This is a genomic window from Mesorhizobium marinum (genome assembly GCF_040813675.1).
GTDB classification, from domain to species: domain Bacteria; phylum Pseudomonadota; class Alphaproteobacteria; order Rhizobiales; family Rhizobiaceae; genus Mesorhizobium_K; species Mesorhizobium_K marinum.
The window spans coordinates 276,329-333,454 of the sequence record NZ_JBFOCI010000005.1 but is presented as its reverse complement, the minus strand read 5'-3'; the positions used below and the strand labels follow the sequence as shown (position 1 = coordinate 333,454).

At 67.9% G+C, this 57,126-nt stretch carries 45 protein-coding genes and 1 tRNA gene (2 of these 46 only partly in view); 21 read left to right on the top strand and 25 right to left on the bottom strand.

The genetic code is table 11. The features are described from left to right. A protein-coding gene (gene ugpC / locus ABUE31_RS17440; protein ID WP_367724958.1) for a sn-glycerol-3-phosphate ABC transporter ATP-binding protein UgpC crosses the window boundary here: on the top strand, positions 1 to 323 show its final stretch. It extends 715 nt beyond the left edge of the window; only the last 323 of its 1,038 coding nucleotides appear in the window; the start codon falls outside the window, past its left edge; the stop codon is at positions 321 to 323. Positions 324 to 329: 6 nt separating this feature from the next. On the opposite strand, the gene ABUE31_RS17435 is transcribed toward ugpC, so the two are convergent. From ABUE31_RS17435 to ABUE31_RS17425, 3 genes are all read right to left on the bottom strand, one after another. After that, complete coding sequence (locus ABUE31_RS17435) at positions 330 to 1,703, bottom strand: lipopolysaccharide biosynthesis protein (RefSeq protein WP_367724957.1); 1,374 nt, start codon at positions 1,701 to 1,703, stop codon at positions 330 to 332. A gap of 112 nt (positions 1,704 to 1,815) precedes the next feature. Further along, entirely contained in the window at positions 1,816 to 3,018 is a 1,203-nt protein-coding gene (locus ABUE31_RS17430; protein WP_367724956.1) for a GNAT family N-acetyltransferase, read from the bottom strand. A 173-nt stretch (positions 3,019 to 3,191) separates the two neighbouring features. Then, positions 3,192 to 4,772, bottom strand: coding sequence for a GumC family protein (locus ABUE31_RS17425; RefSeq protein WP_367724955.1), 1,581 nt, complete (start codon positions 4,770 to 4,772; stop codon positions 3,192 to 3,194). A gap of 254 nt (positions 4,773 to 5,026) precedes the next feature. Here ABUE31_RS17425 and ABUE31_RS17420 point away from each other — a divergent pair, with 254 nt between their 5' ends. Genes ABUE31_RS17420 through ABUE31_RS17410 form a run of 3 tightly spaced genes read left to right on the top strand, consistent with a single transcriptional unit; the run spans position 5,027 to position 9,395 of the window. Beyond that, the gene (locus tag ABUE31_RS17420; RefSeq protein ID WP_367724954.1) at positions 5,027 to 6,577 is read left to right on the top strand and encodes a hypothetical protein; all 1,551 of its coding nucleotides are present in this window, start codon (positions 5,027 to 5,029) and stop codon (positions 6,575 to 6,577) included. Positions 6,578 to 6,624: 47 nt separating this feature from the next. After that, positions 6,625 to 7,830, top strand: a complete 1,206-nt coding sequence (locus ABUE31_RS17415; RefSeq protein WP_367724953.1) for a glycosyltransferase family 4 protein — start codon at positions 6,625 to 6,627, stop codon at positions 7,828 to 7,830. After that, complete coding sequence (locus tag ABUE31_RS17410; protein WP_367724952.1) at positions 7,827 to 9,395, top strand: glucosamine inositolphosphorylceramide transferase family protein; 1,569 nt, start codon at positions 7,827 to 7,829, stop codon at positions 9,393 to 9,395. Before ABUE31_RS17415 ends, ABUE31_RS17410 begins: the two co-directional genes overlap by 4 nt. A 9-nt stretch (positions 9,396 to 9,404) precedes the next feature. On the opposite strand, the gene ABUE31_RS17405 is transcribed toward ABUE31_RS17410, so the two are convergent. The 3 genes from ABUE31_RS17405 to proC form a co-directional block, all read right to left on the bottom strand. Continuing rightward, positions 9,405 to 10,526: a glycoside hydrolase family 5 protein gene (locus ABUE31_RS17405; RefSeq protein ID WP_367724951.1), complete on the bottom strand. Its 1,122-nt coding sequence runs from the start codon at positions 10,524 to 10,526 to the stop codon at positions 9,405 to 9,407. After that, positions 10,523 to 11,281 (bottom strand): WecB/TagA/CpsF family glycosyltransferase, encoded by a 759-nt coding sequence (locus ABUE31_RS17400; protein ID WP_367724950.1) that lies wholly within the window; start codon positions 11,279 to 11,281, stop codon positions 10,523 to 10,525. The genes ABUE31_RS17405 and ABUE31_RS17400 overlap by 4 nt, the downstream gene beginning before the upstream one ends. 142 nt (positions 11,282 to 11,423) lie before the next feature. Next, on the bottom strand, positions 11,424 to 12,236 hold the full coding sequence (proC, locus tag ABUE31_RS17395) for a pyrroline-5-carboxylate reductase (protein WP_367724949.1): 813 nt from the start codon (positions 12,234 to 12,236) through the stop codon (positions 11,424 to 11,426). A 184-nt stretch (positions 12,237 to 12,420) separates the two neighbouring features. On the opposite strand from proC, the gene folD reads away from it, so the two are divergent. Continuing rightward, a complete protein-coding gene (gene folD, locus ABUE31_RS17390) occupies positions 12,421 to 13,320 on the top strand; it encodes a bifunctional methylenetetrahydrofolate dehydrogenase/methenyltetrahydrofolate cyclohydrolase FolD (RefSeq protein WP_367724948.1) in 900 nt (299 codons plus the stop codon). A gap of 21 nt (positions 13,321 to 13,341) precedes the next feature. Then, positions 13,342 to 14,340, top strand: a complete 999-nt coding sequence (locus tag ABUE31_RS17385) for a GlxA family transcriptional regulator (protein WP_367724947.1) — start codon at positions 13,342 to 13,344, stop codon at positions 14,338 to 14,340. A 6-nt stretch (positions 14,341 to 14,346) separates the two neighbouring features. Here the strand turns inward: ABUE31_RS17385 and ABUE31_RS17380 are convergent, their stop codons facing one another. Both ABUE31_RS17380 and ABUE31_RS17375 read right to left on the bottom strand, forming a co-directional pair. Further along, positions 14,347 to 15,255, bottom strand: a complete 909-nt coding sequence (locus ABUE31_RS17380; protein ID WP_367724946.1) for a DMT family transporter — start codon at positions 15,253 to 15,255, stop codon at positions 14,347 to 14,349. A 128-nt stretch (positions 15,256 to 15,383) separates the two neighbouring features. Then, positions 15,384 to 16,763 carry a pyridoxal phosphate-dependent decarboxylase family protein gene (locus tag ABUE31_RS17375; protein ID WP_367724945.1) on the bottom strand — a complete coding sequence of 460 codons (1,380 nt, stop codon included), beginning with the start codon at positions 16,761 to 16,763 and terminating at the stop codon, positions 15,384 to 15,386. A 140-nt stretch (positions 16,764 to 16,903) separates the two neighbouring features. On the opposite strand from ABUE31_RS17375, the gene ABUE31_RS17370 reads away from it, so the two are divergent. The 4 genes from ABUE31_RS17370 to ABUE31_RS22830 all read left to right on the top strand — a co-directional run bounded on the left by ABUE31_RS17370 (position 16,904) and on the right by ABUE31_RS22830 (position 22,445). After that, positions 16,904 to 18,601, top strand: coding sequence for a vWA domain-containing protein (locus tag ABUE31_RS17370; protein ID WP_367724944.1), 1,698 nt, complete (start codon positions 16,904 to 16,906; stop codon positions 18,599 to 18,601). A gap of 73 nt (positions 18,602 to 18,674) precedes the next feature. After that, positions 18,675 to 20,420: a vWA domain-containing protein gene (locus ABUE31_RS17365; RefSeq protein ID WP_367724943.1), complete on the top strand. Its 1,746-nt coding sequence runs from the start codon at positions 18,675 to 18,677 to the stop codon at positions 20,418 to 20,420. 278 nt (positions 20,421 to 20,698) lie between these two features. After that, complete coding sequence (locus ABUE31_RS17360; protein ID WP_367724942.1) at positions 20,699 to 22,225, top strand: ABC-F family ATP-binding cassette domain-containing protein; 1,527 nt, start codon at positions 20,699 to 20,701, stop codon at positions 22,223 to 22,225. A 43-nt stretch (positions 22,226 to 22,268) separates the two neighbouring features. Then, positions 22,269 to 22,445, top strand: coding sequence for a hypothetical protein (locus ABUE31_RS22830; RefSeq protein ID WP_437344140.1), 177 nt, complete (start codon positions 22,269 to 22,271; stop codon positions 22,443 to 22,445). 61 nt (positions 22,446 to 22,506) lie between these two features. Here ABUE31_RS22830 and edd read toward each other — a convergent pair whose 3' ends face one another. The 3 genes from edd to zwf form a co-directional block, all read right to left on the bottom strand. Further along, the gene (gene edd, locus ABUE31_RS17350; RefSeq protein ID WP_367724941.1) at positions 22,507 to 24,330 is read right to left on the bottom strand and encodes a phosphogluconate dehydratase; all 1,824 of its coding nucleotides are present in this window, start codon (positions 24,328 to 24,330) and stop codon (positions 22,507 to 22,509) included. Between the two features lie 82 nt (positions 24,331 to 24,412). Then, entirely contained in the window at positions 24,413 to 25,102 is a 690-nt protein-coding gene (pgl, locus tag ABUE31_RS17345) for a 6-phosphogluconolactonase (RefSeq protein ID WP_367725039.1), read from the bottom strand. 11 nt (positions 25,103 to 25,113) lie between these two features. Next, on the bottom strand, positions 25,114 to 26,586 hold the full coding sequence (zwf, locus tag ABUE31_RS17340; RefSeq protein ID WP_367724940.1) for a glucose-6-phosphate dehydrogenase: 1,473 nt from the start codon (positions 26,584 to 26,586) through the stop codon (positions 25,114 to 25,116). A gap of 223 nt (positions 26,587 to 26,809) precedes the next feature. On the opposite strand from zwf, the gene ABUE31_RS17335 reads away from it, so the two are divergent. Next, positions 26,810 to 27,556: an SDR family oxidoreductase gene (locus tag ABUE31_RS17335; RefSeq protein WP_367724939.1), complete on the top strand. Its 747-nt coding sequence runs from the start codon at positions 26,810 to 26,812 to the stop codon at positions 27,554 to 27,556. A 49-nt stretch (positions 27,557 to 27,605) separates the two neighbouring features. On the opposite strand, the gene ABUE31_RS17330 is transcribed toward ABUE31_RS17335, so the two are convergent. The 6 genes from ABUE31_RS17330 to aceA all read right to left on the bottom strand — a co-directional run bounded on the left by ABUE31_RS17330 (position 27,606) and on the right by aceA (position 33,772). Continuing rightward, the gene (locus tag ABUE31_RS17330) at positions 27,606 to 28,613 is read right to left on the bottom strand and encodes a serine hydrolase domain-containing protein (RefSeq protein WP_367724938.1); all 1,008 of its coding nucleotides are present in this window, start codon (positions 28,611 to 28,613) and stop codon (positions 27,606 to 27,608) included. A 72-nt stretch (positions 28,614 to 28,685) separates the two neighbouring features. Further along, positions 28,686 to 29,972 carry an NAD(P)/FAD-dependent oxidoreductase gene (locus ABUE31_RS17325; RefSeq protein WP_367724937.1) on the bottom strand — a complete coding sequence of 429 codons (1,287 nt, stop codon included), beginning with the start codon at positions 29,970 to 29,972 and terminating at the stop codon, positions 28,686 to 28,688. Between the two features lie 29 nt (positions 29,973 to 30,001). After that, positions 30,002 to 31,435 carry a glutamine synthetase family protein gene (locus ABUE31_RS17320; protein WP_367724936.1) on the bottom strand — a complete coding sequence of 478 codons (1,434 nt, stop codon included), beginning with the start codon at positions 31,433 to 31,435 and terminating at the stop codon, positions 30,002 to 30,004. A gap of 134 nt (positions 31,436 to 31,569) precedes the next feature. After that, entirely contained in the window at positions 31,570 to 32,028 is a 459-nt protein-coding gene (locus tag ABUE31_RS17315; RefSeq protein WP_367724935.1) for an ANTAR domain-containing protein, read from the bottom strand. A 170-nt stretch (positions 32,029 to 32,198) separates the two neighbouring features. Next, positions 32,199 to 32,438: an SMc00767 family acetate metabolism repressor gene (locus ABUE31_RS17310; RefSeq protein ID WP_367724934.1), complete on the bottom strand. Its 240-nt coding sequence runs from the start codon at positions 32,436 to 32,438 to the stop codon at positions 32,199 to 32,201. A 17-nt stretch (positions 32,439 to 32,455) separates the two neighbouring features. Beyond that, positions 32,456 to 33,772, bottom strand: coding sequence for an isocitrate lyase (aceA, locus tag ABUE31_RS17305; RefSeq protein WP_367724933.1), 1,317 nt, complete (start codon positions 33,770 to 33,772; stop codon positions 32,456 to 32,458). Positions 33,773 to 33,966: 194 nt separating this feature from the next. Here aceA and ABUE31_RS17300 point away from each other — a divergent pair, with 194 nt between their 5' ends. From ABUE31_RS17300 to ABUE31_RS17275, 6 genes are all read left to right on the top strand, one after another. Continuing rightward, on the top strand, positions 33,967 to 35,382 hold the full coding sequence (locus tag ABUE31_RS17300; protein WP_367724932.1) for a helix-turn-helix domain-containing protein: 1,416 nt from the start codon (positions 33,967 to 33,969) through the stop codon (positions 35,380 to 35,382). Positions 35,383 to 35,536: 154 nt separating this feature from the next. Further along, positions 35,537 to 36,490 carry a DMT family transporter gene (locus tag ABUE31_RS17295; RefSeq protein WP_367724931.1) on the top strand — a complete coding sequence of 318 codons (954 nt, stop codon included), beginning with the start codon at positions 35,537 to 35,539 and terminating at the stop codon, positions 36,488 to 36,490. A 131-nt stretch (positions 36,491 to 36,621) separates the two neighbouring features. Then, a complete protein-coding gene (locus ABUE31_RS17290) occupies positions 36,622 to 37,719 on the top strand; it encodes a polyamine ABC transporter substrate-binding protein (protein WP_367724930.1) in 1,098 nt (365 codons plus the stop codon). A 71-nt stretch (positions 37,720 to 37,790) separates the two neighbouring features. Beyond that, a complete protein-coding gene (locus ABUE31_RS17285) occupies positions 37,791 to 38,930 on the top strand; it encodes an ABC transporter ATP-binding protein (protein WP_367724929.1) in 1,140 nt (379 codons plus the stop codon). Positions 38,931 to 38,937: 7 nt separating this feature from the next. Beyond that, entirely contained in the window at positions 38,938 to 39,906 is a 969-nt protein-coding gene (locus ABUE31_RS17280) for an ABC transporter permease subunit (RefSeq protein ID WP_367724928.1), read from the top strand. Next, a complete protein-coding gene (locus tag ABUE31_RS17275; RefSeq protein WP_367724927.1) occupies positions 39,903 to 40,721 on the top strand; it encodes an ABC transporter permease in 819 nt (272 codons plus the stop codon). The genes ABUE31_RS17280 and ABUE31_RS17275 overlap by 4 nt, the downstream gene beginning before the upstream one ends. 13 nt (positions 40,722 to 40,734) lie before the next feature. On the opposite strand, the gene ABUE31_RS17270 is transcribed toward ABUE31_RS17275, so the two are convergent. Beyond that, positions 40,735 to 42,549 carry an AsmA family protein gene (locus tag ABUE31_RS17270; protein WP_367724926.1) on the bottom strand — a complete coding sequence of 605 codons (1,815 nt, stop codon included), beginning with the start codon at positions 42,547 to 42,549 and terminating at the stop codon, positions 40,735 to 40,737. Between the two features lie 261 nt (positions 42,550 to 42,810). Between ABUE31_RS17270 and ABUE31_RS17265 the strand changes: the two genes are divergently transcribed. Then, a complete protein-coding gene (locus ABUE31_RS17265) occupies positions 42,811 to 44,769 on the top strand; it encodes an acetoacetate--CoA ligase (protein ID WP_367724925.1) in 1,959 nt (652 codons plus the stop codon). Positions 44,770 to 45,071: 302 nt separating this feature from the next. On the opposite strand, the gene ABUE31_RS17260 is transcribed toward ABUE31_RS17265, so the two are convergent. The 3 genes from ABUE31_RS17260 to ABUE31_RS17250 form a co-directional block, all read right to left on the bottom strand. Continuing rightward, positions 45,072 to 46,763: an ABC transporter permease gene (locus ABUE31_RS17260; RefSeq protein ID WP_367724924.1), complete on the bottom strand. Its 1,692-nt coding sequence runs from the start codon at positions 46,761 to 46,763 to the stop codon at positions 45,072 to 45,074. Between the two features lie 139 nt (positions 46,764 to 46,902). Then, the gene (locus ABUE31_RS17255) at positions 46,903 to 47,937 is read right to left on the bottom strand and encodes a Fe(3+) ABC transporter substrate-binding protein (protein WP_367724923.1); all 1,035 of its coding nucleotides are present in this window, start codon (positions 47,935 to 47,937) and stop codon (positions 46,903 to 46,905) included. Between the two features lie 349 nt (positions 47,938 to 48,286). After that, the gene (locus ABUE31_RS17250) at positions 48,287 to 51,994 is read right to left on the bottom strand and encodes a PAS domain-containing sensor histidine kinase (protein ID WP_367724922.1); all 3,708 of its coding nucleotides are present in this window, start codon (positions 51,992 to 51,994) and stop codon (positions 48,287 to 48,289) included. Positions 51,995 to 52,240: 246 nt separating this feature from the next. On the opposite strand from ABUE31_RS17250, the gene ABUE31_RS17245 reads away from it, so the two are divergent. After that, on the top strand, positions 52,241 to 52,705 hold the full coding sequence (locus ABUE31_RS17245) for a phasin (RefSeq protein WP_367724921.1): 465 nt from the start codon (positions 52,241 to 52,243) through the stop codon (positions 52,703 to 52,705). A 385-nt stretch (positions 52,706 to 53,090) separates the two neighbouring features. Next, a tRNA-His gene (locus ABUE31_RS17240) sits at positions 53,091 to 53,167 on the top strand. Positions 53,168 to 53,195: 28 nt separating this feature from the next. Here the strand turns inward: ABUE31_RS17240 and ABUE31_RS17235 are convergent. Both ABUE31_RS17235 and ABUE31_RS17230 read right to left on the bottom strand, forming a co-directional pair. After that, the gene (locus ABUE31_RS17235) at positions 53,196 to 54,140 is read right to left on the bottom strand and encodes a carbohydrate kinase family protein (RefSeq protein WP_367724920.1); all 945 of its coding nucleotides are present in this window, start codon (positions 54,138 to 54,140) and stop codon (positions 53,196 to 53,198) included. A gap of 63 nt (positions 54,141 to 54,203) precedes the next feature. Next, on the bottom strand, positions 54,204 to 54,701 hold the full coding sequence (locus ABUE31_RS17230) for a group II truncated hemoglobin (RefSeq protein ID WP_367724919.1): 498 nt from the start codon (positions 54,699 to 54,701) through the stop codon (positions 54,204 to 54,206). A gap of 177 nt (positions 54,702 to 54,878) precedes the next feature. Between ABUE31_RS17230 and ABUE31_RS17225 the strand changes: the two genes are divergently transcribed. Beyond that, entirely contained in the window at positions 54,879 to 55,157 is a 279-nt protein-coding gene (locus ABUE31_RS17225; RefSeq protein ID WP_367724918.1) for a hypothetical protein, read from the top strand. Positions 55,158 to 55,223: 66 nt separating this feature from the next. Here ABUE31_RS17225 and ABUE31_RS17220 read toward each other — a convergent pair whose 3' ends face one another. Then, positions 55,224 to 55,913, bottom strand: a complete 690-nt coding sequence (locus ABUE31_RS17220) for an outer membrane protein (RefSeq protein ID WP_367724917.1) — start codon at positions 55,911 to 55,913, stop codon at positions 55,224 to 55,226. A 131-nt stretch (positions 55,914 to 56,044) separates the two neighbouring features. Further along, positions 56,045 to 57,126, bottom strand: partial view of a DmpA family aminopeptidase gene (locus ABUE31_RS17215; RefSeq protein WP_367724916.1) — the 3' portion only. 64 nt of this gene lie beyond the right edge of the window; 1,082 of the gene's 1,146 nt are visible here — the last part of the coding sequence; the start codon falls outside the window, past its right edge; the stop codon is at positions 56,045 to 56,047.

Sequence of the window (57,126 nt, the reverse complement as noted above, 5' to 3'; positions counted from 1 at the left end):
CGATGAACCTGCTGCCGACGGGAGAGGGGCGCGCGACGGCGGCCGGTGCGCCGGCAGGCGCCGCGACCATCGGCTTCCGCCCGGAGGACGCCGAAATCCTGGGCGGCGGCGAGGCGCCGGCCGGCGCGCTGCTGCTGCAGACCGAGGTCGAGGCGATCGAGCCCGTCGGCGCCGAGAGTTTTCTCTACTGCGCGGCGGCCGGCTCTCGCATCGTGGTGCGCGTGCCGGGCCGGGCGGCGGCGAAGCCGGGCGACAAGCTTGAAGTCGCGACGCGCGCCGACAAGCTGCATTTCTTCGACGGCGAGGGACGGCGCGTCGCCTGACCCCGCCTATTCGGCCGGCGGGACCTCCGTTTGCCCGCGCCGGCCCGCCAGCCTCAACACCGATCCGTCGAGCCTGGTCAGCCGCTTGCAGGCGTGGCGCAGCATCGCTGTCATGAAGACGAAGGAAATCGTGGTGGCCGTCACCGCGCCCATGATGCCGAAGGCGGGGACAAGCACGAAGAAGCCGGCGGCGCGCAGCAGGACGGTGAGCGCGATTATCCTGAGATAGCGCCCCTCATGGCCGGTCAGCATCAGGATCGATCCCGACGGGCCGGCGGCGGCCATGGCGGCAGTGCCGACCGAGAGCAGCGCAAGCGCGGGATAGTAGGGCACATAGGCCTCGTTGAAGACCATCAGAAACAGCTTGCCGCCGGCGAGCATCACCACCATGCCGGCGACGACCACCGCGAGCGTGATTGCGGCGACCGAGTTGAGCAGCGCGTTCAACTGCTTCATCTCGCCGCGGTAGTAGAGGTCCGGTATGTGCCGGGTCGAGAACATGTGCATCGTGTCGGATGCGGTGGCGAAGACATTGGCGAGCCTGGTCGTCACGAAATAGGCGCCGGCCACCGCCGGGCTCATCAGGTAGCCGATGATCAAGACGTCGAGATACTGGTTGGCCGCCTCCAGCCCGTTCGAGATCCAGAGCTTGAACGACCGCGCGCGCCATTCCCTGGGCAGGAAGCGCGGCCGCACCGACGCGAAGCCGGGATAGAGCGCGCCGATGCGGCGGCGCATGAACAGGACGTGCAGGCAGACGGCGACGCCGGCTCCCGCCGCGAAGAGGAAGAAGACGGTGCTGACCTCGGCGCTGGCGCCCGCCACGAGGATCGCGGCGAGATAGAGGACGGCGGGGACGGAGACCATCAGATTGCCGACGCCGTCGCCGGCGCCGACGCCGACGGCGGTCCGCACGAGATGCGCCGAGGTCGCCACCGCCGCCTGCATCGCCATGTAGAGCGTCACCGCCGAGGCAAGCAGCAGCGCATGGGTCGATGCGGCCCAGAGGAAAAAGCCGGACCCGACGATGGCGCAGCCGGCGGCCACCGTCGCCGCGCTGAAGACCAGGACGCCCTTCAGGGTCGGGACGTCGTTTGCCGCAGAATATTCGTTCCACCAGCGCATCAGCGACACCTGCTGGCCGAAGGTGGCGACGATGCAGAACAGGCCGGCCGCAGCGAACAGGATCGAGAACACGCCGAACGCGTCGGTGTCGAGCACGCGTGCCGCGAGCATGATCAGCGTGAAATTGGCGACGATGATCGAGCTTTTGAGGACGAACACGCCGGCGATGCCCCTGACCGCCGGGTTGCGCGCCACCGCCGTCAGCCGGCCGGCGAGGCCGGAGGCCCGGGGATCTGGATGTTGGTCGGCGGACATTCGAAATGCGGTTCCTGAGGGGCCTTCGGGGTGGCGCGATGACTGGGCCGACGCGGCGGATCCAGCCTGCGCGCGGGTTAACGGATCGTTGCGAACACCGGCCGGATTTGAATCAATTGCCACCGTCGCCGTTGGTCTTTGCGGCCGCCGGTGCGCTGCTGCGTCCCTTGCGGCCGAACCCTTCCAGCGTGCTGCGGACCTGCGGATACCTTACCGCCAGATGGCGCACCCATCGCCGCAGGCGGGCTTCCGCGACGACCGGCAGCCCGAGGGGCGTCAACGCCTGCTGGTATTCGAACAGTTCATTGGTTTCGGCATCGAACCGGCTCTTGTAGCCCAGCGTCCCGACGCTCAGGTCGAACACCGCAAAGTCCTGGTCGCGGCACCATTGCAGCGTCTTGAACAGCCCGACCAGGCCGGGCGAGCCGGACTGGGCCTCCCTGCAGGTGGTTATCGACGGGACGATCAGCGTGAAGACGTCGCCATGGGAAATGCCGTAGATGACGGCGACCGGAACCGCGCCGGTCCGCAGCGTGAACATCCGGGCGAGCGGCACGTCGCCATCCCTGTCGGCCAGCGACCGGTAGAAGGCGACCACCCTGGGGTCCAGCAGCGCGTCGTGGCGGCCAAGCTCGGCGAAGCGCGCGGTGCGGAACGCCACCATCGTCGCCATCGCCTCGTCGACCTCCGCGTTGGTGCGCGCCTCCTCGAAGGTGAGCGGCCCGATCTTCTCGAGCTTCTTCGACTTGCGCCGCACCTCGCGCGCCAGCGACATCTTTTCAGGGACGACTGACGGCCGGCCGGGGCCGCGCAGGCGCAGCGTCGTCGCGGACGTGCCCATCGGCTTCAGGAAGGCAGCGCCGCTCAGGGCGTGCGGGCGATCGTAGAGAAGGCGCGGCATCTTCTTGAAGGCAACCGCATGGACGCCGGGGACCGCCTTCGTCACCGCGCGCCAGAGCTTCGCGGTATCGGCCGCCGAAAGGGCAGTGTTGCCGAAATAGGCAGGCGCGAAATAGTCGACGATGCCGAAGTCCACCGCTTCGAGGGTGGCGACCCCGAACTTTCGCCGCTGCTGGAAGGCGAAGGCGGCGACGGGAGAACCGTCCTGGTCGGCGACCCCGACGAGCACGAGCCGCTGCCTCTCGTCGAGCATCCGCTTGCCGATCTCGCCGAGGAAGCGCTCGTTCAGGAAGGCGTGCCCGCCGCTCCTGCCGGCCCCGAAGGCGAACATCTCGCCGACGCTGCCGAACTGTCGGGCCGTGAAGGTCAGGGGTTCGGTAGCGGTCCGGTCGGCGGTGGGCGTATGGGCATTCATGACGATTTCACCTGTTGGCCCCGCCGGGCGGGACCGTCTTGCCGCGGTTTGCGATTGCCGGGCACTGCATCCTTACCAGCGGGTCCATGGGCCCGAGGTAAAGGGTCGACGCCGAACGCTCGGTTTGGCTAACGAAGGATAAAGGCGCTGCGGCTTCAGCTATCCCGGGACGGTCAGTGGCCGGAGCCGCGCCGGGCGGCGTCCGCGGCCGGCTCCGGGTCGCCCAGCGCTTCTGCCATCATCAGCATCGAGCTGCGCCGAGGCTTGCGCCCGGCTGCCGGGATATCGTCGCTCCCGTCCGTCGAGATCATCAGAAGCGCATTGCTGCGACGCGGTCGCGGCTGCGCGGGGGCGCCCGGCTCGTTCGCCGGCCCGCGCGCAAGCGGACGCCTGTCGCCGGCCGGCGGCGGGCGGTCGGGGCTGCGGGAACGGCGTCCACGCCGCTCGCCGCCGTCGCGCCGCTGCACCACCGCAAGCGCGGTCGTCGCGGCGACGGCACCGAGCAGCCCGAGGACCGGCGCGAGCAGGACGATCGACGGCCGGCTCGACCGCAGCGGCGGCACCGCTTGCGACACGACCTTGACGTTGTCGCTGTTGATCGCCGCGAGTTCCTCGGTCGTCTTGTTGCGGGCCAGGAACTTCTCGTAGATGTCGCGGTCTGCCGCCGCCTCGCGGCGCAGCGCCTCGAGACGCACCTTGGCGGCGTCGGTCAGCACCGCCCCCGAGCTCAGCCGCGCGATGTCGCCCTCGAGCGTCTTCTGCTTGGCCTCGGCGATCTCCAGTCCGCTCTTCAGCTGCTGCGTCAGGTTCTGACGCTCTTCGCGGATCTGCCGGTCGATGCCCTCCATGGCCTGGCGGGTCTGGGCGATGCGCGGGTGACGCGCGCCATAGGTCAGGCTCTGCTGGTCGAGCTGCTGCTTCAGCTGGGCGCGCTGCTGGCGCAGGAAGGCAAGCTGCGCCGGCTCGCTGTAGCGCTCGTCGGCAAGCGCGCCGCCGCCCGTGCCGCCGCCGACCTGGTTCTGGTAGCGCGCCCGCGCTGCCTCGGTCTCGGTCCTGGCCAGCGCGAGCTGCGCGCTGAGTTCCGTCAGCTGGCGCATCTGCAGCGTGTTGTTGTCGTCGACATAGAGTATGCCGTGCTCTGCGGCGAAGTCGGCGACCGCCTTTTCGGAAGCGTTGAGCTTGCGGCGCAGCTCCACAAGCCGTTCGGACAGCGCGCGGCCGGCCGCTTGCGTCGCCTGCCGCACCTGGCCGTTCTGGGCGTCGGCGAATTCGCTGGCGACGCTGTTGGCGATCCGCGCCGCCTCCTCGGGCGTTGCCGCCTTGTAGGAAATCTCGACCAGGTAGGTGGCGCCCTTGCGTTCGACAGCCAGGTTGCTCTTGAACCTCGCCAGCGCCTTCAGCTGCTCGGCTTCGCTCAGCCGGTCCTCGACGCCGCCGAGCAGGTCGAGCTTGTCCATGACCGTGAGCAGGAAGCCGTCCGACCGCATGATCTGGACCATGCTTTCGAGCACCGCCGCGTCGCTGCCAACGGGCTGCAGCACGTCCTCCTGCAGCGTGACCTGCACGCTGCGCGGATCGACCAGGACCGTCGCCGTCGCCCGGTAGGGAAACGGCGTCATCATGACCAGCGTGATGCCGGCGGCTGCCAGCACAAGGGCGATCGCGCCAATCTTGACGATGTTGTCGATGACGAAGCGGACCAGCGCCAGCGGGTCGATCATGCCGCTGCCCGGCGTCGCGCTGCTGCGCGTCACGGTCGTTTCGGGGCCTCGACGATAGGCTTCAGGCATATCCCAATCGGAATTCATGACGCTCCGGAAATCGCATGCGGCAGTTCACGATTGCCGGCGGCCAGACATGACCGAACGGTAAACAGCAATGCTGAATGGTAAGTTAACCAATCGAATAGATTGCGGCTGTAGCATGCGCCGCAAAGTATTGCCGGCAAGGTGCGGGCGCGCCGCCAAAGCGGCGCGGCTGCGGTCCGGTCGAGGTGCGGACGGGTGTTATGACGAGCGTGACCGCCGACGGCGAGGGGACCGGCCGGGTCCTCGAGGCGAGGGCCGCGATGGCCGGCGCCGGCTTTGCCAATTCGGTGCTGACGGTGGTGATCGCAGGCTGCATCGCCGGCCTGCCGATCCTCGCGCATATCGTCCATCCGGCTCTTGGCGTGCTGACGGCGACCGTGCTTGCCGGCCTCTGCGCCTGGCGCATGCCGCAGACCGCCATCGTAGCGATCTTCTTCGCGCTCCTGTTCCAGAACACCTTCGTGTCGCTGGCGGTGAACGCCGTGGTCAGCGACGACGATTTCGACATCATCCGCGGTTACAACTTCGTCACCGTCAGCGTCACCTGGCTGGTCCTGACCATTGGCTTCCTTGCCGACTGGCGCCGCCGCAACACGGCCATCGACCCTTTCGTCAAGCTGCTGGTCCTGCTCTACGCCATCCTCGGGGTCTATTTCCTCGTCGGCTTCGCGCTCTACGGCATGACGGCGATCATCTACCTGCGCAACATCGTGACGCCGCTCCTGCTGTTCCAGATCTGCATGATCGCCTTCGTGCGCCAGCCGATCCGGATCGGTCATGCGATGACCATCCTGTCGGTGCTGCTCGTCACCTGCGGCGTGGTCGAGTTCTTGTGGCGGGAGACCTGGCTCGGCCTGACCAACGGCTATGCGTTCTGGGAGCGCGCGGCGGGCCCCAACTACGTGACCATGGACTACGACAAGAAGCTGGCGGAGACCGGCATCGTCGCGACCGGGCTGCTGGACAGCTTCCGCATCTCGCTGTTCAACACGCCGCTGCTGGGCGACCACGACCTCGAGGTCATGCGCATGTTCGGGCCGAACATGCATGCGATCAGCTTCGCCTATGCGCTCTGCTTCCTCTGCATCTTCGCGCTCTATCGAGGCAACCTGGCGCTGGCGACCGCGCTGTTCGCCTTCCTGGTCCTGGCCAGTGCCAAGGGGCCGCTCATCCTGTTCCTGCTGGTCGGCGCGAGCTGGCTGAACTTCAGGCTGTTCGGCGCGAAATTCGCGCTGGCATGCCATGCGCTCGTGATGCTGGTCTACGCCGCCGCGGGCATCGCCGTCGGGCTCTCCATCGGCGACTATCACGTCCTCGGCCTGATGGGCGGCATGCATGAGTTCGTCGTCAATCCCGTCGGCCGCGGCATCGGCGCCGGCGGCAACCTGTCGGCCGACTTCGACAAGATCGTGTGGACGGTGGCCCAGGCGGCGGGGCGCACGCCCTTCGCCGTCGAGAGCGCCGTCGGCGTCCTGTTCTCCCAGATCGGCGTCTTCGCAGCCGCCGTCATCGGCGCCTATGTCTGGATCGCTTGCCGAATCTTCCGGATTGCGCTTATGACCGGCAACGACCTGCATGCCGCAGCGGCATTTGCCCTGCTCACCATGGTCGCAACCGGCCTGTTCCAGGAGGAAGCCTACTTCGCGCCGCTTGCGCTCGCCGTCTTCATGGCGCTGGCGGGCATGATCATCGGCGCGGCAGCCCGTTGCGGGCTGCTCGCACCTGTTTCGCGGGCGCCAACGCTTTCTTGACGGATTTCAGGTCGAATGGGCAACAAAACGTTACTGGCATTGAATTGATGAAGAAGAGAACCGATCGAGGGCCCGTGCGGCTCCTGTTCATCCAGACGCAGGCCGAAATGGCCGGCGCGCAGGAGATCTCGCGCCTGCTCGGCGAAGGGTTGTCCGGCAAGGAGCGCGGCGGCCTTCCCGAGTTCGAGGTCCACCACCTCTTCTTCTACCGCAAGACGGCGGCTTTCGACCGCTGGACGAACGTGCATTTCTGCCTCGAGGACAGCCCCAAGGGCCCGCTGTCCTTCGTCCGCTTCCTGTGGCGGCTGGTGCGCATGGTCGCCCGCATCCGCCCCGACGTGGTGCTGACCTTCCAGCACTACGGCAACATCTTCGGCGCGCCCGCCGCGCATCTTGCCGGCGCGCCCGTCGTCATCGCCAACCATGTCTCGGCGCCGGCCACCATCTCGCCGGCCGCGCGGTCGATCGACAAGGCGCTCGGCCTGCTCGGCGCCTACGACATCATCACCGTCAATTCGAACGAGACCTGGCGCAACTACCAGTCCTATCCCGAGCGCTACCGCCGCCGGCTGGTCCACGTGCCGCACGGTTTCGAGGACAAGTCCGTCGAGGTCGGGCGCCGCGAGGCCAGGGCTGCCTTCGGCCTGCCCGCCGGCGTTCCACTGATGGGCTCGGTCGCGCGCCTCCACCCGCTGAAGCAGCTCGACGCGGCCGTGCGGGTGCTCGCCTGCCGACCTTCGCTCCACCTCGCCATCGCCGGCCAGGGGCCGGACGAGGGCCGGCTGCGCGCGATTGCCGAGCAGCTCGGCGTCGCCAGCCGCCTGCACCTGATCGGCGACATGCCGCCGTCGCGGGTCGGGCTGTTCCTCGCCGGCCTCAACGCCTTCGTCTTCCCCTCGACAGCCGAGACGTTCGGCCTGGCCGCGGTCGAAGCCGCCCAGGCAGGCATTCCGGTGGTCGCCAACGAACTGCCGGTGCTGAGGGAAGTGCTCACCGTCGACGGCGAGCCCTGCGCGCTGTTCGCCGACGCCGCCAATGTCGACGACTTCGCCGCGAAGATCGACCAGGTCTTCCAGGATCACAAGCAGGCGGCGCACATGGTGGCGCTCGGGCGCAGGCTCGCCGGCCGCTATTCGGTCGACGGCATGGTCGAGGCCTATGCCGGCCTGATCCGACAGTCGCTCGATTCCGATGCCGGCAGGACCGCCGGTTCGAGCGCTCCGTCGACGGCGGCGTTGCGCTCGCAGCAATGAGCGTTGCGCCGCCGGCGTCCAGCCGGGACCGCATCCTGGTCGTCGTCGGGGACGCCGCTCTGGCGCGCTGGGTGGTGTCGCTGGTCGAGGCGCTGCGGCGCTCGGGCGCCGCGGCCTTTCTCAGGATTGCCAGGTCCGAGGGACCGAGGCCGTCATCCGCGCTGGCGACGCTGCTCGGCCTGGAAAAGATGCTCGTCGCCGGGCACAGGCCGGGCGGCGCGGACCGCATCGGCCCCGATGAACTCGACAAAGGGCTGATCGAACCTGCCGATTTCCGTCCCGACATCGTCATCGATCTCGACGAAGGCGGCGAAAGGCTGCCGCGGGCGACGCGGCTGCGGCCGCTCTATGACGGCGAGCCCGGCGAGACGGCGCTCGCGTCCTCGCTGTTTTTCCGCGGCACCCCGCGAATAGCCATCGAGCGGACCGCACCCGACGACGATGGCGGCCGCATCGTGGCCGAAGGCACGGCGTCGCTGGAGGCGGCGTCCGGGATCGGCGGCGGCATCGACGCGGTGGCATCTCGCGTTGCGACCCTGCTGCTGAAGGCGCTGGCCGGCACCGGCGACGGCGCGCCCGGCGCGCCGGCTATCCCTGTCCGGCCGATCGGCAGCCGCGACATCGCCATGCGCGCGGCGAAGGACGTCGCCCGCGCCGCGGTCCGCGCCGCCTACAGGCTGTGCTGCCACGGCTCGCACTGGCGCGTCGGCTGGCGCTTCGCCACGCCGGGCGACGACGTCTGGACGCGCCGCGACCTGGCCGGCGGGCGGTGGAACGTGCTCGCCGACCCGGTCGACCACTTCTACGCCGATCCGTTTCCGCTGCACTGGCAGGGCAGGGACTACCTGTTCTTCGAGGATCTCGACCACAAGACGGGCAAGGGCATCATCTCGGTCGTCGCGTTCGACGAGGCCGGCCGTCCCGGCCCCGCGGTGGCCGCCCTCGAGGAGCCCTGGCACCTCTCCTATCCCTTCCTGATCGAACGCGGCGGCGAGATCTTCATGATCCCCGAGAGTTCCGCCAACCGCGACATCGCGCTCTACCGCGCCACTGGCTTTCCGGCGCAATGGCGGCGGCACACCGTTCTGGTGGAAGGCGTCGAAGCGGCGGACGCGACGATCGTCGAGCATGACGGCCTCCTCTACATGTTCGCCGTGGTGCGCGACGGCGTCGGCGGCTATTCCGACACGCTGGCGATCTGGTGGGCCGAGGACCTGTTCGGCCCGTGGCGGCCGCATGCCGGCAACCCGGTGCTGGTCGACGACCGCGCGGCGCGCCCGGCCGGCAACTTCGTGCGGCGCGGCGGCGCGCTCTACCGCCCCGTGCAGGATTGCCGCCGTGCCTATGGCGGCGCGCTGGGCTTCATGAAGGTGACGCGGCTCGACCGCGAGGGGTTTGCGCAGGCGGGCGAGGGGACGATCTCCGGGGGTGGGGCGTGGCCCGGCAAGCGCCTCCATACGCTGAACTACAACGGCCGCCTCGAGGCGATCGACGGCTTCACGCTGCGGCCGCGGTTCAAGCCGGCGGCCGACCTTGTCGACCGGTGGTACCGGCCCGGCTCCTGAGGATCCTGCTCAGCGCGCCGGCGCCAGCGCGTCCATGACGCCGCCGTCGGGCATGCCGGTCGCCGGATCCATCAGCCCGAAGCCGTCCTGGAAGTCCCAGTGCGTCCACCCGATGCAGCGTTGCTCGGCCGCCGCGCGCACCGCGGCAAGCCAGGCAAGGCGCGACGGGCGCGGCGCGTGGTAGACGAGCACGCCGAACTCGTTGACGATGACAGGCTGGCCGTGGCGCACGCTCCAAGCGGCCATCGTGTCGAAGGCGGCGGCAATCGCACGTGCGTCCCACGGCGCCTTCAGCGACCGTTCCAGCGCGGCGGCGGCCCGGTCATGCCCGGCTTCATGGAGGCCGGCGACGATGGCGGGCAGGCCCGGATCGTCGGCGTCGAGCGGGAACGGCAGGTCGTGCAGGTCGCGCACCGGATCGTCGGGGCCGCCCCAGTCGGCGCCCTGGTGCGTGAAGGCGAACGGGTCGTAGTAGTGCACCGCATAGACGACGTTGGGGTCGTCCAACGGCTGCAGTCCCGCCAGTTCCTCGTGCCGCTGCGGACCGGCCGGCCCGACGACGATGGTGTGCGCCGGCAGGACGGCGCGGACGGCTGCGGCGATGCGACCCGCGGCCGGCCACCACGTCGCGCCGTCCGTCTGCGGTTCGTTCAGCAGTTCGACGGCGAGCTTTTCGGGATCGAGATATTGCGCGCGCCGCGCGACCGCCTTCCAGATCTCGACGAGCCGGGCTTCGGCCGCGTCGGGTTCCTGCCTGAACATGGCGCCGGCATGCAGGTCGAGCGAAACGGCGTAGTCCAGGCTGAACAGCAGGATGACCTGCTCGAACATCGCCTCCAGATATTCGGCGCGGCCCTCGCCGCCGAGGCGGTCGGCGTCGAGCAGCAGCCGGACATGCGTGAACCCGTTGTCGCGGAGAGCCTGCAACTGCGCCGTGGACGGGCGGTCCATCTTTTCAGGGGCGTCCCAGCCCGGCAGGTTGACGCCGCGCCGCATCGATTCGAGCAGCCGCGCATTGGGGAAGGTCTCGGCGACCGCGCAGGCGTCCGTCGCTTCGGCGGCGCCCGCGGCAGGCGCTGCAACCGCCGACGCAAGCGCCATCGCCAGGGCCAGCCGGCGCAGCGCGGTCACGCGGAGTGGCGTATGAGCGCGCCGATCGCCTTCGGATTGGTGGTGAGGTAGCGCACGGCAAGCCGGCGCGGTTCCAGCCAGGCGCGATAGACCCATTCCAGCCCGGCCTTCTGCATCCAGGCTGGCGCGCGCTTGTTCTTGCCCGAGATGAAGTCGAACAGGCCGCCCGAGGTCTTGATAACGCCAACGCCGGTCAGCTTCTCCAGGTTTCGGTCGACAAACTCCTGTTCGAGCGGCACGCCGAGCCCGATCCACAGGATGTCCGGCCTGGCGGCATTGATCGCGTCGACAATGCCGGCCTCCTCGTCGCGGCCGAAATAGCCGTTGCGGCGTCCTGCGAAGACGAGGCCTGGATAGCGCGCCTGCATGACCTCGACGGCCCTGGCATTCACATCCTCGCTCGCCCCGAGGAAATAGAAGGAGATGCCGGCCTCCGCCGCGCGGCTCGCCACCGCGTGCACGAGGTCGGTGGTGGCGACGCGCTCGGCCAGCGGCCGCTTGGAGAACATCCGGGAATAGAGCACCATCGGCATGCCGTCGGCGTGGATCTGGTCGGCCTTGCGCATCAGCGCGAGGAACCCGGCGTCGCTGCCGCACAAGGCCAGCACCTGGCCGTTTGCCGAGGTCGAGTAGAAGGGCCGTCCGGCGTTGCCGCGTTTCGTCAAGGCGTGCGCGACGAACCCCTTTGCCGAGGATTCGATGTCTGTCTGGGCGATGGGAAGCCGTCCGAGGAAACTCGTCGGCCAGTCCGTCATGGGCTTGTCGGTAGGCAATTTTGCGTCTCGATTGCTGCGGGCGGCCCGTCCCGGGCCGCCGGGATGCCGCGTATTCCGGCCGGCATCATCGTCCGGCAACGGTTTAAGGTTCCTCAACGGAACTATTGGTAAGGCCCCGGCGCTACTTGCCGAGCTCGACGCTTCTCGCCTTCGCCGCCCCGACCGCCTCGGTGACCAGCGTCTTCAGCCGGTCCTGGCCCATCAGCACCTCGAGCGCCGCGGCGGTGGTGCCGTTGGGGCTGGTCACCTGACGGCGCAGCACCGCCGGATCCTCGCCGCTCTCCGCGGCGAGCGAGGCGGCGCCGTAGACGGTCTGCATCGCCAGCAGCCTCGCGGTGTCCGCCGGCAGGCCCGCCGCGACGGCAGCGTCGGTCAGGCATTCGATGAAATGGAAGATGTAGGCCGGCCCCGATCCCGACACCGCGGTCACCGCGTCCATCAGGGATTCGTCGTCGATGGTCGCGACCTTGCCGCTCGTCGACAGGAGGTCGCCGACGAACGCCTTCGCCGGCTCCTTCACGTTCGCGTTCGAAACCACCACCATCATGCCCTTGCCGATCGCCGCCGGCGTGTTGGGCATGCAGCGCATCACGGCCGCGCCCGCGCCGAGGATTTCGGTGAAGGCGGCGATGCCGGTGCCCGCCGCCACGCTGACAAATGTCGCGCTGCCGGCGAACTTCCTGTAGCCGGCGGTCACTTCGCGGATGACCTGCGGCTTGACGGCGATGACGACGATTTCCGGCGAAAGGTCGCCCGCCGCGTCGTCGATCGACGACGCAACCACGCTGCCGAGGCGGCCGGCGCGATCGCGCAGCTCCTGGTTGGGCTCGATCACCAGCGTCTCCGATGGCGCGAGCTTGCCGGACTTCAGCCAGCCCGCGAGCATGGCGTAGCCCATGTTGCCGCAACCGACCAGAACCACCCGAACCGCCATCTCGTCCTCCTGTCGCACCGCCGTTCGCCGACGTTGGCGCCGCTTTTACCACGCAGCCTGCCGCCGTCCAGCTTTCAGAAGACCGACGACGACTTTCGGTTTCGCGGCATCGAACGCCGCAATGCCGGATTGCCCGGACGTCCATTCCGCCTTATGCCGTTTGTGCTGTTTGAGAGAGGATAAAATGGCCGAAATCATCGACGGAAAGCAGATCGCCGAAGACGTGGTGGCGAAGGTGAAGGGCCTCACGGCCGACCTGACCGCGAAGGGCCACGCGGCGCCTGGACTGGCCGTGGTGATCGTCGGCGAGGATCCAGCCAGCCAGGTCTATGTCGCATCGAAGTCGAAGAAGGCCAAGGAATGCGGGTTCCACTCGGTCCAGCACACGCTGCCCGCCGACACCCAGGAAGCGGACCTGCTGAAGCTCATCGCCAGCCTCAATGCCGATCCTGCCATCGACGGCATCCTGGTGCAGCTGCCGCTGCCGGGCCACATCGATTCCGGCAAGGTGATCCAGACCATCGCGCCCGAGAAGGACGTCGACGGCTTCCATTTCGTCAATGTCGGCAAGCTCGGCACCGGCGAACTCGAAACTGCCTTCGTGCCCTGCACGCCCGCCGGCTCGATGATCCTGATCGAGCGCGTGCGCGGCAAGGACCTGTCGGGCCTGAACGCCGTCGTGGTGGGCCGCTCCAACATCGTCGGCAAGCCGATGGCGAACCTGCTGCTCGCCGCCAACTGCACGGTCACGATCGCGCACAGCCGCACCAAGGACCTGCCGGCACTGGCGCGCACCGCCGACATCCTCGTCGCCGCCGTCGGCCGGCCCGAAATGGTCAAGGGCGACTGGGTGAAGCCCGGCGCCACCGTCATCGACGTCGGCATCAACCGCATTCCGGCCCCCGAGAAGGGCGAGGGCAAGAGCCGGCTGGTCGGCGACGTCGCCTTCGAGGAAGCGGCCAAGAACGCCGGCGCCATCACGCCGGTGCCCGGCGGCGTCGGCCCGATGACCATCGCGCTCCTGATGGCCAACACCGTGGTCTCGGCCTATCTCAAGGCCGGGCTGAAGCGCCCCGCTTTCTGACGGGGTTCATCCGGGATCCCGATGCCGACGCTGCCGCATCCCGCCCAGGTTCAACCGCCGCCCGTCGCGGGCGAGGGCGGGCGGCAGTTCGCTTTCCTGCTGGTCGACAAGTTCTCGATGTTCTCGCTGGCGGCGGCGATCGACGCCTTCCGATCCGCCAATCGCCTGCTCGGCCGCGACTACTACGGCTGGACGACCGTCTCGGCGGACGGCGAGGCGGTGATGGCCTCGAACGGCATTCCGATCAAGGTCGACTACGCGGTTGCCGACCTTTCCGCCGCCGACATCCTGTTCGTCTGCGTCGGCCTTTCGGTCGAGTTCCCGGGCAAGTCGAAGGTGCTCGGGGCGCTGCGCGCCTGGGGCCGGCGCGGCGGCGCGCTCGGCGCGCTCTCGGTCGGTTCATACCTGCTCGCCGAGGCGGGCCAGCTCGACGGCTATCGCTGCACCATCCATTGGGAGAACCGCGCCGGCTTCATGGAGCGCTTCCCCGAGATCGCCTGCACCGGTAACGTCTACGAGATCGACCGCAAGCGCTACACCTGCGCCGGGGGCACGACCTCGATCGACCTGATGCTCGAGATCATTCGAGGCGACCTGGGCGCCAACATCGCCAACGGCGTCGCCAACCAGTTCCAGCACGAGCGCATCCGCTCTGCCGGCGACCGCCAGCGTGTCGGTCCCGAGCGCGACCTCACCGGCAAGTCCGAGAAGCTCAGGCGCATCGTCGAGCTGATGGCCGACAATCTCGACGAGCCCTACTCGGCCGTCCAGCTGGCCAAGTCGGCCGGGCTGTCGGTTCGGCAGGTCGAGCGGCTCTTCCTGCGCCACCTCAATGTGACGCCCGGGCGCTACTACATGCGGCTGAGGCTGGAGCGGGCGCGCGAGCTGCTGCGCCAGACCAACATGCCGATCCTCGACATCGCGATCGCCACCGGCTTCACCTCGCATTCCTATTTCGCGCAGAGCTACCGGCTGCAGTTCGGCCGCCCGCCTAGCGAGGAGCGGCGCACGACCTATTGAGGCGGATCACGTTTCCGGCGGCACAGGCTCGGCCGCGGCTCGCTCGCGAAACACGATGTAGAGCCCGGCCGCGACCGTGATGAGGATGCCGACGAGCGCCAGGCCATCGGGGAAATCGCCGAAGATCAGCCAGCCGAACAGCGTGGCGAACGGGATTTCCAGGTATTGTATGGGGGCCAGGGTCGCCGAGGGCGCGAAGCGCAGCGACCAGGTCATCAGCAGGTGGGCGAGCGTGCCGATCACGCCGATCGCGGCCAGCAGGAACGTCTCCTGCGTCGTCGGCGCCCTGATCGCGAACATCTCGGCGCCCGAAGCCCAGCCGGCCAGCATCGCCGCGAACAGGATCGGCGTCGCGACCAGGCCGCTGACCGCCTGCAGGCTGAGCGGGTCACACTCCTTGGCGATCGTCCGGCTGACCAGGATGTAGAGCGCGAAGACCAGGGCGACGAAGAGCGGCAGCAGGGCCGGCCAGCCGACTTCGGCGAAGCTCGGCTGGATGACGAGCAGCGTGCCGGCAAAGCCGACCACGCATGCCGAAAGCCGGCGCGGCCCGACCGTCTCGTCGAGGAAGACCCGCCCGAGCAGCAGCATGATGAAGGGCAGCACGAAGGCGATGGCGACAGCGTCGGCGAGCGGCAGGTAGCGCAGCGCCGTGAACATGCCGCCGATGCCGAGGATGTGCAGCACGGTGCGGATCACGGTCAGCCGCATGACGCGCGGCGTCATCGCCAGCGTGCGGCCGGTGGCCCAGATGATCGGCAGGAGCAGCGCCGCCTGGGCGGCGAAGCGCACGGTGACGAGCTCGGTGAGCGGTATGGTGTCGCCGAGCACCTTGGCGATGGCGTCGCCGAGCGGCGCCACCACGCAAAAGCCGATCATCAGGGAAATGCCGAGCATCGGCCGGTCGGAAATCATCGACCGGGCTTAGCCGCAGGCAGGCAAGGGGGCAATGTGCCAGTCGCCGTCTGGCATGGTGCAGCCGGTCGTGCCAGCCGCCGCCGCAGCCGGCGTTCCGCCTGCGAGCCTCGCCAAGCGGCTCCGTCCTAAGGGTCGAGTTCGTCCGCCGCGGCGATGACCTCCTCGACGATCAGCCGGACGTCGGCGTGCGTCGTGCGGTGGTTGACGAAGCAGACGCGCAGCGCGAACTGATCGCCGATCGTCGCGTTCGACAGGTAGACGCGACCGCGCGCCACCAGGCGCTTCAACAGGGCGGCATTGTCCTTCGAGCGATGGCGGAAGCAGACGGCGCTGAGCGACACCGGCGCGAGCAGCTCCAGTTCGGGCCGCGCTGTCACCAGTTCGGCAAGCAGCTGCGCATGTTCGAGGTCGCGCCTGACCGCGTCGCGAAAGGCGGCGCGTCCGTGATACTGCAGCGACATCCAGAGTTTCAGCCCGCGGAAGCGCCGCGACAGCTCCATCGATTCCTCGAAGAATGCGAACGATTCGACGGGATCGTCGGTGAGGATGCGGACGTAGTCGCCACTGTGCGTAAAGGTCTTGCGGGCAACCTCGCGGTCGCGATAGAGCACGCAGCCGCAATCCAGGGGCTGGTAAAGCCATTTGTGGGTGTCGAGCGACAGGGAATCCACGCGGTCCAGTCCCCTGAACTTTTCCGGAGCAGCCAGCGCGGCCAGGCCGCCATAGGCGCCGTCGACGTGGAGCCACAGGTCCTCGCGCTCCGCCAGGTCGGCCAGTTCGTCCAGGGGATCGACGGCGCCGATCTTCACCGTGCCGGCGCTTGCGACGATCGCCATCGGCGCACGCCGGGCCGCGCGGTCGGCGGAGATCGCCGCGTCGAGCGCATGGACGCGTATCCGGTGGTCGCCGTCGACCGGGATGAGGCGCAGATTGTCCCGGCCGATACCGAGCAGGGCGATGGCCTTGGGAATGGACATGTGGATCTCTTCGGAGGCGTAGACGATGCCGGGCCGGGCGCCGGTCTCGTTGGCGGGCAGCCTGCTCTCGCGCGCCATGGCAAGCGCCATCAGGTTCGCCGCCGAGCCGCCGCCGCACAGGCTTCCCCTGAAACCGGGACAGCCGACCGCATCGGCGAGCCAGCCGGTCACCGCCTTCTCGACGGTGGCCGCCGCCGGCGCCGACCGCCAGGATGTGGTGTTCTGGTTGAGCGCCGACGCGAGCAGGTCACCCAGCGCGCCGACAGGTTCGCCCGAGCCGACGACGTACCCGAAGAACCTGCCGGTCGATGGACGTCCCCGATCGGCGATCGCGGCAAAGTCGTCGAAGACGGCGCGGCCGATCCCTTGCTCGCTCCATGGGCGCGAGAACAGCCGCTCCGTCTCCTCGCCGGTTGTCGCGGGATAGGAGGGACGTTCGTCGAGCGTTGCCCAGTAGGAGAGCGCTTGTTGGAGCGCCTCCTGGCCCAGGCGTGACAGTTCTTCGTTCGAAACGTTCAGGCTCTGCATTGCTTCGCGTCTCCCTTGTTCCACCCCCACGATAACATGTCCGGGCGGCATGCAAGCCGGCTGGTTCGCCTTGCCAGCCCGGGAAGGCTCCTCTAGCGTCACCTCCGGCGGACCTGAGCTGATTCCTGCGGGAGAAGGACATGGGGTTTCTTAAACGCGGCGCGCTCGCGGCGATCTTCTTGTGCGCGGCGAGCGGCTTTGCAAACGCGGCCGACCGCGCCATCATCGTCCTCGACGCTTCGGGCTCGATGTGGGGCCAGATCGGCGGCAAGCCGAAGCTCGAGATCGCCCGCGAGACATTGCGGGACGTGCTGCGCTCCGTGCCGGCCGATACCGAGCTTGGCCTGATGGCCTACGGTCACCGCGAGAAGGGCTCCTGCTCCGACATCGAACTCATCGTGCCGCCGGCCGCAGGCACCGCCCCAGCTATCAGCCAGGCCGTCGACGGCATGAAGTTCCTCGGCAGCACCCCGCTCACCGCCGCCGTCCGGCAGGCGGCCGAGGCGCTGCGCTACACCGAGCAGAAGTCGACCGTGGTTCTGATCACCGACGGGATCGAGACCTGCGACGCCGACCCCTGCGCGCTCGCCAAGGAACTGGAGGCGTCCGGCGTGGACTTCACGGCCCATGTCGTGGGCTTCGGCCTGACGGCGGAGGAGGGCAGGGAGGTGGCCTGCCTGGCCGAGGATACCGGCGGCAAATATCTGCAGGCGTCCGACGCGGAGGCGCTGACCGAGGCTCTGACGGCTACCGTCGTGACGCCCGCCGAACCGGCGCCTGAGCCCGAGGCGGCCCCGCCGCCGGAGCCGGTTGCCGAACCCGCTCCGCAACCGGTGCCCGAGCCGGCGCAGCCCGAGTTCAATTTCATCCCCGAGGTCGCGATGGCGGCGGGCGGCGAACTCCTGAAGGACGCCGGCAACGCCTGGGAAATCTACAAGGCCGCCGCCGACGGCTCCCGTGGCGCACACGTCGCCACCGACTACAACAATCTCAGGACATCGCTCGAGCCGGGCGACTATGTCGTCGTCGCGCGCCTCGGCGAGGCCGAAGCGGAGCAGAAGCTGACGATCGAGGCGGGCAGGGTCTACACGCCGCGCTTCGATCTTTCCGCCGGCACGCTGATCGTCAGGCCCCGCGCCAGCGAGGGAGCGGACGTCAGCGACGCCGCGACCGTGCAGGTGGCGTTCCCCGGTGGACGGGGACTGGCGACCAACTACGGCGAGACGAAGATCGTGCTGCCCGCGGGCGAGCAGAAGCTGACCGTCAAGCTGGGCACCGCCGAGGTCAGTGAGACGCTGCAACTGGCAGCCGGCCAGACGATCGAAAAGGACGTCGTCATCGGGGTCGGCCGCGTGACCGTCAATGCGCTCTATGCGCCGGGCGGCGACAAGGTCGATTCCTCGTCGCTCTTCGTGGAGATATTCAAGGCCAAGCTGAACGTCGACGGCACCCGCGAACAGGTGAGCTATACCTACGGGCCGGACGCGAAATTCGATCTTTCGCCCGGCGACCATGTCGCGGTGCTGCGGCTCGACAAGGCCGAGGCCGAGCAGCCCTTCAACATCCGCTCCGGCGAGGCCAAGGACGTGACGGTCGTGCTCGACGCGGGCGTTCTCGCGATCACCGCGCCCGGCGCCAAGGACATCAAGGTGTTTGCGGCGAAGAAGGACATCCAGGGCCAGCGCAAGGAGTTCGGCTACGGCTTCGACGGCGCGCACCAGACGACCCTGCCGGCGGGCGACTATGTCGTCGTGACCGACCGCCGCGACGGCAGCCCGGTCAAGGAAACGCCGGCCACCGTCAAGCCGGGCGAGCGCACCGAACTCAACGTCGAATAGTCGCTGTCCCCGCCGGGGACCCTGATCGGGGCGGCGTCTCGCCGACGCCGCTTCCCGCATGAACGGAGGAACCATGCTGAAACGCCTGATGCTCACGGCGCTGTTCTGCGCCGCGGCTTCCGCCGCCGGCGCGGCCGAACGCACCATCCTGGTGCTCGACGCGTCCGGATCGATGTGGGGCCGCATCGACGGCAGGCCCAAGCTGGAACTCGCCCGCGAGGCGCTGCGCGAAGTTTTGGCGACGGTTCCCGCCGATGTGGAAATCGGCCTGATGGCCTACGGACACCGGCGGAAGGGCCAGTGCGACGACATCGAGCTGGTGGTCCCGCCTGCGCCGGGCGCCGCCGCCGCGATCGGCGAGGCCGTCGAAACGATGCGCTTCCTCGGCAAGACGCCGCTCACCGAGGCCGTGCGCCAGGCCGCAGAAGCCCTGCGCTATACCGAGGACAAGGCGACCGTCGTGCTCGTCACCGACGGCATCGAGACCTGCAACGCCGATCCGTGCGCGCTCGGCGCCGAACTGGAAAAGTCCGGCGTCGACTTCACCGCACACGTCGTCGGCTTCGGCCTGACGCGCGAGGAGGGACGCCAGGTCGCCTGCCTCGCGGAAAATACCGGCGGGCGCTACATCCAGGCGGGCGATGCCGGCCAGCTTGGCGAGGCGTTGAAGAAGACGGTGGCGGCGCCGGTCGAGAAGCCTGTGGCGGTAACGCTGCCGCCGGCGACCGTTTCGACCGGGACGAAGCCGGTGATCGGCCAGGGCTTCGCGGTCCAGTGGAGCGGGCCGGGCGGCGCCAACGACTATGTCGACATCGTCGCGGCGGATGCCGAGAAGGAGCTCGCCTACGCCTATGTGAAGCAGGGCGAGGACGCCCAGCTGAGGGCGCCCGGCAAGGCCGGGACCTACCAGATTCGCTATGTCTGGGACGGCCCCGACAAGGACCATGTGCTGGCCACCGCAACGGTGGAGGTGATGGAGGCCGAAAACGCCATCGTCGCGCCGGCGTCGGTCGCCATCGGCCAGACCTTCGAGGTCGAATGGAAGGGTCCGGGCCAGCAGGGCGACTATCTCGACATCGTGCCGGAAGGGCACGAGGAGGCGTCGGGCGAGCTGTCCTATGTCTATGTGGAGCAGGGCGGCAACGTCGTCACGCTCAAGGCGCCGGGCTCGCCCGGTCCCCACAAGCTGCGCTATGTGCTCGAAGCGCCGGACGGCCGCCGGGTGCTCGTCTCGGTGCCGCTGGCCGTCACCGAAGCCGTCGCCTCGCTGGCGTTTCCGCCGACCGTGATGGCGGGAACCGACATCGATGTCGCCTGGAAGGGACCGGCCGGCGCGGGCGACTATGTCGACCTCGTCCCGGAAGGGCACAAGGATGCGGCGGGCGAGATCGCCTATTTCTACCTGGACCAGTCGTCGGACGGTGAAACGGGCACGCTGCGCGCGCCCGGCGACCCCGGCAGATACGTGATCCGCTACGTGTTGCAGGCGTCGGACAGCCGCAAGGTGCTGGCCAGCGAACCGCTCGACGTGACGCCCGTCCAGGCCGCGCTGAACGCGCCGCGGACGGTCGCCGCCGGCGCGGAGTTTGCCGTCGAGTGGAGCGGGCCGGGATCGTCAGGCGACTACGTCGACCTCGTGCCGGCCGGCCACGCCGAAACCGCGGGCGAACTGGCCTACGCCTACGTCTCCGATGCGCCGGGCGAGCGGACCGCAAAGCTTCGTGCGCCGGACGAGGCAGGAGCCTACCAGGTGCGCTACATCCTGGAGGCCTCCGGCGGCCGTCGCGTAGCAGCCTCGGTGCCGTTGACTGTGGAGTAGGTCGAGGGCGCTTCGGCGCCGTCATTCGGGAGTTGCCCGCCGTGGCGTAAAGCGCTATGCAGGCGGGCAACTCGTCAAGCGTCAAGAAAGGGGGGCTGCGTGCATACGTTCTTTCGTCACCACCGTCAGCGCGGCCCCGTCCATGCCCTGCAAATGCGTTTGCAGGGCTGACCGAGGACGAGACGCCAAGCGTTTTTCTTTTCTGGTCTGCCCTTTGTGGTGATGCCGCGCCCGCGATCCGGGTCGCGCATCGTTTCCTAAAAGACCAGAGAACGACCATGGCTTTGATCAATCTTCGTTCCCTCGGCGTGACGCTCGGCGCGCCGCTCTTTTCCGACCTCAACCTCTCCATCGGACCCGGCGACCGCCTGGGCATCGTCGCTGCCAACGGTCGCGGCAAGTCCACCCTGCTGCGCGCGATGACCGGCAGCTTCGAACCGACGTCCGGCGAGATCACCCGCTCGCGCGGCCTGCGCATAGGCCATGTCGAGCAGAACCTGCCGGCCGGCCTCGGCGACGCCACGTTCCATGACGCGGTGCTCGATGCGCTGCCCGCCGAACAGGCCGAAAGCGAGAGCTGGCGCGTCGACGTGGCGCTCGGCGAACTCGATGTCCCCGACGAACTGCACCAGCGCCGGCTGTCGCAACTGAGCGGCGGCTGGCAGCGGCTGGCGATGCTGGCCCGCGTCTGGGTGACGGAGCCGGACATGCTGCTGCTCGACGAGCCGACCAATCACCTCGACCTCGCGAGGATCGGCCAGCTCGAGGACTGGCTGAATGCGCTGCCGCGCGACGTGCCGGTGGTCGTCTGCAGCCACGATCGCGCCTTCCTCGATGCGGTGACCAACCGGACGCTGTTCCTGCGGCCGCAGGGATCGCAGGTCTTCTCGCTGCCCTACAGCCGGGCCCGCGCCGCGCTCGACGAGATCGACGCCTCCGAGGAGCGGCGTTTCCAGAAGGACATGAAAACCGCCCAGCAGTTGCGCCGGCAGGCGGCCAAGCTCAACAACATCGGCATCAATTCCGGCAGCGACCTGCTGGTGGTGAAGACCAAGCAGCTGAAGGAGCGGGCCGACCGGCTGGAGGATGCCGCACGGCCGGCGCATCAGGAACGCTCGGCCGGTGCCATCCGGCTTGCCAACCGCGGCACGCATGCCAAGGTTCTGGTGACGCTCGACGACGCCGCGGTCGGGACGCCCGACGGCACGCTTCTGTTCAAGACCGGCAGGCTGTGGATCCGGCAGGGCGACCGCGTGGTGCTGCTGGGCGCCAACGGCGTCGGCAAGACGCGGCTGGTCGGCATGGTCCGCCAGGCGATCGAGGCGCCGCAGACGGCCGGCGAGGCGATCAAGGCGACGCCGTCGCTGGTGCTGGGCTACGGCGACCAGGGCCTGTCCGACCTCGGCGACGACGACACGCCGCTCGGCGTGCTGACCCGGCGCTTCGAACTCGGCGAGCAGCGCGCCCGCAGCCTGCTTGCCGGCGCGGGCGTCGGCATCGACATGCAGACGAGCATGGTCGGCCGCCTGTCCGGAGGCCAGAAGGCGCGGCTCGGCATGCTGGTGCTCAGGCTGAGGAACCCCAACTTCTACCTGCTCGACGAGCCGACGAACCATCTCGACATCGAGGGCCAGGAGGCGCTGGAAAAGGAACTGATGGACCGCGAGGCGAGCTGCCTGCTGGTCTCGCACGACCGCAGCTTCGTGCGCGCGGTGGGCAACCGCTTCTGGCTGATCCAGAATCGGCGGGTGGTCGAGGTCGATGGGCCGGAGCGGTTCTTCGCCGAGGTGGCGGGGCGTGGGTAGGGGCTAAGTTTCGGCTGGCGAGCAGTATCGTCTCGGTGCCCGATTGCGCCGCCAGCCGCGCTGCTTGCTTGTCGAACGTGAGGAAAATCTCGCCGCCAGCACGGCGGCCCTCGAAGGCGATGACGCCGTCCGTGAAGTCGCCTCCTGCCCTGAGAAAGGCAAGCCCGGCTTCCACGGACGGTCGATCCGTTTCAACAATCTCGATCCGGAGAAAGCGTGACCTGGCCTTTCGACGTGACGGTAAGAACGGTCATGGGCGTTTTCCTTCGACCTTTCAATCCTCACGCCAGCCCGAACGCGCTGGCTCCCTGGTCGGCCCGGCCGGCGAGCTGCCGGAAGCCGGCGAAAAGTTCACGCCCCATGCCGTGCTCGTTGGCGGAGAGGTCGGGCGAGCTGATCGGCCGCGTGGCGAGTTCCTCGGCCGGCACAAGCGCCTCGAGCAGGCCCGTTTCGGCGTCGAGCCGGATCAGGTCGCCGTCGTGCAGCCGGCCGATCGGGCCGCCCTCGAGCGCCTCCGGCGTCACGTGGATCGCCGCCGGCACCTTGCCCGACGCGCCGGACATGCGGCCGTCCGTCACCAGCGCGACCTTGTGGCCGCGGTCCTGCAGGATGCCGAGGACGGTGGTCAGCCGGTGCAGCTCCGGCATGCCGTTGGCCTTCGGGCCCTGGAAGCGGATGACGGCGACGAAGTCGCGGTCGAGCGCGCCCGCCTTGAACGCCGCGTTCAGCGCTTCCTGGCTGTCGAGCACGACGGCCGGCGCCTCGACGACGCGGCGCTCCGGCTTGACGGCGGAGGTCTTGATGATGGCGTGGCCGAGATTGCCCGAGAGAACCTTCAGCCCGCCGCTCGGCTGGAACGCCTTGGCGGCCGGCGCGAGCACCTTCTCGTCGCCGCTCTGCCGCGGCGCGGGCTCGCGCGCGACGGTCCCGTCCGCGCCGAGCCTCGCCTCGATTGCATAGGGGCGCAGGCCTTCGCCCCAGATGGTCTGCACGTCCTCGTGCAGCAGCCCGGCGTCGAGCAGTTCGCGAATGAGAAAGCCCATGCCGCCGGCGGCATGGAAATGGTTCACGTCGGCCAGCCCGTTGGGATAGACGCGCGCCAGCAGCGGCGTCGCCTCCGACAGGTCGGAAATGTCCTGCCAGGTGACCGAGATGCCGGCCGCCTGCGCCATGGCGATCAGGTGGATCGTGTGGTTGGTCGAGCCGCCGGTTGCGTGCAGGCCGACGATGCCGTTGACGACGGAGCGTTCGTCGATCATCCGTCCGACCGGGGTGTAGGCATTGCCGAGTTGGGTGATTGCCAGCGCGCGCTTCGCCGCTTCCCTGGTCAGCGCGTCGCGCAGCGGCGTGCCGGGATTGATGAAGGACGAGCCAGGCGTGTGCAGCCCCATGATCTCCATCAGCATCTGGTTGGAGTTCGCCGTGCCGTAGAAGGTGCAGGTGCCCGGCCCGTGGTAGGACTTGGACTCGGCTTCGAGCAGTTCGGCGCGGCCGACCTTGCCCTCGGCATAGAGTTGGCGGATCTTCGACTTCTCGTCGTTCGGCAGTCCCGAGGTCATCGGCCCGGCCGGGATGAACACCGCGGGAAGATGGCCGAAGGTGAGCGCGGCGATCGTCAGCCCCGGCACGATCTTGTCGCAGACGCCGAGATAGACGGCGGCGTCGAACATGTTGTGCGACAGGCCGATGGCCGCCGACATGGCGATCACGTCGCGCGAGAACAGCGACAGCTCCATGCCGGGCTGTCCTTGCGTGACGCCGTCGCACATGGCGGGCACGCCGCCCGCCACCTGGGCGATGCCGCCCGCCTCGCGCGCCGCCTCCTTGATCAGGCCGGGGAAGGTCTCGAAGGGCTGATGCGCCGACAGCATGTCGTTGTAGGAGGTGATGATGCCGAGATTGGGAACCCGGTCGCCGCCGAGCGCCGCCTTCTCCGACGGGCTGCAGACCGCGAAGCCGTGCGCGAGGTTGCCGCAGGACAGCGTCGCCCGGTTCGCCGTGCTGGAGGCCGCGCGTCCGACCCGGTCGAGATAGAGTTCGCGCACGGGCCGCGAGCGCTCGCGGATCCTGTCGGTGATCGCCTCGATGTCTTTTCTTGCCGTCATCGGTCGTCCTTTCCGGCGTGTCGTCGGATGGGAGGATTTCGATCCGACACGCGCGTTGGCTAGGGGCAGGCCTGAAGCGGGCCTATTGTGCCCAGAATATTTCCACCGGCCGTGGCGACGCCTCGAACGCCGCCCGGATAGGCAGGTCTTCGCCGGCGAGCGCCCGCTCCAGCACGCCCAGCTTCTCCGCGCCTTCGATATGCAATGCCAGCAGCCCGGCTTCGACGATCTTGCCGAGCGTCAGGGTCAGCCGGAGCTCGCCGGCGCTGGCCGCCTCGACAGGCAGCGCGAGCAGGCCGGCATCCGCGGCGAGCAGGTCGGCGAGATCGGCCGCGTCGGGGAAGAACGAGGCCGTGTGGCCGTCGCCGCCCATGCCGAGCACGGCGACGTCGAGCGGCCAGGGCAGCGGCGCGAGTTCGGCGCGCGCCAGTTCGGCCGCTTCGTCGCCCGCATCTGTGCCGTGATAGAGCGGCACGAAGCGGGCCGCTGCGGCCGGCCCCTGCAGGAGCCTGTCGGCCACCAGCTTCGCGTTGGAGCGCGGCGAATCCGCCGGCACCAGGCGCTCGTCGATCAGCGTGACGGTCACCCTTTTCCAGTCGATGGCGGATCTGGACAAGGCGGCAAACAGCAACGCCGGCGTCGAGCCGCCCGACACCGCGATGAAGGCGGCGCCGCGGGCGGCGATGGCGTCGGCGAGCCTGCCGGCGATCGTTGTCGCCAGGCTGTCGGCGAGTTCCGCCCGGCTGGCGAAACGGTGCATGTCGTAGGCGATGCTCATGCCGGTCAGTTGCTCTCGTGCCAGGTGCGGCCGTCGCGCTCGATCAGCGCGATCGAGGCCGACGGTCCCCAGGTGCCGGCCGTGTAGCCCTGCGCCTCCTGCGAGTTCTCGGCCCAGGCGTTGAGGATCGGGTCGACCCAGGTCCATGCCGCCTCGACCTCGTCGCGGCGCATGAACAGCGTCTGGTTGCCGCGGATCACGTCCATGATCAGCCGCTCGTAGGCGTCAGGCGAGCGGCCGTCGAAGCTCTGCGCGAAACTCATGTCGAGCGGGATCTGGCGCAGCCGCATGCCGCCCGGGCCCGGATCCTTGATCATGATGTACTGCTTCACGCCCTCGTCGGGTTGCAGTCGGATGACGAGCTGGTTCGGCATGACGTTGCCGGCGCTCTCGCCGAAGATGTTGTAGGGCACCGGCTTGAATTCGATGACGATCTCGGAGACGCGCGTCGCCAGCCGCTTGCCGGTGCGCAGGTAGAACGGCACGCCGGCCCAGCGCCAGTTGCCGATCTCGGCCTTCAGCGCGACGAAGGTTTCCGTCGTGCTGTCCTTCCTGCCGAGCTCGTCCAGATAGCCCTTGACCGCGCCGCCGGCCGAGGCGCCGGCGCGGTATTGGCCGCGCACGGTGGACTTCGGCGCTTCCTGGCCGTTGATGCGCTTCAGCGAGCGCAGCACCTTCAGCTTCTCGTCGCGCACCGCGTTGGCGTCCATCGAGGAGGGCGGTTCCATGGCGACGAGGCAGAGCAGCTGCAGCATGTGGTTCTGCACCATATCGCGCAGCGCGCCGGCGGTATCGTAATAGGTGACCCGGTCCTCGAGCCCGACCGTCTCGGCCACGGTGATCTGGACGTGGTCAATATGCGCGGAGTTCCAGAGCGGCTGGTAGAGCGCGTTGGCGAAACGCAGCGCCATCAGGTTCTGCACCGTCTCCTTGCCGAGATAGTGGTCGATGCGGAAGATCTGGTGCTCGCCGAAGACGCTGCCGATCTTGTCGTTGAGATCCCCGGCAGAGGCCAGGCTGCGGCCGATCGGCTTCTCCACGACGATACGGGAATCGGCGGTGATCATGTCGTGCGCCTTCAGCTGCCCGGCGATGTCGCCGAACAGCGCGGGCGTCACCGCGAGATAGAAGGCGCGAATGGACTTGCTGTTGCCGATTTCCTTCTTGAGCTTGTCGAAACCGGCGCCCGTCGTCGCGTCGGCCGGCAAGTAGCTCAGCCTGCCGATGAACTTCTCGAGTTCGTCCTTGTCGATATATTCCTTCTGCACGTGCTCGGCGATCGCCTTGCGGGCGAAGTCCTGGAATTCCTTGTCGTCCAGCTTGGCGCGCGACGTGCCGATGATCCGGGTCGGCTCCGAGAACTGGTGGTCACGCTGCCGATGGTAGAGCGCGGGCAGCAGCTTGCGCTCGGAGAGGTCGCCCGTGCCCCCGAATATGATGAAGTCGAACGGCTCGACGGGAATGATCTGGCTGGTCATCTTGGGTCCAATTCATGCTGCGGCGCAGCACAATATTCTAATCGATTGAAATCCGCTAGCCCGTCGCCGACGCCAAGGTGTCACAGGGGGTGTCCGACCGGCCCAGCTTTGCGGTGGCACCATAGTGCGTCCCTGTGACAGAATTCAAAGGGAGAATCGCCGGGCCCGCGCATTCCTCGACCGCGACAGCGGCGCGGCGGTGCGCGGCCGGATTGGAGGAAGCATGCGTCTGAAGGACAAGGTCGCGATCGTCACCGGAGCGGCGTCGGGGTTCGGCGAGGGCATGGCGCGGCGTTTCGCCGACGAAGGCGCCAAGGTCATCGTCGCGGATATCAACGGACTGCAGGCCGAACGCGTCGCAGCCGAGATCGGCAAGGCGGCGATCCCGCTGACCGCGGACGTTTCGAACCGCTCCGAAGTCGACAAGATGGTCTACACGGCCAAGAGCGAATTCGGCCGCGTCGACATCATGGTCAACAATGCAGGCTACACGCACCGCAACGGCGACATGACCGATGTCGACGAGGCGACCTTCGACCTGATCACCGCGGTCAACATGAAGGCCATCTATCACGCCGCGCTGGCCGTCGTGCCGATCATGGAGCGGCAGGGCGGCGGCTCGATCCTGACCACGGCCTCGACCGCCGGGCTCCGGCCGCGGCCCGGCCTGACCTGGTACAACGCCTCCAAGGGCTGGGCGATCACCGCCACCAAGTCGATGGCGGTGGAACTGGCGCCGAAGAACATCCGCGTCAACTGCCTGTGCCCGGTCGCCGGGGAGACAGGCATGCTGGCGCAGTTCATGGGCGAGGACACGCCGGAGATGCGCGAGAAATTCCGCGCGTCGATCCCGCTCGGCCGCCTGAGCAAGCCGCTCGACATCGCTAATGCCGCGCTCTGGCTGGTCTCGGACGAAGCCGCCTTCATCACCGGCGTGGCGCTGGAGGTGGATGGCGGCAGGTGCATCTGAGCGCCGGGGGAGCACCGTCTGCGAAGATCGGTGGCGCGCCCGCCCGGGGCTAGTCCGCCTCAAGCGCCGCGATGATGTCGGCCAGCAGGGCATGCAGGTCGTCGCGGTGGCCGCTCTGCGCGGACGGGTCGTCGGGAAGCGAGGTCATCGCCACCGTCAGCCCGAGCGCCGGCGCGATGTAGAGCATCTGGCCGCCGAACCCCCAGGCATAGACCACCGGCTGCCCGCCGATGTCGCGGAGGAACCAGCCGTAGCCATAGCCGTCGCCGCTGTAGATCGAATGGGTGCGGACCTTCCACGATTCGGCGATCCAGTCTTCCGGAACCACCTGGTCGCCGGCCCGGTTCCTGCCGCCGTTGCGGTAGAGTTCGCCGAAGGCAAGCAGCGAGCGCGGGCTCATCGCCATCTGGTTGCCGCCGACATAGATGCCTTGTGGGTCGCGGTCCCAGGCGGCGATTGAAAAACCCTCGACCGGTCCGAGCCAGTCGCGGGCAAGCTCGAGCGTCGGGCGGCCTCCCGCCCTGGTCAGGATCGCCGACAGCAGGTGCGTCGAGCCGGTGGAGTAGAGCATCGGTCCGCCGGGATCGCCGTCAAAGGGTTCGGAAAGCGCCGCGCGCACCCAGTTTGCGCTCGACACCCAGCGCCCGTAGTTCGGGCCGGAGGTGCGGCCGAGCCCGGCCTGCATGGAGAGCAGGTTGCCGATGGTGATCTCGGCCATGCGCGGGTCGGGATCGTCGGGCAGGTCGCGGGCGAGGAGCGGCGCGATCTTCTGGTCGACGCCTTCGAGCACTTGCCTGCCGATGGCGATGCCGACCAGCGCGGAGATGACCGACTTCGAGGCAGACTTGATGTTGGTGGCGGCGTCGGGCGAGCCGCCGTGATAGCCGCGCTGTGCGATCTCCCGGCCGTCGCGCGACACGATCACGCAGCGCAGCGGCCCGAGCCGGTTTGCGCGCTCCAGCACGAAGTCGAGGCGCGCTGGATCGGAACCCTGGGCGGGCGCAAGGCGCGTCGAGGCCAGCAGCAAGGGAAGCGAAAGCAGGTGTCGTCGGTTCATCGGCACACACATAGCGCCGCGCCATGGTTGCGAAAGCCCGAGAGGTGCGGCCTCACGCGGTTTTGAGGGGACCTAGAACCGGTCCCGCATGGCGAACCAGTTGAGCGCCAGGAAGAGGAGGGGCGTGCGGAAGGTACGGCCGCCGGGAAAGGGCGGAATCTTCAGGTCCTCGAACAGCTTCAGCCGGTCGCGGTTTCCGGCAACCGTCTCGGCGTAGAGCTTGCCCATGAAGTTCGACAGCATCACGCCGTGGCCGGAATAGCCGCCGGCCGCGATCACGCCGGGCATCACCTCGCGCACATAGGGCTTTCGCGGCATGGTGATGCCGACATAGCCGCCCCACGCGTGGGTGATCTCGACATCCTTGAGCTCGGGATAGATCTCGACGATCTGCCGGCGGATGTGGATGTGGATGTCCTGCGGGTCGCCGGGCGCGTAGATCTCGCGGCCGCCGAACAGCAACTCGCCGGTCTTGGCGCGGCGGAAGTAGCGCACGACGAAGCGCGAGTCCGATACGGATTCGCCGCCCGGCAGCACCGGGCTGTCGTCGCCAAGCGGCACGGTGGCGCCGATGAAGGAACCGAGCGGCATGATGTGGGCGGCCGTCTTCGGCTCGAGTTCGCCGCCATAGGCGTTGACCGCGATCAGGCATTTCTGGGCTGTGATCGTGCCGCGCGGGGTGGTCACGACGACCTTGCCGCCATTGGTCTTCACGCCGCTCGCCTTGGTGTTCTCGAAGAGCTTCGCGCCGGAGGCGGCCGCGACCCGCGCCGTGCCGATGACGAGCTTGAGCGGATGGATGTGGCCGGTGCCGGTGTCGCGCACCCCGCCGAAATAGTGGTCCGATCCCATGCGCGCGCGCGTCTCGGCGGCGTCCATGTAGGCGATGTCGGGATAGTTGAAGCGCGTCGTCATCGCCTCGACGTGCTCGAGGAATTCCGGCAGGTCGCGCTCGCGGTGGCAGACGTTCAGGTGCCCGGGCCGGAAGTCGATCTCGATGTCGTTGGTCGCGGCGAATTCCAGCAGGTGCGCCTTGGCTTCCTCGGCGAGGTCGAACAACGCCTTCGCGCGCGCGAAGCCGAACTCCTTCTCCATCTCCTCCGCGCCGGCGCGCTGGCCGGTGCCGAGCTGGCCGCCGTTGCGGCCGGACGCGCCGTCGCCGATGCGGTTGCCCTCGATGAGCGCAACGTTGACGCCCGCCTTGGCCAGGTGCGCCGCCGCCGACAGGCCCGTGAAGCCGCCGCCGACGATGACGACGTCACAGGCCAGGTCGCCGTCGAGCGCGGGGTATTCCGGGCGCGGCCCGGCCGTGTCCTCGTACCAGGAGTAGCCGGGGGATATGGGGGATTGGTAGGGCATCTGGCGACTTCCGCGGGCTGCGTTGCGACTTAGACGTTGAGCAGGAGATACTCCCGCTCCCACGGCGAGATGACCTCCATGAAGGTCTCGAACTCGGCCCGCTTGATCGCCGCGTAGGTGGTGACGAAGGGATCGCCGATGACGGCGCGCAGGTCCTTGTCGTTCTCGAACAGGTCGACCGCCTCCAGGAGCCCGCGCGGCAGGTCGATTTCATCCTCGTTGGCGGTGGTGCCGATGGGCTGGTCGGGCTTCACCTTCTTGTCGATGCCGACCAGGCCGCAGGCCAGCGACGCCGCCAGCGCGAGATAGGGATTGGCGTCGGACGACGGGATCCGGTTCTCGACGCGCCTGGCTGCCGGGTCGGACCGGGGAACGCGGAATGCCGTGGTGCGGTTGTCGTAGCCCCATTTGGTGTTGACCGGCGCGGACGCCGCCTGCGTCAGCCGGCGATAGGAATTCACATAGGGCGCGAACATGACCAGCGCGTTCGGAACATGCTTCTGCATGCCGCCGATGAAATGCAGGAAGGCCGCGGATTCGCTTCCGTCCTCGTTGGTGAAGAGGTTGCGGCCGGTCCTGGTGTCGATCACCGACTGGTGGATGTGCATCGCCGAACCCGGCTGCCCCTGCATCGGCTTGGCCATGAAGGTGGCGTAGGTCTCGTGCTTCAGCGCCGCCTCGCGGATGGTGCGCTTGAACATGAACACCTGGTCGGCAAGCTCGACCGGGTCGCCGTGGCGCAGGTTGATCTCGAGCTGGCCGGCGCCCTCCTCGTGGATCAGCGTGTCGATCTCCAGGCCCTGCGCCTCCGAGAAGTGGTAGATGTCGTCGATCAGCTCGTCGAACTCGTTGACGCCGGCGATCGAGTAGCCCGCGCCGCCGCCGATCGGACGGCCCGAGCGCCCGACGGGCGGCGTCAGCGGGTAGTCCGGGTCGGGGTTCTTGCGCACCAGGTAGAATTCGATCTCGGGCGCCACGACGGGACGCCAGCCCCGCTCGGAATAGGCCGCCAGCACCCGCTTCAGCACGTTGCGCGGCGTGAACTCGACCGAGCGCCCGTCCTGGTGCACGAGGTCGCAGATGACCTGCGCCGTCGGGTCGGTTTCCCAGGGCACTTCCGACAGCGTACCGAGGTCGGGCATCAGCTTCAGGTCGCCGTCGTCTTCCGGGTAGGAGAAGCCGTTGCCGTCTTCCGGATAGCCGCCGGAGATCGTCGTCATGAAGACGGCGGACGGCAGGGCGAGCGACGTGTTCGAGGTGAACTTCTTCGACGGCATCATCTTGCCGCGCGCGATCCCGGCCTGGTCGGGCGTGATGCACTCGATGTCCTCGATGCCGCGCCATTCGAGCCAGGCGCCGGCTTCCTTCCAGTTCTTCACGCCGCGATGGTTCTTCACGAAAGCGGGCGCGCGGAGGCGCCCCGCACGGCTCGACGGACGGGTTTCCTTCTTGGCGGGTGGCATCAATCACCGAAAAAACGTTGCGGATTTCGAACTATAACCGGGCCGCGACGAATATGGGAAGGGGCGGGGATGCCGGCGGCGCCGTTGACACTGGCGTTGCGCGCCGGCGGCGGGGTGTCCGTGTCGCAGCGCCGTCAGCGGCGCGCGGCCTTGAGGAGCCGGTCCACCACCGGCTGCAGCTGTTCGGTGGTGAACGGCTTCGTCACGACGGCGTCGACGATGCCGCTCGCCGCGGAGCCCGCCGCGCCGCCCCGGCCGGAGAGCAGGATGACGGCGGGCAGCTTCCTGTCGGATATGCGCCGCAGCGCCTCGATTCCGGCGACGACGCCGTCGCAATCCCGGTTGTCCGGGCCGCCGTCGAGGATGACCAGGCCCGGGAACATCAGCGGCAGCACGCGCAAGGCGCTGACCGGGCACTCGCTGACCGGCTTCAGTCCCGACCGGACGACGATCTTCGACACGACGATGCGGGTGATCTGGGAATTGCCGGCAACCAGCACCCGGGAGAGGTCGGGCGCCAGCCCGTGCGCTGCGTCCCGATCGGTGAGAGTCCGGTTCTCGTCGAACCCCGGTTCGACTCTCGATGCGGCCATTGTCTGCTACACACTCTGGGTCTGCCATGCCCGCCAGCGGCGGTGCAGGCACCTTAGTGCGTTTCCAGGCCCGATAGAAGACGGTTCGGCTTCCTCCGCCGCTTACCCGGCGTAGCCTTCGCCGGGAAGCGGACGGCCGCGATCCTCCTGCGGCCGCCCGCGATCCCCGTCTAGGCTGCGTGCTGCGTGACGACGACGGGGATCAACAGGTCGCCCCAGTTGCCGTTGCCGCCGTGATGGCGCGCCGAACGGACGAGCTCGACGGACACGCCGGCCTCGACCGCCTGCATGACGGCCTGGTTCAGCCGGTGCAGGTCGTTGGCGAGCACGCGGATCGCCGCCTGCTGGTCGGTGCTCATGGCCGAGGCCTGTTCCTCGGCGCGCTGCTTGACTTGTGGTCTGACGTTCATGGCTCTTCTCCCTGAAATTATTCGGCTGCCGGGCGGAACTGTTCGTTCTCCGCGCCGGGGCGGAACTGTTCGGTCTCGGTCGATTCATGCATGGCGGTGGTCGACGACTTGCCGCCGGTGATGGCCATCGACACGGCGTCGAAATAGCCGGTGCCGACCTCGCGCTGGTGCTTGGTCGCGGTGTAGCCGTCCGCTTCGGCCGCGAACTCGGCTTCCTGCAACTCGGAATAGGCCGCCATCTGGCGGTCCCGGTAGCCGCGCGCCAGTTCGAACATGCCGTAGTTCAGCTGGTGGAAACCGGCGAGCGTGATGAACTGGAACTTGTAGCCCATCGCGCCGAGTTCCCGCTGGAATTTCGCGATCGTCGCGTCGTCCAGGTTCTTCTTCCAGTTGAAGGAAGGCGAGCAGTTGTAGGCGAGCTTCTTGCCAGGATGCACCTTGCGCACGGCTTCCGCGAACCGCCTGGCCTGCTCCAGGTCCGGCTTGCCGGTTTCCATCCAGATCAGGTCGCAGTGCGGCGCATAGCGAATAGCGCGCGCGATGCAGGGCTCGATGCCGTTCCTGACCTGGTAGAAACCTTCGGCGGTGCGGCCTGCCTGGTAGTCGACGAACGGCTTGTCGTTCTCGTCGATGTCGGAGGTCAGGAGCTTTGCGGCCTCGGCGTCGGTGCGCGCGACGATCAGCGTCGGTGTGCCCATCACGTCGGCGGCGAGGCGCGCCGCGTTGAGGTTGCGGATATGCGCCGCGGTCGGGATGAGAACCTTGCCGCCGAGATGGCCGCACTTCTTCTCCGATGCGAGCTGGTCCTCGAAATGCACGCCGGCGGCGCCCGCCTCGATGAACGCCTTCATGATCTCGAAGGCGTTGAGCGGACCGCCGAAGCCGGCTTCGGCGTCGGCGACGATCGGCGCGAACCAGGTGTCGACGGACAGGCCGTGGCCTTCCTGCGTCTCGATCTGGTCGGCGCGCTGCAGCGTGCGGTTGATGCGGCGGACGAGCTCCGGCGCTGCGTTGGCCGGGTAGAGCGACTGGTCGGGATACATGGCGCCCGCCGTGTTGGCGTCGGCCGCGACCTGCCAGCCCGACAGGTAGATCGCCTTCAGGCCCGCGCGGACCTGCTGCATCGCCTGGTTGCCGGTGACGGCGCCGAGCGCGTTGACGAAGTCCTCGCTGTGGATGAGCTGCCACAGCCTGTTGGCGCCGTTCTCGGCGAGCGTGTGGCGGATCTGGAGCGAACCGCGCAGCCGCTCGACGTCCCCCGGCAGGTAGGGGCGTTCGATGCCGTCGAAACGGTCCTTCGGCGCGGAAGGGACAAGGTTGTAAAAATCGGTCATATCGGGCTCCTGAAGTCAAATGGCGCTGGTCGTTGAGGAGCCGTAATCGCTCCGTTCGATATGACTTCATTTACAAAAATGATGACGCTGCACCAGTTCGCACTTGCGAAATCGCGGTAAATAAAGGAAAATCAGTGTTGGGTTTGACAGATGACTTCTGTCAAAATGTAAGTCTTGTAAATTTCACTTGCACCATGGCTGACCAGAAGATATTCGCCGGCCCGCGCATCCGCCGCATGCGCATGGAGCGCGGGCTGACCCAGACGGCGATGGCCGAGGGGCTCGGCATCTCGCCCTCCTATCTCAACCTCATCGAGCGCAACCAGCGGCCGATCACCGTCCAGCTCATCCTGAAGCTCGCCTCGGTCTACGCCATCGATCCGCAGGAGCTGCAGGGCGAGACGCGGGGCTCGGTGGCAGCGCTGAAGGAGGTGTTTTCCGATCCGCTGCTGGCGGGCGAACTGCCCGGCGACCAGGAACTGATCGACCTCGCCGAGACGGCACCGAACGCCGCCGCGGCGATGCAAAAGCTTTTCCGCGCCTATCGCGAGCAGGCCGAGCGCCTGTCCGACCTCAACGCGCTGCTGGCCGGCCAGGGCAGGGGCACCACGCTGTCGGCGGCGCGCCTGCCGGTCGACGAAGTCAGCGACGTCTTCGAGCGGCGGCCCTGGCATTTTGCCGCGCTGGAAGAGGCAGCCGAGAGCTTTCACGGCGAACTTGCGCCCGGCGACGACCTGTTTGCAGCTCTGAAGGCCTGGCTGCGCAAGGAGCACGGCATCTCGGTCCGGCCCCTGCCGGCGGCGACGATGCCGAACTGGCGCCGCCGCTACGACCGCCATTCGCAGCGCCTGTTTCTCTCCGAGCGCCTGTCGCGCGCCGATCAGTTGCGCGAGGTTGCGATGGAGGCCTGCCTTATCCGCATGGGCGAGGTGCTGGCTTCAGAAGTGGCGGCGCTGAAGCTGTCGTCCGACGAGGCGCGCCGGCTCGCCCGCTTCGAACTTGCACGCTATGCCGGGCTCGCTTTGATGATGCCTTACGCCGCCGTCCACCAGGCGGCCGGCCGCGCTCGCCACGACGTCGCAGTTCTCGCCGCGCGCTTCGGCGTGTCCTTCGAACAGGCCGCGACAAGGCTGGTCAGCCTGCAGCGGACGAGCAGCGCCGGCGTGCCCTTCTTCCTGATGGAGATCGACGGCGCGGGGAACAGGCTGCGGCGCGTCGGCGCAAACGGCTTTCCGCACGCGGCCTTCGGCGGAGGCTGCCCGAAGCTGCCGGTCCACGAGGCCTTCGCCGACCCGGGCAGGGTGCTGGCCGAGGCGGTCGAGATGCCCGACGGGGCGTCCCTCCTCCTGGTCGCCCGCACGATCGACGGGCCGCAGGCCGGCTTCGACGAGCGGCCGCGCCGCACGGCCATCCTGCTCGGCTGCGACCTGTCCTTCCGCGACCAGACCGTCTACGGCGCGGCGCTCGCCGCAACGCCGCCGACCCCGATCGGCCCCGCCTGCCGGCTCTGCGAGCGCGCCGGCTGCCTTGCCCGCGCCGAGCCGCCGGTGACGCGGCCGCTCGGGCTCGACGAGATGGTGACCGGCCTCAGCGCCTTCGATTTCCAGTAGGAGCGGCGCTGCTGGACGCCGGCACCGTCTTGAAGGCGACGTCGTGCCACAAATGGAACGACGGGCTGGACCACGCGGCGCGGCGCGGCTTGGGATAGCGATCGACATCCGCTACAGTGGTTCCGGCGGCTCCTCCAACCGTCGATCGATTGCCATGTCCGACCGCGCAGTCCCGCCCCTGCCGCCTGCCGCGCAAGCCTCGCGATCGGAGGAGCGCCTGGGCTTCCTGCTGGTCTTCCTGTCCGCCCTGTTCTGGAGTTTCGGCGGCACCATCGCGCGCTTCATCGAGACGCCAGACAGCTGGACCGTCATCTTCTGGCGCTCGATCTGGGCCGCCGTTTTCCTGTTCGGCTACATGATGCTGCGCGACGGTCTGCGCGGCACGCTCGCGCTCTTCCGCGGCATGGGCCTGCCGGGCGTCGCGGTGGCGGTCTGCTTCGCGACGGCGTCGTCGAGCTTCGTCGTCGCCATCAGCTACACGACAGTCGCCAATGTGGTGCTGATGCAGGCCGGCGTACCGCTCATCGCCGCGCTGCTGGCCTTCATCTTCTTCCGCGAACGGGTCGCCCCGGCGACCTGGGTCGCCATCTTCGCGGTGATCTGCGGCGTCGCCGTCATGGTCTCGGATTCCTTCGACGGCGCGGTGTCGCCGGTCGGCGACGGACTGGCGCTGCTGATCGCCTTCGCCTTCTCGACGGCGACCGTCATCACGCGCCGCTTCGCCCATGTGCGCATGACGCCCGCAACCTGCCTCGGCACGATCATTGCGGCGCTGTTCGCCGCCAGCCAGGCGAGCGGCTTTGCGGTCTCGACCCACGACATGGCGTGGCTCTTCACGTTCGGGGCGCTCAATCTCGGCCTCGGGCTCGCCTGCTTCGCAAGCGGCGCGCGCCACATCGCCGCGGCCTTCGCCGCGCTCCTCGGCACCTTCGAGACGCTGCTCGGCCCGGTCTGGGTGTGGCTCGTCCATGGCGAGGTGCCCTCGACCCGCACGCTCGTGGGCGGCGCCGTCATCTTTGCGGCGCTCCTCATCCATATCGGGCTGGAGTTCCAGCGCATGTCGCGGCCGCAGCGACCGGGCGTCACCGGGCTACCTACGCCGAACTGACGCCGGGTCCGGCGGCCGTCGCCGAATTCAAACTTGTCGCCGCGGAAAAAGGAAAATAGGCTCCGGTCCAGGGTGCTTGCCCGCGGGGTTTCTGAGACCGCGCGGGGGGCGGAAAACAAGGGAACTTCATGATGATCGGTAAATTGTTCACGCTGACCGCCGCAACCGCCGTCAGCGCTATCCTGGCGGGGGGAGCCTGGGCACAGGAGCGCGTCGTCAACGTCTACAACTGGTCCGACTACATCGATGAGTCGATCATCGAGGACTTCACCAACGAGACCGGCATCAAGGTCGTCTACGACGTCTTCGATTCCAACGAGATCCTGGAAACCAAGCTGCTCGCCGGCGGCAGCGGCTACGACGTCGTCGTGCCCACCGGCAACTTCCTGGCACGCCAGATCCAGGCCGGCGTCTTCCAGAAGCTCGACAAGTCGAAGCTGCCCAACCTGTCCAACATGTGGGACGTGGTGTCGGAGCGCACCGCCAAGTACGACCCGGGCAACGAATATTCGATCAACTACATGTGGGGCACCGTCGGCCTCGGCTACAACCAGAAGAAGGTGCAGGAAGCCCTCGGCATCGAGAAGATCGACAGCTGGGATGTCTTCTTCGACCCCGAAAAGCTGGCCAAGCTCGCCGATTGCGGCGTCTACGTGCTGGATTCGCCGACCGACATCCTGCCGACCGCGCTGATGTATCTCGGCATCGACACCAACAGCACCTCGCCGGAGGATTTCGCCAAGGCCGAAGAGCTGATGATGAAGGCGCGGCCCTACATCCGGAAATTCCACTCGTCCGAATACATCAACGCGCTCGCCAACGGCGACATCTGCCTGGCCATCGGCTGGTCCGGCGACGTCTTCCAGGCGCGTGACCGCGCCGCCGAGGCGGACCAGGGCGTCGTCGTCGACTACGTCATCCCGGGCGAGGGCGCCGAAATGTGGTTCGACCAGCTCGCCATTCCGGCCGACGCCCAGCACGTCGACGAGGCGCACGCGTTCCTGAACTACATCATGAAGCCGGAAGTCGCGGCCAAGGCCACCAACTACGTCTACTTCCCGAACGGCAACAAGGCGTCGCAGCAGTTCATCGACAAGGAGATCATGGACGATCCGGCGATCTATCCGGACGAGGCGACGCTGGCCAAGCTCTTCACCGTGACGCCCTACGACCCCAAGACGCAGCGCATCGTGACGCGGACCTGGACCAAGATCGTCACGGGCCAGTGATCTGAACAACCCCGGCGCCACTGGCGCCGGGGTTGTCGTTGCGGATGCAGTTGCGGGGGGTAGCAGGCATCATGAAGTCGCTCGGCAGCATCAGACGATCCTTCGCACCCTGGAGCGATCCCGGGGCCAAGCCCTACATCTCTTTCGAAAACGTCACCAAGATCTTCGGCGACTTCACCGCGGTCGACGATCTGTCGCTCGACATCTTCGAAAAGGAGTTCTTCGCGCTGCTCGGCGGCTCCGGCTCCGGCAAGTCGACGCTGCTCAGGATGCTGGCGGGCTTCGACGAGCCGACACGCGGGCGCATCCTGCTCGACGGGCAGGACCTGCGCGGCATCCCGCCCTACCGGCGGCCGCTCAACATGATGTTCCAGTCCTACGCGCTGTTCCCGCACATGACGGTGGAGGCCAATGTCGGCTTCGGCCTCAGGCAGGAGGGCGTGCCGAAAGCCGAGATCGAGGCGCGCGTCGCGGAGATGCTCAAGCTGGTCAAGCTTGAGCAGTTCGCCAAGCGCAAGCCCCACCAGCTTTCGGGCGGCCAGCGCCAGCGCGTGGCGCTCGCGCGCTCGGTCGCCAAGCGGCCGAAGGTGCTGCTGCTCGACGAGCCGCTCGGCGCGCTGGACAAGAAGCTGCGCGAGGAGACGCAGTTCGAGCTGATGGACCTCCAGCAGTCGCTCGGCCTCACCTTCATCGTGGTCACCCACGACCAGGAGGAGGCGATGACCATGGCCGACCGCATCGCCATCCTTGACAAGGGCAAGCTGATGCAGGTGGCGACCCCGGCAGAGGTCTACGAGGCGCCGGCGTCGCGCTTCGTCGCCAGCTTCATCGGCAATGTGAACATGTTCGAGGGAAAGGTCGCCGCCCGCGACGCCGGCTCGGCCCGCATCACCGGCGCCTCGGGCGCCGAAATCCTGGTCGGCAACGCCGGCGACGCGGCCGCCGGCAACACCGTTTCCTTCGCGGTGCGCCCGGAAAAGATCAGGGTGTCCTCGAAACGCCCGGAGGGCGCCGTCAACGCGCTGGAGGGCGAGGTCTACGACCTTGCCTATCTCGGAGACATGACCGTCTACCACGTGCGGCTGGACGACGGTCAGGTGGTGAAGGCCAGCGCGCTCAACAGTTCGCGCGCGTCGGACGACCCGCTGACCTGGCACGATCGCGCCTGGATCTCCTTCGCGCCGGACGCCGGCGTGGTCTTGACCCGGTAGCGCCGCGATGTCCGGGTTCGCCGCTTCGACCGCATCCGCCGACGCCTACGAAGCTCCATCCGTCGCGGGGCGCGCAATCCAGGCGGTGGTCGGCCGCCTGGTCATCATCGTTCCCTATCTCTGGCTGCTCGTCTTCTTCCTCATCCCGTTCGTCATCGTCTTCAAGATATCGATGTCGCAGACGGCGATCGCCATGCCGCCCTACACGCCGGTGCTGGGCTTCGAGGAAGGCCTTTCCGGCTTCTGGAGGCAGCTTGGCGAACTGAACTTCGAAAACTATCTCTGGCTGACCGACGACCCGCTCTACTTCAACGCCTACGTGTCGAGCGTCTGGATCGCCGGCGTCTCGACGCTGCTGGCGCTGCTGGTCGGATACCCGATCGCCTACGGCATGGCGCGCGCGCCGGCCTCGCTGCGGCCGACGCTCCTGATGCTGGTGATCCTGCCGTTCTGGACCTCGTTCCTGATCCGCGTCTATGCCTGGATCGGCATCCTGAAGCCGGAGGGCCTGCTCAACCAGTTGCTCATCGGCCTCGGCGTGATCGACAGCCCGCTGGTCATCCTCAACACCCACACCGCGATCTTCATCGGCATCGTCTATTCCTACCTGCCGTTCATGATCCTGCCGCTCTATTCGTCGCTCGAGAAGATGGACTACTCGCTGATCGAGGCGGCGCAGGACCTGGGCTGCCCGCCGGTCACCGCGTTCTGGAAGATCACCTTCCCGCTTTCGTTGCCGGGCGTGATTGCCGGCTGTATGCTGGTCTTCATTCCGGCGGTCGGCGAGTTCGTCATCCCCGACCTGCTCGGCGGCTCGCAGACGCTGATGATCGGCAAGACGTTGTGGAACGAGTTCTTCGCCAACCGCGACTGGCCGGTTTCCTCGGCCGTCGCCGTGATCCTGCTGCTGCTTCTGATCGTGCCGATCATGATCTTCCAGTCCGCGCAGGCGCGCGCCCAGGAGCAGGGCCGATGAATCCTACCTGGAGCCGCTTCAACATCTCGTCGGTCGTGCTCGGCTTTGCCTTCCTCTACCTGCCGATCGTGCTCCTGGTCGTCTTCTCGTTCAACGAATCGAGGCTGGTCACGGTCTGGGGCGGTTTCTCGACCAAATGGTACGGCGAACTGTTCCGCAACCAGGGCCTGATGGACGCCGCCTGGGTGACGCTGCGCGTCGGTTTCATCTCGGCGACGGTGGCGACCGTGCTCGGCACGATGGCGGCGCTGACGCTGACCCGCTATACGCGCTTTCGCGGCCGCGTGCTGTTCTCGGGCATGGTGTTTGCGCCGCTCGTCATGCCGGAGGTGATCACCGGCCTGTCGCTGCTGCTCCTGTTCGTCGCCATCGGGCTCGATCGCGGCTTCCTCACGGTCACGCTCGCGCACATCACCTTCACCATGTGCTTTGTCGCAGTCGTCGTGCAGTCGCGGCTGATGAGCTTCGACCGCTCGCTGGAGGAGGCGGCGATGGATCTCGGCGCGCCGCCGGTCAAAACCTTCTTCCAGGTCACGCTGCCGGTCATCGCGCCCGCCATCGTGTCGGGCTGGATGCTCGCCTTCACGCTGTCGCTCGACGATCTCGTGATCGCCAGCTTCGCTTCGGGCCCCGGCGCCACCACGCTTCCGATGAAGATCTATTCGCAGGTCCGGCTCGGCGTCACCCCCGAGATCAATGCCGCCTGCACGCTGATGATCGCCATTGTGGCGATCGGCGTCCTCGCCGCGTCTATCGTCAACAAGCGCCGCGATGTCCAGCGCCAGCGCGACGAGCAGGCCGCCCTGCGCGGGTAGGGCAAGCCGCCGTCTACTCCTCTCCTGAGAGTGCGCCGGTCGGCGTGACCATCGCCGCGTTCGACGGGCCTTCGATCAGGAACATGGTCGCGGCAGCCGGGTCGGCTGCGTCCGCGTTTGCCTGCGGTGGTTCCGCCCGGCCCGTCAGCTTCAGGTCGCCGCCGGCCAGTGTCGCGGCGCCGGACAGCGCGATCCTGTGGAGCGGCGAGCGGATCTCGGCCTTGTCGATCGTCGCGACACCCCGCGACACCAGCGCCTTGATCTCGAGGCCGTCGATCGGGGAATTCCCGGTCTCGACGTCGCCGAGCGCAAAGGGCGCGCCGCTCTTCACCTGGGAAACCAGCGCGTCGAGGTCGATGCCCGGCAGCGCGCCGCGGCCGAAGCTCGCGGTCAACGAGCCGTCGGCGCGGTCGAGCAGAGCCTTCCAGTTCTCGCCGGCGCCCTTGAGGATCAGCGACACCGTGCCGCGGCCGCTCGGTGCCAGCCATGTCATGCCGGCCGCCGCGCTGAAAGCAGCGCCGTCGATATCGGTGGCGAGCAGCCGCATCTCGACCTGCTCGCCCATCGCCTTGCGGTCGAAGCGCAGCCCGGCCTGAAGGGTACCGCCGAGCGCGGCTGCGTCGGAGATGTCGATCGCCGCGGTGCCTTCGTCAACGCGGGCGGTAGCAGCCAGGTTGGCGAGCGTCACGGCGCCGGCCGTCGCACGCGCGGCCGAAAGCCTGAGGTCGAGGTTGAGCCGGCTGGCGAAATCCGCGTCGATCGCGCCCGGTCCGTCGCCGGCCCATGGGTCGAATGGCGTGAACGCCGACAGGAAAGCGCCGAGGTCGAGCGTCTCGAAGGCGAGGGTGCCGGAGACTTTAGGCGCCTTGCCGCCCAGCAGCAGGTCGATCGCGCCGTGCGCCGGCTCGCCGTCGAGCGTGATGGAGGCGTCCTCGAGGCGGATGCGCGCGCGGTCGCCCATGACGCGGCTTTCCACGGCGATCGACCCGACGGCCGCCCCCAGCGGGCTCTCGGTCCTGGACCAGTCGAACACCTTGCGGATCGCCGGCGCCGAAAAGCGCGCCTGGCCCTCGGCAAAGGGGTTGTCGCCGAGATTGGCGGTGCCGTCGAAGGACAGGTTGGCCGGGGCCGACGTCAGGCTGAGCGTCGCCGGCGTCGCAGCGCCGCCGAAAAGCAGCAGCGGACTGGCCGACGACAGCTCGAGCTTGAATGGTTCTCCCCTCAGGAGGCCGCTCGCCGTCAGGCTGGCGCGGCCGTTCAGCCTGGCCCAGCCGAGCGTGCCGCTGAGGTCGTTGGCAAGCTCCGCCTCCGCGCCGCCGGAAACGCCGACGACCGTTCCGTCGGAAAACTCGACCACGCCGAAATCGTCGGCCGGAAGGCGCGCAGCATCGGGGGCGGTCGGGTTCTCGGCGACGATCTCGCGGGCCGTGTCGAGCGCCCGCGCGATCCGTCCCCCGCGCGGCAGCGCGATCGACGGCTCATCGTCCTCGATGCGGATCGTCGGGCCGATGAAGCGCGTCCTGGTGAAGTCGATGTCGCCTCCGAGAGCCGCCAGCGCCGACAATTCGACCTCGACGCGCCGGGCGGTGAGCACGGGGCCACCGCCCGGCTGCGATAGCGTCACATTGCTCAGATTGGCCTGCAGGTCCGGCCAGAAGCTGATCTCGGGCGCGGCGCCGATGCGCACGTCGAACCCGCTCCACTCGCTCATCTCTTCGGCGATCCGGTCGCCGACCAACCGCGTGGAGGCCGCATAGGGCAGGACGATGGCCGTCGCGGCGGCAAGTCCCGCGGCGATGGCGATGGTCCAGACAATGCGCCGCGGCAAGGGCATCCTGATCGGTCAGCTCCGTTTCGATTGCCGGCGGGGCGTCGGTGCGCAGGTCCATGGCCGGAAGGGCCGGGGCGCGCCTGATGGCCCGATTCGGGCGGCTTGCCGCTTCCATCCCACCATCGTCCGCTCCCGTCAAACCCGGGCGAATCCAATGCGGCGTGGCCAGGATAATCCCCGACTCGCCTCGCCGGCGCATCTTGCCCTCACGGAAGGCCATATGCAAAAAGGTCCGCGCTCATAGATGGGGAGGAAAAGATGGTTGAAGACGCGCCGCTGTGGACGCCGACGCCGGATCGTATCGCCGGTGCGCCGCTCACCGCCTTTGCGGCCGCGGCTTCCGCCAGGACCGGCAGGTCCCTTGCCTCCTATGATGCGCTGCATCGCTGGTCGGTCGAGGAGCGCGCCGACTTCTGGAATCTGGTCTGGGACTTCTGCGGGGTGGTCGGCGTGAAGGGCGCGCGCCTGCTCGTCGATGCTGACAGCATGCCCGGCGCCGCCTTCTTTCCCGACGCGCGGCTGAATTTCGCCGAAAACCTGCTTTCCCGCCGAGGCCCGTCCGACGCCATCGTCTTCAAGGGCGAGGACAAGGTGCTGCGCCGGCTGTCCTGGGACGAACTCCACGCGCTGGTGTCGCGCCTGCAGCAGCTGTTCATCTCGGCCGGCGTGAAGCAGGGCGACCGCGTCGCCGGCATGATGCCCAACATGCCGGAGGCCGTGGCCGCCATGCTGGCCGCCGCTTCGCTCGGGGCGGTCTGGTCGTCCTGCTCGCCCGATTTCGGCGTCGAAGGCGTGCTCGACCGTTTCGGGCAGATCGAGCCGGTCGTGTTCGTCGCGCCCGACGGCTACTGGTACAACGGCAAGCAGAACGACGTGTCGTCAAAGGTGCAGGCGGTCGTGGACCGGCTCCCGAGCGTCCGGCAGGTGCTGATCGTCGACTATCTCGGCACCGCCAGGCAGGTTGCAACCGCCATTTCCCGCGCAGTCTCGCTGGCCGACGCGCTGGCCGCCTTCGAGGCGAGGGAGGTCTCCTTCGAGCGGCTTCCCTTCTCGCATCCCCTCTACATCCTCTATTCGTCCGGCACAACCGGGATCCCCAAATGCATCGTGCATTCGGCCGGCGGCACGCTGCTTCAGCATCTCAAGGAGCAGCGGCTGCATGGCGGCGTGACGGAGGGCGACCGGCTCTTCTACTTCACCACCTGCGGCTGGATGATGTGGAACTGGCTGGTCTCGGGCCTCGCGAGCGGCGCCACGCTGCTGCTCTTTGACGGCTCGCCCTTCCATCCGGACGGCAACGTTCTTTTCGACTATGCCGATGCCGAGCGCATGACCTATTTCGGCACGTCGGCGAAGTTCATCGACACGCTCCGCAAGTCGGGCCTGAGGCCGATCGACAGCCACGACCTCTCGACCGTCCGAACGGTCTCCTCAACCGGTTCGCCGCTGTCGCCGGAAGGTTTCGCCTTCGTCTACGACGGCATCAAGAAGGACGTCCACCTGGCGTCGATCTCGGGGGGCACCGACATCGTCTCCTGCTTCGTGCTCGGCGTTCCGACCGAACCCGTCTGGTCGGGCGAGATCCAGGGGCCGGGCCTCGGCATGGCCATGGACGTCTGGAACGACGACGGCGTGCCGGTGCGGCTGGAGAAGGGCGAACTGGTCTGCACGAAACCGTTCCCGTCGATGCCGGTCGGCTTCTGGAACGACCCCGGCGGCGCAAAGTACCACGCCGCCTATTTCGAGCGCTTCGACAATGTCTGGTGCCATGGCGATTTCGCCGAATGGACGAGGCATGGCGGCCTGATCATCCACGGGCGCTCCGACGCCACGCTCAATCCGGGCGGCGTCAGGATCGGCACGGCCGAGATCTACAATCAGGTCGAGCAGATGCCGGAAATCGCCGAGGCGCTCTGCATCGGCCAGGACTTCGACGGCGACGTGCGCGTGGTGCTGTTCGTGCGGATGGCGGCGGGTGCTGCGCTGGACGGTGAACTCGAGACGCGCATCCGGACGAAGATTCGCGCAGGCTGCAGCCCGCGCCACGTGCCGGCGCGGATCGTCGCCGTCGCCGACATCCCGCGCACCAAGTCCGGCAAGATTACCGAGCTCGCGGTTCGCGACGTCGTCCATGGCCGCGAGGTCAAGAACAAGGAAGCGCTGGCCAACCCGCAGGCGCTCGACCTGTTCCGCGATCTCGAGGAGTTGCGAACCTGAACCGCCGGAAATCCGCGGAAATCATGGTTAGCGAAGTGTGACCGGCGAATTTACCTAGATTTCACAGGTGGTACACATTCGTAAACATTTTTCGGGTCCGGTAAGGATTTGTTAAGGCCCCCGCGTCGATAGTCGGGACAACTTGAAGGGAGAAATCCCGCTCCTCTTGATCCCCCGAGGAGGCGACATTCGCTCAAGCCCGTTGTCACAGCAATCAACACTTTTCAGGCGCCCCTCCAGGCGCCTTTTTTCTTGCGGGAAAGCTTGCGTTGCTTTGCAGGGCGCGGACTGCGCGGTGACCGTTAGAGTGTCGCCTCTCGGTCGCGGGCCAGCGCCCCCGACAGCACCAGCACCGGGATGAGCGCGGTCAGCATGATGACGATGGCGGCCGCCGCGCCGTCCTGCGGCGCGCCGCGCGAGGCGTTCTCGTAGACGTGGGTCGCCAGGGTCGAGAAGCCGAAGGGCCGCAGCAGGATGGTCGCCGACAACTCCTTGGCTGTGTCGACGAAGACCAGCACCGCCGCGGTGAGGATCGCCGGCTTGAGAAGCGGCAGCAGCACGGAGACCGCGCTCTGGCCCGGCGTGCGGCCGAGGCTGCGCGCGGCTTCGTCGATGTTGCGGGGCAGCTTGTCCAGGCCCGAACGGATCGCGCCCTCGGCGAGCGCCACGAAGCGGATCGTGCAGGCGAGCACGATGCCTGCCGCCGAACCGGTCAGCAGAAGCCCCGTCGACACGTCGAACTGTGCGCGCATGAAGGCGTCGATGCCGTTGTCGAAGCGCGCCAGCACGAACAGCAGCCCAAGCCCAAGTATGCCGCCCGGCAGTGCATAGCCGATCGAGGCCAGCCTGACGGTCGCCGTCATCCCCGGGGACCGCACAAGCCTGACCGCGTTCAGCAGGAACAGAGCCAGCGTGACCGTGAGCAAGGCCGTCGATCCGGCCGTGACCAGGCTGTTCAGGAAGGCATCGGCCAGGTCGGGCGAGCGGAACTGGTCGAGACGCCTCAGTGCGTAGGAGCCGAACACCAGAGCGGGGATGCCGAAACCGAGCAGCACGGGCAGGGCGGTCAGCAGCGTCGCCAGCATCCGCCAGGCGCCTTTCAGCGCCAAGCGCGGCGGCTGCGCCTTCATGTGGGTGGCGCGCCCGGTATGGAAGCGGCGTCGGCTGCGCGCCCAGCTTTCCGCACCGAGGATGGCGAAGACCAGGAGCAGCATGATCAGCGCGATCTGGGCGCCGCCCTCGAGGCTGCCGCGCGCCAGCCACGTCTGGTAGACTGCGACGGTCAGTGTCCTGACGCCGAGATATTCGGCGGCGCCGATGTCGTTGATCGTCTCCATCAGCACCAGCGCCACGCCGGCGACGATCGCCGGGCGCGCCACCGGGAGCAGCACGCGCCAGAACACCTTGGCCGGCCGCGCGCCGAGCGTGCGGGCGACGTCGGCGATGTTCCTGCCCTGCATCAGGAAGACGATGCGGGTCGTCAGGTAGACATAGGGATAGAGCACGGACGACAGCACCAGCGCACAGCCGGTCGTCGAGCGGATGTCGGGGAACCAGTAGTCGCGCGCCGTCTGAAAGCCGAACGCAGCGCGCACCAGGCCCTGCACCGGCCCGGAATAGTCGAAAAACTCGCCGAAGGCGTAGGCCGCGAGGTAGGAGGGCACGGCGAGCGGCAGCACCAGTGCCCAGGACAGCGTGCGCCGCAGCGGAAATTCGTAGGCGACGACCACCCAGGCCGAAGCGACGCCGGCGACGCCGGTGCCGACCGCAACCATCGCCATCAGCGCCAGCGTTGTGAGGCTCGCGCCCGGCAGCACGTTGCGCAACAGGTGCGGCCAGTCCTCGCCGGTTCCCGACAGCGCCACATAGGCGAGCGAAACCATCGGCATCAGCACCACGGCCGAGACCGCGAACGCCACGAACGCCAGCCAGGCGTGGTGCGGGTGCCGTGCGGCACGCGCCAGCGGCCGTGCCGGGGGTCCGGCCGGCGCCATGCTCGCGTTCACACCCTGCGCCCCTGCCAAGATCGAGTTCGTCCCCAATGGAAATGCCGGGCCGCCCCCTGGCAGCCCGGCCTGGATGTCGTCGTAGCCGCCCGGAACCGATCCTCGGCCCGCTGCGGCTGCGAAGCTATTAGGACGACGGACCGTCGTCGAGCCCGACCCGGTCGACCATCTCCGATGCCTCCTTGCGGTGGCTGGCGATCTCGGCGAGCGGCAGCGTGTCGGCGTCGAGCGTCCCGAAGGACTTCACCATCTCGGACGGCTCAAGCCCGGGCTCCACCGGATATTCGAAGTTCTTCTCGGCGTAGACCTGCTGCGCCTTGTGGCTGGCCAGGAACTGGATGAGCTTGACGGCATTGTCGCGGTTGGGCGCATTCCTGGCGAGCGCGATGCCCGAGATGTTGACGTGCGTCTTGCCGTTCTCGAAGGTCGGGAAGAGCACGTTGATGGCGTTGCCCCATTCCTTCTCCTTCGGGTCCTTCTCGTTGGTGCGCATCAGCCCGACATAGTAGGTGTTGCCGATCGCGATGTCGCACTGGCCGGCGACGATGGCGCCCGCCTGCGGACGGTCGCCGCCGTCCGGCTTGCGGCCGAGATTGGCCTTCAGGCCCTTAAGCCATTCCTCGGTCTTCTCGGGCCCCCAATGGGCGATCGCCGCCGAGATCAGGGCGAGATTGTAGTCGTGCTGGCCCGAGCGCATGCACAGCTTGCCCTTCCACTTGGGATCGGCGAGATCGGCATAGGTGATCGCCGTGTCCTTCACGCGGTCCTTGGAGACATAGACCACGCGGGCGCGCTTGGTCAGGCCGAACCAGTGTCCTTCGGGATCGCGGTATTCTTCCGGCAGCAGCGCGTTCACCGTCTGGTCGTCGAGCGCCTGCGTGATGCCGGCTTCCTTGGCCTTGGTCAGGCGGGCGATGTCGACCGTCATGATGACGTCGGCCGGCGAGTTCTGCCCTTCCGCCGCGATGCGCTCCTCAAGGCCCTTGTCGAGGAACAGCACCTGCGTCTTGATCCCCGTCTCGGCCGTGAAGGCGTCGAGCACCGGCTGGATCAGTTCCGGCTGGCGATAGGTGTAGATGTTGACGCTGCCGTCCGCGTAGGCGGTGCCGGAAAACACCGTGGCCAGCGCGAGGGCTGCCACGAAATTCGTCCGGAGGGTCATTGTGTTTCTCCTGGCCATCGAGGGTCTCGGTGCGGCGCGTCGCTGCACGGCATTCGCTGTTCTGGAGACAGAACGCGCCCTCTATCTTAAATCTGACTAATCTCGTCAAGATAAATTCGAGAAAAATCGACAGGAAATCAATAGTTTAGAACGGTTCTAAAGTGGAGGTGCATGGAATAGATTTCGGCGGGGGCTTTGATGCCGGGCGCGGATTTTCGCAAAGCCCGCGCCTCGAACCCGGTGGCGATCGCCCAACATGCCGTTGCAGGTCCTCGCGGCCGGCAGCCATCCGAAGTTCAGCCGTTGAACGGCTGAGCCTCGCACCAGCTCTTGCTGGGTGAAGCTCCGCCTATTCGGCCAGCACCCTTGTCGGCGGGAACGCCACTTCCACCAGCGTGCCTTCGCCTGGTGTCGAGTGGATGGAGAACTTCGCGCGGTTGGCTTCGACCATCGCCTTGGTCAGCGGCAGGCCGAGGCCGGTGCCGTCGCCGCGCGTGCGCTTGAGCGAGTTGATCTGCTTGAAGGGCTTCAGCGCCTGCTCGATCTCGGCCGGCGTCATGCCGATGCCGGTGTCGCGCACCCTGAGCACGACCTCGCCGTCGGCTTCGTAGGCCGTCGACACGATCACCTGCCCGCCGGCCTGCGTGTAGCGCACCGCGTTGGAGAGCACGTTGAGCGCGATCTGGCGCACGCTGCGCAGGTCCGCCACCACGTCGGGCAGTTTCGAAGCGAAGCTCGAGCGGATGATCACGCGCTCGCGGTTGGCCTGCGGCTGCATCATCGCCACCGTCTCGGCGAGCGTCTCGTTCAGCGACACCGCCTCGTAGTTCATCTCCTGCTGCCCGGCCTCGATCTTGGAGATGTCGAGCAGGTCGTTCACGAGGTCGAGCACATGGCTGCCCGAGCGGTTGATGTCGCGCAGATAGTCGCGGTAGCGGTCGTTGGCGACCGGCCCGAACTTCTCGTCGAGCATCAGTTCGGAAAAGCCGATGATGGCGTTGAGCGGGGTGCGGATCTCGTGGCTGACGCGCGCTAGGAAGTCGCTCTTGTGCGATGAGGCGCGCTCCGCGGTGGCGCGCGCCTGCGTCAGTTCCTCCTCGGCGCGCTTCCACTGCGTGATGTCGCGCACCACGGCGCAGTAGCCGCTGTCGCCCGGCAGCCGGCCGATCGTCATGAAGAGGGGGATGAAGCGGCCCTGCGCCTCGCGGCCGATCACCTCGCGACCGTCGTTCAGCACACTTGCCACGCCGTGTTCGGACAGTCCCGCCAGATAGTCGCGCGCCGCCTTCTGGCTCTCGATGGCGAACAGCGATGCGAAGGGCTTGCCCGCCACCTCGTCGCTGTCGATGCCGAACAGCGCCTCGGCCGGGCGGCTGATGGAGCGGATATTGCCGTCGCGCGCGATCAACACCACGCCGTCGGTCGCGGTGTCGATGATGGTGCGCATCTCGGCGACGCGCGCTTCCAGTTCGGCGATCAGCGGCGACTGTCCGCCGCCGCCTTCCCGGACGCGCGACAGCACCAGCACGAGCGCTTTCCCGCTTTCCCAGGGGACCGACTGCAGGAAGGCTTCCACGGGAAACTCGTCGCCGCCCTGCGTCCTCAGCCTGAGGTGCCGGTCGGGCCTGCGTTGAGGCAACTCGTCCTGCGCGCCGGCGTCGTCCTCGTAGGGGTCGGCGAACAGGGCGCCGATGCCGCCGGCCTCGGCCAGCGCCGCGACCGAGCCGTAGCCGGTCAGCGCGAAGAACTCGCCATTGGCATAGTGCAGCATGTCGCCCGAATGGACGAGCACCGGCACCGGCAGCTTCTCCAGGATCGACAGGCCGGAGCCGTGGCGGCCGTCCATGCCGCCGGACACGGACGCTTCCGTGGACTGGACCTCGGCACGAGCGGCTTCCCGGGCCAAGGCCGGCTGGTCGCCGGCAAGCTCGTCGGGCTGGGTGTCGGAAGCGGTGGCGGCAGCCTGATCCTCCGGACCGGCATCGATGGGCGCGGCATCGCCTGCATCGGACGCTGTCGCATCGTCGTCGGCGCCCTCCGCGACAGCGGCGGAACCGGCAATTTCATCAGGAGCCGCGGTCTCGACCGTCGCCAGGCGTTCGTCGAGGGCGGCTGCTTCGTCCAGTTCGACCGACGCGGCCGGCGGCGCCTGGGGTGGCGCATCGGCGGCATTCGGATCGTCGCTTCCCCATTCGGCGAAGTCCAGCAGCGACATGCCTGGCCGTGCGCGCCGGCGCGGGCCAGCTTCCGTTTCCCCGGCCTTCGCTTCGTCCTCGCTCGCGCCGTCCAGCGCGCGCAATTCGGCGACGGTCTCCTCGTCGGTGTCCGGGTTCGGGTCGTGCGGGAGTTCGGCCGCCGGCATGTGCGTCTCGGCGCGGCCTTCGGCCGGTTCGCCGACCGCCTTCGACCCGCCGCTGTCCTGCTTCAGTCGTTCGCCGATCTGCCGGAAGGCGAGACGTTCGACGTTCGACAACACCCTCCCGCCGGCTTCCGCCGGACCCCGTTCCGAGGCCGCATGGCGGTGTTCGGCAAGGCGGATCACCTTGTCGGACGGATTGTGGCCGGGCGTCTGCTCCAGCGCCGGCTTCTCGGCAGGATCGGCCATTTTTTGCGTCGGCGCCGCTTCGGCCGCCAGGTCGGCGGCTTGGGGCGCGGTTTCCGCCGTCGCTTGCGCCGTCTCGGCCACTCCGGCGTCGGCTTCATCGCCGGAAGGCAGCCGTGCCAGGGTCAGCCCGGGGCCGTCGGGGTCGGCGAAGGCGTCGCCGCAGCGCGCCACGCCGAAGCCGCGAAAACCCTCGAAGGTGCGGTTGCGGTCGTAGACGGGCAGGGCGGCGAGATCGACCGGCACCCTGAGGTCGGTTCCGGCGATGGGCCAGGATACGGAGCGGCCCGACCAGGTGTCGCGTCGCTGCAGCAGGCCCGCGATGTCGCCCTTGGGATCGAGCCCGAAGGCGTTCGCGACGTCGAGATAGCGTCGTCCGACGACGTCTGCCGCGATATCGCCGACTGCCCGGGCGAACTCCGGAGAGACCTGGCTGAACCTGCCCTCGGCGTCCGTTCGCCAGACGAAACGCACGGGACCGGTTGCCAGTCCTGCCGGCGGTGTCTGCGGCTGCGCCGTCTCGACCACTATCTCGGCGACGGGTTCTTGGGCGGCATCCTCGCTAGGCGCTTCCTCGACCGCGCCGCCGGCGTCGACGTTCCCTGGTTCAGGCGCAGGACCCTCGGCGACGATCGCCTCTGGCATGGGCGCTTCGGCTGCGACTGCGTCAAGCGCGGCCGCTTCGGCCTGGACGGCGTCGTGATCGGTCTCGTCAGCCTCGTCCGCAGCGGGCGCGCTGCCGAGATGCCAGACCTCGTGGCCCGTATCGACCTGTGCTTCGCCCGTGCCGGCGGGTTCCAGGTCGGCCCAGTTCTCGTCGATCACCACGAGCAGGAAGCGGTTCTCGGTCAGCCGGGCGATGCCGACAGGCAGGCGCGCGCGCCGCCCGTCGAGGCGCGTCGTCACGATGCGGCGCCGCTCGCTCGTCTCGCCGGCCAGTCCGGCGAGTGTTTCGGCGGCAAGCCCAAGACGCTCGAAGCCGGGCGAGGCGGCCTCCACCGCGCCGGCGGCATCGGCGAAGGCGACGAAATGGCCGGGCTGTGCGAAGCCTCCGACGGCGCGCAGCAGGGCCTCGTGCTGCATGCCCTCGGCGGCAGGTTGGGTGAGCAGGATGCCGCGTTCGCCGTCCGGCAGCACCACGGCGCTCGCCAGGAAGCGCAGTGCCTCTCCGAAAATGCCCGTGGCCGGGCGCACGACGACCGCCTTGTCGCGACCGATGTCGGGGAAACCACGGATCGCCGCGATCTGGCGCCTGGCCGCGGGGCCGAGCGGGGTCGGTGCGCCGAAGATGGTCTCGACGTCGGCATGGCCGAACAACGCCGCGCCCGGACCGTTGGCCCAGATCACGTCCTCGAGGTCGGCCGAAAGGATCGCCAGCGCGTCGCCTGCGGCGAAGCGCGCACGCACCTCGTCGAGGGCTGCGACGTCGAGGAAGGAATAGGTTGTTTGCGCCATGCGGCTCCCTGGCGCCCGTCGGCTCGGGCTCGCCTTCTTTTAACCCTTTGTTAATAAAACCCGACCCGATTTCAGTCCACAAAAGTGGTGGCCGCAATGTGGCAATTTGGAGGTTTTGGTTAATTGCCACAAGGACTTATGTTGCGTCGCACCAAAAATGTTGCACTGCACAACAAAACGCGCTATATGAAGCGTCATCCAGAAACAAGTCGGCTTCGTCAAGCCGCGTGCCCAAAGGACAGGAAAATGGCCAAGACGGCAGAAAAAACCGCTGAATTCCTCGAGAACATCGAGTTCCCGAGCTTCGACGCCACCAAGGCGACCGACCAGATCCGCGCCTTCGCCGAGAAGAGCGTCGAGCAGTCGAAGGAAGCCTATGCCAAGATGAAGACCGGCGCCGAAGAGACCCAGAAGGCGATCGAGTCGACCATGGAGACCGCCAAGTCGGTGTCCGGCGACCTCTCGCTCAAGACCATCTCCGCTTTCCGCGCCAACGCCGAGGCCGGCTTCGCCCACCTCGAGGCGCTCGTCGGCGCCAAGAGCCTCTCCGAGGTCATCGAGCTGCAGACCGCCTTCCTGCGTTCGCGCGTCGAGACCGGCGTCGAGCAGGCCAAGGACTTCCAGGCTGCCGCCAGCAAGGCCGCCGAGAAGGTCTCGGCCCCGATGAAGAGCGTCTTCGAGAAGGCCGTCAAGGAACTCAAGGTCGCCTGAACGGTTTGACCTGCGGCCGCTTGCCGGGCTGACCTGTCGTCGGCCCGCGGCGTTGCGGCCGAAGTCCCTGCGTACCGCGTATGAATGACACCGTCAGAGCGGCCCCGGCGTTCGATAGGATCGCGGATCGTTCTGGAAATACCCGGAAGGCGGCACCTCCTCCCGCCTCCTTCCGGGGCGACCAGCCGGCACCTCCTCCCGCCGGCTCGTGACTGGAAAAGGCCGGCACCTCCTCCCGCCGGCCTTTTCTTTTGCCCGGCGCAGGCGCCGCGGCCCCGGCTTTTCGTCTTTGCCGCAAGACGGGGTTGAATTAAGATCGGATAGCCCGTATGGACGCGTCGCCGGAAGACGAGCGGCCGCCCCGGGCGAGCCTGTCGCGTCCTGTGCCGTTGTAGCTCAGATGGTTAGAGCGCCGGATTGTGGATCCGGAGGTCGCTGGTTCGATCCCAGCCAACGGTACCACTTCCGAAAATCCGAAAGACCTCTCCCCTCAGCCCTTCACCGGCAGGTTCCGCATCGTCTCCATCGTATGCTCGAACGAGCGGATGCCGGCGTCCGAACCGAGGCCGGTGGCGACCAGCGCCGCGCTCGCCTGCGCGAATCGCAGCGACGTCTCCAGGTCCATCTTCCGGTGCAGCGCGGTGATGAAGCCGGCGTCGAAGGCGTCGCCGCAGCCCGTCGTGTCCACCACGTCGATGGCATAGGCCGGCGATCTCACCCGCGTGCCGTCGCGGTGGGCGAAATAGGCGCCGTCGCCGCCGAGCGTGAACACGCAGGCGCTCGCCCCGTGGCCCAGGTAGAATTCGGCGCAGGCCTCCGGTCCCAGTCGCCCGGAAATGTCCTGGGCTTCCTCGATCGACGGCATGAAATAGTCGACATGGGCGAGCAGCGGCAGCACCAGGTGCGCGGTCGAGGCGTTGGCGGCCAGGAGGTCCAGCGTCGTCGTCCTGCCGCGCCGCCTGGCCTCCGCAAGGAGGTTGACGCTGCGCTGGCCGTCGAGCCGGCTGAGCAGGCCGGTGCCGCCGAGGTGCACGATCGGGGCGTCGAGCACCCGGTCGTAGTCGGCGTCGGCGACGTCGAAGTGGTCGGACGCGCCGCGCACATGCAGGGCCGGCCGGTCGCCGTTCGGCCGCACGTTGAGGATCGACGCAGAGGTCGGCACGCCGGATATCCGCTGCATCGCCGCGGTCTCGACGCCGAATTTCTCGAGCGTCATCAGCACGAAGTCGGCTTTCTCGTCGTCGCCGACGGCGCCGACGGCCAGCGCCTTCAGGCCGAGCTTGGCGGCGTCGATCACGGTGCCGCCGGCCGTGCCGGCGACCGTCAGGCGGATTTCGTCGATGAACTCGACGTTGCCGCGGTCCGGTATGCGCGAGACCGGCCGTCCCAGCACGTCGAGGATGTAGAGGCCGATGAATGAGGCGTCGTATCGCATCGGGTCAGCCGCGCAACCGTGCGGTGGTGTCTGTCGTGACGGTCATAAAATCCTCCCTCGTGGTCATCGGGCCGTTTGTGGTTGTGATCGACGCCCTCCGGTTGGATAGCATCGCCCCCGGCGTCGGTGAAGGCGCAGGCGCGCCGCCTTTGGCCATCGATCCCGGTTGCGGGCGGTCTCGGCCGCCGCCGACAGGTGGCGCATGAGTAGGGCGGCAAGGTCAGGCTCCAGGCGCAGCCTGGCGATCGCCTCGCCCATGCATCCGAGCCAGAGGTCGCGCATCTCCGGCCCGATCGGCACATGCTCGTGGATTTCCTTCAGCCGGGCATGGCCGTGCTTCATCACGTAGCGCTGCGGTCCGCCGAAGAAGCCGCTCAGATAGTTGAACTGCTCCTCGCGCGAATGGGCGACGCCGAAACCACGCATGTGCAGCATATGCAGGTCATGCGCATGGTCCTCCTGCTCGATGATGTCGTAGAAGGTCTCGACCAGCGCGCGGACCCCGTCGTCGCCGCCCAGTCGCTCATAGGCTGACGCCCGCGGCCGTTCCGTGTTGCCCATGGCGTCCCTCCCGCCTCGCTCGGCGCCATTGATATCGATCGAAGCTGCCTTGTCCACGCGCGATTGCTTGGCGACCACTTACCGCATCCGGTGGCCGGCCCGCGAGAAGGCTATGTGTTGCGCAAAATGGTGCTAGAAATGCCGATGCGGAAAGGCTGGCCCGGGGAGGGAAGCGGGATGCAAATCAGGAAATCGAGGCTGAGAGCAGCGCTGGCGATGGCCTGTGCCGCGTGCGCCCTGCCGGCCGCCGCGCAATCGGATTCCGGCGATGCCGAGGCAGGAGCGCTGGTCGCCCAACAGATCAGGCAGCAGGGATTTTCATGCGCCGAACCGGTCACGGCGAACCGCGATCCTTCGGTCGATGACGACGCCGTCTGGTTGCTGACCTGCGCCGACGCGCACTATCGTGTCCGGCTGATCCCGGACCAGGCCGCCGAGGTCCAGCGCCTCGATTGAAGGACGGGGGGCATCCGCCGCCGTCAGCCCCACCGGGCCACGGTGCCTACGAACGCCCCCATGAAATCAGAACTTGTAGGCTACGCCTATGCGGACGTCGTGAATGTCGACGTCGATGTCGTATTCGTCATCGGAATGGTTGGAGATGAAGTTCTCCTTGCCGAAATCGGTGTAGCGATATTCGCCGCGGACGATCCAGTTGTCGGTGAAGGCATATTCGGCGCCCAGGCCGATGGTCCACCCGACCAGTCCGCCGTCGTGGTCGCCGTAGTCATCCCCGTTGTTGAGTTCCTCGAAGTCGTAATGGCCGAAGGCCACGCCGCCCGCCACATAGGGGAGGAACCGGTCGAACGCATATCCGAACCGGACGCGCGCCGCGCCCGTCCAGTCGATTTCGGTCGACGCCGAATAGGTATCGTCGCCGGGCGCCAGATCCGAATCCTCGACGTTGCCAAACGCGAAATCGGCTTCGCCGCCCAGAACGACGCCGTTGGCGAACTGATGATTGTAGCCGACATAGAGGCCGCCGATGAACCCGTCCGGATCGTTGGCGTAGTCGTAGTCCGGATCCGGACTATCGGGATCATAGACATAGTCTGCATTGCCGAACGCGTAGCCGACCTGGCCACCAACATAGACGCCGGACCAGTTGTAGGTCGAATCGACGACCACGACATCCTCGACCATGGCGTCGGCCGCCATCGCGGACCCCGCGAAACCAAACGCAAGCGCCGTCGCAACTATTACTGACTTCATGGATTTGTTCTTTCTCGTATCTGCGAGAAGCTAATCTAGCAGGTATCTCGCGCGAAGGTTGTTGCCGGGCGGCAACAGAGTCGAGATCTTTACATAAGAGGATGCTGCAAGATGGGGGAGGGGCCGGCCGGCTACCGGATCGCCGATGACGTTTCTTCGCGAAACCTCGTCCTCAGCCAGTCCTTCGGCAGGGCCGGCACGTGGTTGCCGTCGCGTCCGGTCATGTCCTCGTTGGCGGTGAGGCTGTTCAGGATCGCCTCTTCGGTGGCCTGCACTGTTGCGTCGAAGAAGCGGTCGATGTCGACGTCCGGCACGTATTCCGCGTGCGCCAACCTGCCCGACGCGCCTGTGGCCGCCTCCGCGTTCGCGGTGGAGAAGGCGAGGAAGATGTCGCCGGAACTGTGGTAGCCGTAGCCGCCGGTCGCCGCCACGCCGAGCGGAACGCGCCTGGCAATCCGCTTGAGCTGGTGCGGCATCAGCGGCGCGTCGGTGGCGACGATGGCGATGATCGAACTCTTCTCGGCCCGCGCCGTGCCCTCGCGGATCGCCGGCTCGGCCAGTTCCGGCCCGGCCCTGACGCCGCGCACCGTCAGGTTCCGGCGCTCGCCGAAGTTCGACTGCACGAAGACGCCGAGCGCATAGCGCCGCCCCTCCCATCCGACGAGGCGCGAGGCGGTGCCCGAGCCCGCCTTGAACGCGCAGGTGATCATGCCCGTGCCGCCTCCGACGCTGCCTTCCTCGATGGGACCTGAGGACGCGCCATCAAGCGCCGCCGTCACATGGTCGAAGGTCAGGTGGTGTCCGTTGATGTCGTTCAGGAAGCCGTCATAGGTCTCGCCGGCCACCGGCAGCGCCCAGGCATCGTCCAGCGCGCCGGGCGCCAGGCCGTGCGCCCAGCGCAGCGTGCCGTCGCGCGCGACCCCGCAGCTGTGGGTGTTGGTGATCGTGATCGGCAGGTTGAACGCGCCGATCTCCTCAATCAGGTGCGAGCCGGTCAGCTCGCCATTGCCGTTGCCGCTGAAGATGCCGGCGAAGACGGGTTCGGCGATGCGGTCGCGCGGCCGGGGCAGGATCGCCGTGACGCCGGTCCGGACCGGCCCCCTGCCGGAGACCAGCGCGCCGTCGCCGGAAATCAGCGTGGCATAGCCGACGGTCACGCCCGGCACGTCGGTGATGGCGTTGTTCTGCCCGGGCTCGCCGTCGAAGGGAAGGC

Bases quoted from the DNA above. Each gene is read 5' to 3' on its own strand.
- ABUE31_RS17435 (WP_367724957.1), bottom strand. From the start codon at position 1,703: ATGTCCGCCGACCAACATCCAGATCCCCGGGCCTCCGGCCTCGCCGGC.
- ABUE31_RS17430 (WP_367724956.1), bottom strand. From the start codon at position 3,018: ATGAATGCCCATACGCCCACCGCCGACCGGACCGCTACCGAACCCCTG.
- ABUE31_RS17420 (WP_367724954.1), top strand. From the start codon at position 5,027: ATGACGAGCGTGACCGCCGACGGCGAGGGGACCGGCCGGGTCCTCGAG.
- ABUE31_RS17415 (WP_367724953.1), top strand. From the start codon at position 6,625: ATGAAGAAGAGAACCGATCGAGGGCCCGTGCGGCTCCTGTTCATCCAG.
- ABUE31_RS17410 (WP_367724952.1), top strand. From the start codon at position 7,827: ATGAGCGTTGCGCCGCCGGCGTCCAGCCGGGACCGCATCCTGGTCGTC.
- ABUE31_RS17400 (WP_367724950.1), bottom strand. From the start codon at position 11,281: ATGACGGACTGGCCGACGAGTTTCCTCGGACGGCTTCCCATCGCCCAG.
- proC (WP_367724949.1), bottom strand. From the start codon at position 12,236: ATGGCGGTTCGGGTGGTTCTGGTCGGTTGCGGCAACATGGGCTACGCC.
- folD (WP_367724948.1), top strand. From the start codon at position 12,421: ATGGCCGAAATCATCGACGGAAAGCAGATCGCCGAAGACGTGGTGGCG.
- ABUE31_RS17385 (WP_367724947.1), top strand. From the start codon at position 13,342: ATGCCGACGCTGCCGCATCCCGCCCAGGTTCAACCGCCGCCCGTCGCG.
- ABUE31_RS17380 (WP_367724946.1), bottom strand. From the start codon at position 15,255: ATGATTTCCGACCGGCCGATGCTCGGCATTTCCCTGATGATCGGCTTT.
- ABUE31_RS17375 (WP_367724945.1), bottom strand. From the start codon at position 16,763: ATGCAGAGCCTGAACGTTTCGAACGAAGAACTGTCACGCCTGGGCCAG.
- ABUE31_RS17370 (WP_367724944.1), top strand. From the start codon at position 16,904: ATGGGGTTTCTTAAACGCGGCGCGCTCGCGGCGATCTTCTTGTGCGCG.
- ABUE31_RS17365 (WP_367724943.1), top strand. From the start codon at position 18,675: ATGCTGAAACGCCTGATGCTCACGGCGCTGTTCTGCGCCGCGGCTTCC.
- ABUE31_RS17360 (WP_367724942.1), top strand. From the start codon at position 20,699: ATGGCTTTGATCAATCTTCGTTCCCTCGGCGTGACGCTCGGCGCGCCG.
- edd (WP_367724941.1), bottom strand. From the start codon at position 24,330: ATGACGGCAAGAAAAGACATCGAGGCGATCACCGACAGGATCCGCGAG.
- zwf (WP_367724940.1), bottom strand. From the start codon at position 26,586: ATGACCAGCCAGATCATTCCCGTCGAGCCGTTCGACTTCATCATATTC.
- ABUE31_RS17335 (WP_367724939.1), top strand. From the start codon at position 26,810: ATGCGTCTGAAGGACAAGGTCGCGATCGTCACCGGAGCGGCGTCGGGG.
- ABUE31_RS17330 (WP_367724938.1), bottom strand. From the start codon at position 28,613: ATGAACCGACGACACCTGCTTTCGCTTCCCTTGCTGCTGGCCTCGACG.
- ABUE31_RS17325 (WP_367724937.1), bottom strand. From the start codon at position 29,972: ATGCCCTACCAATCCCCCATATCCCCCGGCTACTCCTGGTACGAGGAC.
- ABUE31_RS17320 (WP_367724936.1), bottom strand. From the start codon at position 31,435: ATGCCACCCGCCAAGAAGGAAACCCGTCCGTCGAGCCGTGCGGGGCGC.
- ABUE31_RS17315 (WP_367724935.1), bottom strand. From the start codon at position 32,028: ATGGCCGCATCGAGAGTCGAACCGGGGTTCGACGAGAACCGGACTCTC.
- ABUE31_RS17310 (WP_367724934.1), bottom strand. From the start codon at position 32,438: ATGAACGTCAGACCACAAGTCAAGCAGCGCGCCGAGGAACAGGCCTCG.
- aceA (WP_367724933.1), bottom strand. From the start codon at position 33,772: ATGACCGATTTTTACAACCTTGTCCCTTCCGCGCCGAAGGACCGTTTC.
- ABUE31_RS17300 (WP_367724932.1), top strand. From the start codon at position 33,967: ATGGCTGACCAGAAGATATTCGCCGGCCCGCGCATCCGCCGCATGCGC.
- ABUE31_RS17295 (WP_367724931.1), top strand. From the start codon at position 35,537: ATGTCCGACCGCGCAGTCCCGCCCCTGCCGCCTGCCGCGCAAGCCTCG.
- ABUE31_RS17290 (WP_367724930.1), top strand. From the start codon at position 36,622: ATGATCGGTAAATTGTTCACGCTGACCGCCGCAACCGCCGTCAGCGCT.
- ABUE31_RS17285 (WP_367724929.1), top strand. From the start codon at position 37,791: ATGAAGTCGCTCGGCAGCATCAGACGATCCTTCGCACCCTGGAGCGAT.
- ABUE31_RS17280 (WP_367724928.1), top strand. From the start codon at position 38,938: ATGTCCGGGTTCGCCGCTTCGACCGCATCCGCCGACGCCTACGAAGCT.
- ABUE31_RS17275 (WP_367724927.1), top strand. From the start codon at position 39,903: ATGAATCCTACCTGGAGCCGCTTCAACATCTCGTCGGTCGTGCTCGGC.
- ABUE31_RS17265 (WP_367724925.1), top strand. From the start codon at position 42,811: ATGGTTGAAGACGCGCCGCTGTGGACGCCGACGCCGGATCGTATCGCC.
- ABUE31_RS17260 (WP_367724924.1), bottom strand. From the start codon at position 46,763: ATGGCGCCGGCCGGACCCCCGGCACGGCCGCTGGCGCGTGCCGCACGG.
- ABUE31_RS17255 (WP_367724923.1), bottom strand. From the start codon at position 47,937: ATGACCCTCCGGACGAATTTCGTGGCAGCCCTCGCGCTGGCCACGGTG.
- ABUE31_RS17250 (WP_367724922.1), bottom strand. From the start codon at position 51,994: ATGGCGCAAACAACCTATTCCTTCCTCGACGTCGCAGCCCTCGACGAG.
- ABUE31_RS17245 (WP_367724921.1), top strand. From the start codon at position 52,241: ATGGCCAAGACGGCAGAAAAAACCGCTGAATTCCTCGAGAACATCGAG.
- ABUE31_RS17235 (WP_367724920.1), bottom strand. From the start codon at position 54,140: ATGCGATACGACGCCTCATTCATCGGCCTCTACATCCTCGACGTGCTG.
- ABUE31_RS17230 (WP_367724919.1), bottom strand. From the start codon at position 54,701: ATGGGCAACACGGAACGGCCGCGGGCGTCAGCCTATGAGCGACTGGGC.
- ABUE31_RS17225 (WP_367724918.1), top strand. From the start codon at position 54,879: ATGCAAATCAGGAAATCGAGGCTGAGAGCAGCGCTGGCGATGGCCTGT.
- ABUE31_RS17220 (WP_367724917.1), bottom strand. From the start codon at position 55,913: ATGAAGTCAGTAATAGTTGCGACGGCGCTTGCGTTTGGTTTCGCGGGG.